We start from the raw sequence: 57671 nt of genomic DNA on the forward strand, positions 1-57671 counted from the left end.
CTCGAATTAATTCAACTTTAATTAACAATGATATTCTTGGTACTTTAACTAACAACGCTGACAAAAAACTAGATCAAATGTTTAATGTCATTAATGAAGAAGGTAAAGGTGCTATTGTTTTTATCAATCAAGAAAATCAAGCTTTAAACTTATTAAACCGTTTAAGAGGTTTAAAAGACAACCAAGCAAACGGAGAGATGAAGGCTCCCAATGTGGTGATGGATAACAAAGATTTTGGTATTGGAGCACAAATATTACATGATTTACACTTACATAAATTGCGTTTAGTTTCTAACACAAAACAAACCAAACGTGTTGGTATGATTGGTTACGGATTAGAAATTGTAGACTACGTAAATTATTAAAACATACATTTTACAAAACAAAAAAGGAAGCGATATCGCTTCCTTTTTTGTTTTATGAATCTTACTAATTATAAATTAGCTACCGCTAATTTAACTTCTTCATATTCTTTTATAATATCTTCAAAAACCTCTTTAGCTGATTTTATTTCATTGATGATTCCTGCTATTTGTCCAATTTCAAGCTCACCATCCTCTAAATCGCCTTCAAACATTCCTTTTTTAGCTCTTGCACGACCTAACAGTTCCTTAATTTGTTCTATTGATGGATGCTTTTGATATAACTCTTGTACTTCGTTATAAAATTTATTTTTCACCAGGCGAACTGGCGCTAATTCTTTTAATGTTAATTGTGTTCCACCATCTTTAACAGCTACAATTGTTTTCTTAAAGTTATCGTGTGCAGAAGACTCTATAGTTGCCGCAAAACGACTACCAATTTGTACGCCGTCTGCTCCTAAAACCATCGCTGCTAACATTCCTCTACCCGATCCTATTCCTCCTGCAGAAATCACAGGTATTTTAACCTCTTGCTTTACCATTGGTATTAAAGTAAGCGTAGTGGTTTCTTCGCGTCCATTATGCCCACCAGCTTCAAATCCTTCACAAACTACAGCGTCTACTCCTGCTGCTTCGGCTTTTAAAGCAAACTTTACAGAACTTACAACATGTACAACTGTAATTCCTTTTTCTTTTAAATAAGAAGTCCACGTTTTAGGGTTTCCTGCGGATGTAAAAACTATTTCAATCCCTTCTTCTATAATAATATCCATGATTTTTTCAATATCAGGATATAACATTGGTACATTTACTCCAAAAGGCTTATCAGTTGCTTTTTTACATTTTTGTATATGCTCACGTAAAACATCAGGGTACATAGATCCTGCACCGATTAAACCTAATCCGCCTGCATTAGAAACAGCTGATGCTAGTTTCCATCCAGAAACCCAAATCATTCCTCCCTGAATAATTGGATATTTAATATTAAAAAGTTGTGTGATTTTGTTTTGCATAAATTTAATTTATGATTATTGGTAAACTTAAATTAGATGAAATTTTTCTGTTTACTAAAATAGCTGGTTCAACATCTTTTAAACTATAAAAAAAGTCTTGAATTTTTTTCTCGTATTGCTCTTTTAACTTTGGAACTATATTAACTTTATTAATTCTTCCACTATCAGTAATCTGAATTTTTACTAGAAAATTAGTTTTTAAGCCTTCTTCCTCTAATCCTTTTACTAACTCTTTTTTCAGTTTAAGCTTAAATGATTTAAGTCCTTTTTTAAATTCTGGTTTTCTTGATACTATTAATTCTTCTTTTAGAGCTTCTCCATCTTCATCCCATAATTTATAATTTAAGACTTTACCTTTCTTAAATAAAACTCTAGCTCTTATATTCTTTGCATCATCAAAATACTTCCAAACACTTTCTCTCTTGCTGTTTTGAAAAAAACCACTTATTATTTGTTCGCCTTCATCATTAAAATAAAAGTAACTCCCTTGCTTTCTTCCTTTTAAGTTATATTTTTGAATTGATTTTAATTTACCTTCCTCATTATATACTTTAAAAACTCCTACTCTAGTTTTTAATTTACGTTCCTTAAAGGTTCCATCTAATTTTGGTTTCCCATTTGAAAAATAAACTGTTGCTCTCCATAAATCTTTATTCTTTACAATAGTTTGAACATACCAAGCTTTGTCTTTTGATACTTTTTCATACTTTCTTCCTAAATAATTAACAATAGAATCTTTTTGTGAGTACCCTTGAAAACTAAAAAACAAGATAAATAATAGTAATATTTTTTTCATATATTTTATAAATTACGAAATAACTCCCGAACCTAAAAGCTCTTCGTTTATATACCAGGCTACAAATTGCCCTTCTTGAATAGCAGATTGCTTATTTTTAAACTCAACATACAATCCATTTTCGACTTTATGAAGCGTCGCTTTTTCTAATTTCTGACGGTAACGAATTCTAGCTTCAACTTCCATTATTTCGCCAGATTTTAAAGCTAAATCTTTACGAACCCAATGCAATTCTTCGTTTGACACAAATAATACGTTACGATATAAACCTTGGTGATTTTTACCTTCACCAGTATAAATTACATTTTCCTTTACATCCGTTTCAATAACATACAAAGCTTCTTTAGTCCCTCCTACATTTAAACCTTTACGTTGTCCTTTTGTAAAATAATGAGCTCCTTGATGTTTACCAACTATTTTTCCGTCCTCTTTTTTATATGAGAATTTTGTTGAAAAATAACTTAATTCTGCTTCTTTATTTTCAAACTTCAGGGTTGGACGCGTATATTGTTCAAAATCTGAAGGAATTTGCACAATTACACCTTCTTTGGTTTGTAATTTTTGCTGTAAAAAATCTGGTAAACGAACTTTACCTATAAAACATAATCCCTGAGAATCTTTTTTATCCGCAGTAATTAAATCTGCTTTTTTTGCAATTTCTCTAACCTCTGGCTTCGTTAATTCACCAATAGGGAACATTGCTTTAGATAATTGTTCTTGTGATAATTGGCATAAAAAATATGATTGATCTTTATTATTATCTTTTCCTGCTAATAACTTATAAACAGCATTTCCATCAATAACTTCTTCATCTTTTCTACAATAATGACCCGTTGCTACATAATCGGCACCAAGATTTAAAGCAATGTCCATAAAAACATCAAATTTAATTTCTCGGTTACATAAAACATCCGGATTTGGTGTGCGGCCTTTTTCGTATTCATTAAACATATAATCTACAATACGTTCTTTATATTGGTCGCTTAAATCTACTGTTTGAAAAGGAATTCCTAATTTATCCGCAACAATCATTGCATCATTACTATCTTCTAACCAAGGGCATTCATCAGATATGGTTACCGAATCGTCATGCCAATTTTTCATAAACAAACCGATTACTTCGTATCCTTGCTCTTTTAATAAATAAGCGGTTACACTACTATCTACACCCCCCGAAAGTCCTACTACTACTCTTTTCATTCTTTACTTTTGTGAGCTGCAAATTTACAAATAAGTTTCTGTTTTTATAATGGATAAAACTAATAGAATCATCAATTAAATTGATTGCTATTAATTACCATTTTTTAAATCAGATAGTTTTTCCTTTTTCCTTTTATCAACAATTTCACCATCCATATAAAACTCCCACTTCCCTATTCTTTTTCCGTTTTTGTAGATACCTTTTTCTTTTATACCACCTTTTAAATCGTAGTATTTACCTTCTCCCTCTAACTTTCCGTTTACGTAAAAAACCTCTTCAATTAAAATTGCAGAATCTGTGAATGTTTTAGAAACTCCATCCTTTTTACCTTTTTTATAAGATGTTTCTTGAGTTACATTTCCGTTCGGATAATAATTTTTAAGAGTCCCGTCTAATTTTCCATCTTTATATTCTTCTTCAGAAAAAATCTTGCCGTTAGAAAAATAATAAACCCATTTACCAATACGATTTTTACCAATCATTTTACCTTCGCTTTTAAGCTTACCCAATTCATTGTAAAACTTAACGTCTGCTGTATTATCAACAAACGTTTTTACTATTGTTGGTATAGTAGACGATGTAATATTGTAAAATTTAAAAACCCCAATTTCTTTTCCGTTTTTAAACGTTCCTGAATAACGAATTTTTCCATTATCATAATTCTTTTTCCAAACTCCAGTTCTTTTTCCGTTGGCATCTAATTTATTTAATTTCTGAGCTTTTACAGAAACCATAAAAAAAACTGATAATAAAAGTACTATTGAAAATATCCTCTTTATATTTAGCATTGATAATTTTTTTATTTAGTTTGATAACTTACTAAAATCAAAAATACACAAACCGTACCAATATGAGTATCGATTTTTTAATTTCTGTTTTAAATGACATGAAAAATCCTGCTAGGGTAAACAGAAATAAGGCTGCAAATATTGTATTAACGCAACCAAACTTAATAAAACACTTAGTTTATTTAACTTTTGATGTAAATAATAAATTATCAATTAAGGCTGCTTGGGTATTAGAATGGATTTGTACGCATCACGGAATTGAACATATACATCCTTACATTACTACTTTTGTTGATAATATATCAAGAGTTCATTTTGATAGCGCCACAAGACCTTGCGCTAAAATTTGCGAACATTTAGCCAATGCATTTACCTCTAAAAAAAAAAACGAAACACAAACTATAATAACACAAAATCATATAGATACAATTATTGAAGTCGGCTTTGATTGGTTAATTACCGATCAAAAAATAGCGGTACGTGCTTATACTATGAATTTTTTATACTTATTCGGATTACAAAAAGATTGGGTTCACACGGAGTTACAACATTTAATTAGCACTAAAATCATTCATGAAAGCAAAGGTTGTAAAGCTCGCGGAAAATATATTTTAGAAATGATACAAAAAACTAAATAACAATGAAATTACCTATTAAATTACTGCTACTGACAACCTTATTTTCTATTGTTGGATTAAATGCTCAACTCGAGAATAAAATAACTAAAGCAACAAGTATTACCAATGCACTTTTACTAGAACAAAATGTACCAGGGCTTAGTATAACAATTGCTAAAAAAGGAGTAAATATATGGTCTGAAGGCTTTGGATATTCTAATTTAGAAAGTAAAAAGAAAGTGTCTTCAAGTTCTACATTATTTAGAATTGCTAGTGTGTCTAAAACAATAACATCGCTAGCTGTAGCCAAACTTATTGATGAAAAAAAAATAAACCTTAACGAAAGTTTGTATAAATATGTACCTGATTTCCCTAAGAAAAAACACGATTTTACACTTAGACAAATCGGAGGACATACTGCCGGAATTAGACATTATAATGGAAATGAGTTTTTAATCAACAAAAAAATATCGATAACAAAAGGATTAGATGTTTTTAAAAACTCAGCTCTTTTATTTAAACCTGGCTCGAAGTTTAAATACAGTACTTATGGTTTTAATTTATTAAGCGTTGTTATACAAAATTCTTCAAATAAAGGTTTTTTTGAATTTATGGATAAAGAAATTTTTAATCCTTTAAAAATGTACAATACTTTTGTAGAATTCACTGATACTAAAAACAATAATATTACAAATTTCTACATAAGGCGAAATGGAAAAATTATTGTCGGACCAAAAGTAAACAACGAATATAAAGCCGCTGGAGGTGGTTTTTTATCAACATCAGAAGATTTAGTTTTACTGGGTTCTGAATTTATCAGTCCTAAAATAATAAGTCAAAAATCTTTATCAGAAATAACTACTTCTAACAAAACAAGTGACGGTAAAAAAACTAATTACGGAATTGGCATTAAAATTTCTAAAACAAAAAGCAATTCTTTAAAGCTAAGTCATTCTGGTGGCGGAATTGGCGCTTCTTCTTTATTATTAATTTATCCGAAAGAAGAAATAACAATCGCTATTCTTACCAATTTAACACGTGTAAAAATGAACGCTTATATAAAAAATTTAGAAACTATTTTTATAGACAGTAATTAACTTCTTATAAATTAGTTGGTTTTCTGTAACCAGCAAAAGGTTGTTTTAGTAATTCTTTTAAACTAGCATTCTTCTCTGCATCAGGAAATGTATCTACTCCGTACACAATTTTTTCTCTATCGAGCTCCATATATGTTCCGAATAAACGATCCCAAATAGAAAAAATATTTCCATAATTAGAATCGGTATAAGGCAACATATTATGATGGTGAACTTTATGCATGTCAGGTGAAACAATTATATAACTCAACACCTTATCAAGCTGTTTAGGTATCTTTATATTTGCATGTGTTAATTGTGTAAAAATTAACGACATCGATTGATATAACATTATAATTGCGATGGGAGTTCCTACCAAGAAAACACCTACTAGAGTAAAAGTAAAACGAATTACACTTTCTAAAGGATGGTGCCGATTTGCTGTAGTTGTATCTACCTCATGATCGGTATGATGTACCAAATGAACCATCCAAAGTTTTGGAATTTTATGTTCGGTAAAATGCGCTAAATAAGCTCCGAAGAAATCTAAAAAAAGTACGCCTAAAACTACATATAACCACAATGGCATTTCTGGTAACCAATTAATCAATCCGAAATTATTTACTTGCACCCAATCTGCTGTTTTTAGCAACAAAAAAGCAAGCATAAAATTAATTACAATGGTTGTTGCTGTAAAAAACAAATTAGGAAAAGCATGTTTCCATTTGCTGTATTTAAATCCAAATAAAGGAATCGCTCCCTCCAGTAGCCAGAAAAAAGTAATTCCGCCTACTAAAATTAAACTTCTATGACTAGACGGTATTGTCTCAAAATAATGAATAAGGGTTTCCAACATAAAATATTTTTCTAAAAATAAGAAAAAAATATTAACCTAATCTTTTTATTTTCTCGTTAGACCTAACAGGCAATCGCTTCTTAAGCTCCTCAACAATTCTATATGTAGCAGGGCAAATAGCTGTATTTGCTATTGTTAAATCTGCTATTTGAATAAATTTCTTACGATTTGTATGTGGGTATTCTGAACATGCTTTCGGGCGCACATCATAAATAAAGCAAGAATTATCTCTTTCATCTAAAAATGAACATGGCGCTGTTTTTAACACCATAAAATTATCTTGATCGCGTTCTAAATATTGTGCTTCAAAATCACGAACTTTCATTTTTAAATGCTTAGAAATACGCTCAGTATCTTTATCAGTAAAAATCGGGCTTGCAGTTTTACAACAATTACCACAATCTAAACAATCTGTTTTTGCAAATTCCTTCTCATGTAAATCGTGCACTACAACATCAAAATTTTTAGGTACTCGCTTTTTTATGGTAGCAAAGTATTTTTTATTTTGCTTTTCTACGTCTGCAGCTAACTTTTCTAAATTCTCTAAATCTTTATCCATATTTTTTTATTTTAAGAAGAAGCCCCAACATTGTTAATCAACACATCAATTCACTGAAAAAATATTCAGAAATATTAAAGACAAAACTTACTGCAAAACTAACCATATAAATTGTTAGAATCAGTTTAAATATCATCCAAATAAATTATGTAATTTTGCACTTCAATTTTCAACAACTAATGAGCATACAAACCCTAATAGAAACCAAAGTAAAAGAAGGATTTTTAGCCTTATACAATATTGAAATTCCTACTGTAGAATTTCAAGCAACTCGTAAAGATTTTGAAGGAGATATCACCGTAGTGGTTTTTCCTCTTTTAAGGTATAAAAAAGGAAACCCTGTTCAGATAGGTAACGATCTAGGCGCTTATTTAGTTGAAAACGTTACAGAAATCACCAATTTTAATGTGGTAAAAGGTTTCTTAAACTTAGTAATTGAAAATAGTTTTTATACTGATTTCTTTAATAAAATAGCTGCAGATACTAATTACGGATTTGTTTCGCCTTCGGCGGATGACTCTTCTCGTATGGTAGAATATTCATCGCCAAACACCAACAAACCTTTACACTTAGGGCATGTTCGTAATGTATTATTAGGCTATTCGGTGGCTGAAATTTTAAAAGCATCAGGTAAAAAAGTATACAAAACGCAAATTATAAACGATCGCGGAATTCATATCTGTAAATCGATGTTAGCTTGGGAAAAATTCGGAAACGGAGAAACTCCAGAATCAACAGGTTTAAAAGGTGATAAATTAGTTGGTAATTACTACGTAAAATTCGACCAAGAATATAAAAAAGAAATTGCAACTTTAATTGCTTCAGGTATTTCTGAAGATGATGCTAAAAAACAAGCACCTTTATTTATTGAAGCACAACAAATGTTACGTAAATGGGAAGCTGGTGACGAACAAGTTGTTACGCTTTGGAAAGAAATGAATTCTTGGGTTTATAAAGGTTTTGACGTTACTTATAAAAGTATTGGAGTAGATTTTGACAAGTTGTACTACGAAAGCAACACCTATTTATTAGGTAAAGATGTTATTGATGAAGGCTTAAAAAGTGGTGTTTTCTTAAAAAAAGAAGACGGTTCGGTTTGGTGTGATTTAACTGACGAAGGTTTAGACGAAAAATTAGTATTACGTTCTGATGGAACAGCAGTTTACATGACCCAAGATATTGGTACTGCAATTCAGCGTTCTAAAGACATGCCTGATGTTGGCGGAATGGTATATACAGTTGGTAACGAGCAAGATTATCACTTTAAAGTATTGTTTTTAATTTTAAAGAAATTAGGGTATTCTTGGGCAGAGCAATTACATCATTTAAGTTACGGAATGGTTGATTTACCTTCTGGAAAAATGAAATCTCGTGAAGGAACTGTAGTAGATGCTGATGATTTAATGGATGAAATGACTGGAACAGCAAGAACTATTTCGCAAGAATTAGGAAAGTTAGAAGGTTATTCTGATGAAGAAAAAGAAGAATTATATAGAGTTATCGGTTTAGGAGCTTTAAAATATTTCATTTTAAAAGTAGATCCTAAAAAGAGAATTTTATTCGACCCAAAAGCATCGGTAGATTTTCAAGGAAATACAGGACCTTTTATTCAATATACGTATGCTAGAATTCAATCTATTTTAAGAAAAACAGATTTCGACTACAATGTCATATCGAGCGCAGCCGAGATAGAATTACACCCTAAGGAAAAAGAATTAATAAAACAATTAGAATTATATCCTGAAGTAATTCAGCAAGCGGCTAAAAATTATTCGCCTGCCGTAATTGCAAATTACACGTATGAATTAGTAAAAGAATTCAATTCTTTTTACCAAAACGTACATATTTTAGGAGAAGAGAATCAAGATAAAAAAGTATTTAGAGTTCAGTTATCTAAAAAGGTAGCCGATACTATAAAATCAGCATTTAATTTATTAGGAATTGAAGTTCCTGAGAGAATGTAAATTAATCCAGACATGAAAAACAAAATTGCAATTATACTTATTTTTATATCTTTAAGTTTAAATTCTCAATCGTTATTTAAAAGTTATGAAAAAGGAACAATTACTTTTAGAAATGGGGAAGAAAAAACTGGTTTTATAAAAATCTCTATTAGTGATAAAATTAAATTTAAGAAAACAAAAAAAGACAAAAAAATAGTTTTAGGTCATAAAAAAGTAAAAAAAATTAAATTTTTATACGGTGATGAATATCTCTACAAAATTTCTGTAAAAAGCAGCAGGGTTTTATTAATTAAAAGGCAAATCATTGGTAAGTTAGAGTTGTATTCATACGAGAGAAGCAGCCCAGGTCTTATGACTCCTAATGGAATGATGATGGGAGGTAACACCTCTACAGCGTATTTAATAGGGAAAAGAGATTCAGATCTTATTGAACCTCTACCCATGAATCCAAAAAAAAATAAATTCAGAAAGATAATGATGAAATACGCATCTGATTGTCCTGAATTCCTTAAATTAATTAAGGATAAAAAAAGTGTTAAAGAAAATTTTGCAAAGGATTACAGTGGTTTTTTCCTAAACCAAGGAACAGCTGTAGAGGATATGATTAATTTTTACAATGAGAATTGTAACTAAACATTAAAACAAACAACAATAAAAACATACACATGAAATACGACGTATTAATAATCGGAAGTGGTCCTGGAGGATATGTAACTGCAATTAGAGCATCTCAATTAGGATTTAAAGTTGGAGTAATTGAAAAAGAAAACTTAGGTGGAATTTGCTTAAACTGGGGATGTATTCCTACAAAAGCATTGTTAAAATCTGCTCAAGTTTACGATTACTTAAAACATGTAGATCAATATGGTTTAAAGGCAGAAGCAATCGATAAAGATTTCGAAGCGGTTATTAAACGTAGTCGTGGTGTTGCTGAAGGAATGAGTAAAGGTGTTTCTTTTTTAATGAAGAAAAACAAAATTGATATTATTAACGGTTTTGGTAAAATTAAAACTGGTAAAAAAGTTGATGTTACTGCTGAAGATGGTACTGTAACTGAATATAGCGCTGATAATATTATTATCGCAACTGGTGCTCGCTCAAGAGTATTACCAAACTTACCTCAAGATGGTAAAAAAGTAATTGGATATCGTGAAGCAATGAGTTTACCAAGCCAACCAAAATCTATGATTGTTGTAGGTTCTGGTGCTATTGGTGTTGAGTTTGCACATTTTTACAACTCAATGGGAACTGATGTTACTGTGGTAGAGTTTATGCCAAACATTGTGCCTGTTGAAGATAAAGATGTTTCTAAGCAAATGGAACGTTCTTTCAAAAAAGCAGGAATTAAAGTAATGACAAGTTCTTCTGTAGAATCTGTTGATACTTCTGGTGACGGCGTAAAAGCAACCGTTAAAACTAAAAAAGGAGAAGAAATTTTAGAAGCTGATATTTTATTATCGGCAGTTGGAATTAAAACAAATATTGAAAACATCGGTTTAGAAGATGTTGGAATTATTACTGATAGAGATAAGATTTTAGTAAACGACTGGTATCAAACTAACATTCCTGGTTATTATGCTATTGGTGATGTTACTCCTGGACCTGCATTAGCACACGTTGCTTCTGCTGAAGGAATTACTTTGGTTGAAAAATTAGCTGGTGTGCATACTGAAGCGATCGATTATGGAAACATTCCTGGGTGTACATATGCTACTCCTGAAATTGCTTCTGTTGGTTTAACTGAAGAACAAGCAAAAGAAGCTGGTTACGAATTAAAAGTTGGTAAATTTCCTTTCTCTGCCTCTGGTAAAGCTACTGCAGCTGGAACGCCAGACGGATTTGTAAAAGTAATTTTTGATGCTAAATATGGTGAATGGTTAGGTTGCCATATGATTGGTGCGGGAGTTACCGATATGATTGCTGAAGCTGTTTTAGGTCGTAAGTTAGAAACTACAGGTCATGAAGTATTAAAAACTATCCACCCTCACCCAACAATGAGTGAAGCGGTTATGGAAGCTGTTGCAGATGCTTATGATGAAGTAATTCACTTATAAAACTCTTAAATTTTATATAATTGAAACCTCGCCTATTTATTGGGCGAGGTTTTTTTTATATCTTTGAGCATGAAAAAATTGATCCCTATATTCGTATTGTTAGTAGTATGTTTTTATTCTTGTAAAACGGAAGAAAAAAAAGCTGCAACACATCCTTTAAACGTTCCTTTTAACGAACGTCCAATTCCTATGCTTCCTAATATGAATAACGCCGCAACTAGTGTTGTAGGTGGTGCACATTATATATGTCCTAAAAAATGTAAGGGAGGAACTTCAAGCACCCAAGGTGCTTGCACAGTTTGTAATACAGCGCTTGCACATAACCAAGGTTTTCATAACACACCACAAACACCTACAACAACACCAATATCTACTCCTGTAGCACCACCTGCTGCCGGACCAAACGCTGCTGGCCAATACCACTACACTTGTGCTAATGGTTGTGCTGGAGGTGGAGATGCCGCTGGAAAATGTAATAGTTGTGCTGGAGATTTAGCACATAACGCTGCTTTTCATAGTTAGAAAGAAAAAATATAATTTTATACTATAAAAAAACCTCACCTATTTGGTGAGGTTTTTTTATAGTAAAATTTTCTTTAAAGACTCTTTAATATTCTCCCATAAAAAGCTCCAAAAAGAACGTGTTTTGTTTCGCTCAAGTTTTACAATCTTTACCTTTTCAATACCATCTTTAGAGGAATTTTTTATTATTAAACTAGCAAACCAAGACACTATTTTTTTTATCTGTCTATCTTTGTTTAATACTTTTACTTTAAGTCCTTTATACTGAATTGCAAAATCTCCATTAGACTCAGTATCATTTCCATAAAGATTAAAAAATAATTTTGAAATTTCCCCATCTAATTCTACATTTAAGTTTGGTTTTATAAACGAATTTATTTTATCTGAATGCACGACTCCTAACTTTCCTTTAATTTGAAAAGCATCGTTTAAACTGCCTACATTAAACCTCCAATCAATTTCTAAAGGGGATGTATTCATAAAAATACTATTGATTATTACTTTAGTTGTAGGAAAACTATCTTTTACTTTTACGTTTAATAAGTTACTTATAGTAGCATTTATTTTGTAAAAACTAATAAGCCCTGCTTTTCTTTCAACATCCGCTAACTCTTCATATACAATTTTACTATTACTTATTTTTACCGTGTCTAATTTAAGTTCAAAAGGTAACTCTCGTAAACTTTTACTATATAAGTCTTTTCGTTCATTTGCATCCTCTAAAACTGTTCCATTTAAGTAAACATTAAAATCACCTTCATCTATAAACAATTGTTTTGCTTCAAAAAATAATTTCTCTTTATTAATAACTTTTAATTCAGGTATGTTAATTTTTTTTATAAAAAGACTTAATAAGTCTGTTTCATAAGCAACATGATATATATAATTTTTTCTAGATTTTAACGGTACTATTTCTAGATTATCAATTGTAAGTTTTGAATTTTCAAAAGATAAATTAGCTATTTTAAAAGCTTGCGTTTCTGAAGTTTTTCTTTCAAAATTATTTACAGAAACAAACATTTCTTTATACAAAAAAGGAATAGCGTTTTTTAGAGACTTGTTATATTCAACTTCCGAAAATTTTAATACAACTTCCTCTACTTTAAGTAAATTATTCTTTAAATCAATAACATCTACTTTTAAACCATTTACTTCTACAGCACCTATTTTTATTTCTGGCGGATTCGTTTTAGTACTGTCTTTTGTTGATTTACCAACAATATCTTTTAATAGTTTTCCTTGAAGTTCTAATGTATTTAACTGTACTAAATCTGCCGATATTTTTTTATTTTTAAAATATGAGTAATATGAAAAACCTTTTAATAATACACTTTCTACTTCTACCTCTAAACTATCCTTTTTAATTACAATATTGTTTACTGATACATTACCAAACAATACATTTGTTGATACATTACCTGTAAATGTAATTTTATTTTCAATCGATTTTTTTAAAAGAAATTTTTCTACTTTAGTTGATATATAAAAATTTACTCCTATTAATAATAGTAATAAAACACTTATGATCTTTATACTATTTTGATACTTTTTCTTTATCATTTTTAATAAAACTATTTTAAAATATTAAATAGAGCACTACACTCTTTCTTTAAAACCTTCAGTAACAATACAAAATACGTTTTTTAAATGTTAAAAATAAACACTATTTATAAATTTTTTATGTATTTACAAGAAATGTTCTTATTTTTTGGCACATTTATTGCAGTTAACAATTCTTTAACATAAATCACAAACTATGAAAAACTATCTACTAAACAGTTTTTATTATTGGTGGGAGAATTGTTAAGTGAAAAGGAAAGAAAAAACTCGAAGTATGCTAGCTTCGAGTTTTTGTTTTTTATAGTAATATATAGTAACTAATTATCTAATTAGCTTTCTATATTTAATACGTTTCGGCATTAAATCTCCACCTAAACGTTTCTTCTTATTTTCTTCATATTCAGAGAAACCTCCTTCAAAGAAGTATACTTCACTGTTTCCTTCAAAAGCTAAGATATGTGTACAAATTCTATCTAAAAACCATCTATCGTGACTAATAACAACCGCACAACCTGCAAAATTTTCCAAACCCTCTTCCAAGGCTCTTAATGTATTTACATCTAAATCGTTTGTTGGCTCATCTAATAATAAAACGTTTCCTTCTTCTTTTAAAGTCATCGCTAAATGCAAACGGTTACGCTCACCTCCAGAAAGTGTAGAAACCTTCTTATTTTGCTCACTTCCACCGAAATTAAAACGACTTAAATAAGCTCTAGAATTTACTTGCTTACCGCCCATCATTACTAAATCTTGACCTTCAGAAAAGTTTTCCCAAATAGATTTATCTTGATCAATATTAGAGTGTGCCTGATCTACATAAGCAATCTTTGCCGTTTCACCTACTTTAAAACTTCCAACATCAGGAGTTTCCTCACCCATAATCATTTTAAAAATAGTAGTTTTACCAGCACCGTTTGGCCCAATAATTCCAACAATTCCCGCTTGCGGAAGATTAAACTCTAAATTATCATATAATAATTTATCTCCAAATGCTTTCGAAACTCCACTCGCTTCAATTACATTAGTTCCTAAACGTGGTCCGTTAGGAATGTAGATTTCTAATTTTTCATCAGTTTGTTTCTGATCTTGACTCATCAATTTATCATAGTTCTTCAAACGTGCTTTTTGCTTTGTTTGACGCCCCTTTGCTCCTTGACGAACCCATTCTAATTCTCGTTCTAATGTTTTTTGACGCTTAGAAGCGGTTTTGCTTTCTTGTGCCATTCTTGTAGATTTTTGATCTAACCAAGAAGAGTAATTCCCTTTCCAAGGAATTCCTTCACCTCTGTCTAATTCTAAAATCCAACCCGCAACATTATCTAAGAAATATCTATCGTGCGTTACAGCAATTACAGTTCCTTTATATTGTGCTAAATGATGCTCTAACCAATGTACAGATTCTGCATCTAAGTGGTTAGTTGGCTCATCTAATAATAAAATTTCAGGTTCTTGTAATAAAAGTCTACATAAAGCAACTCTTCTTCTTTCCCCTCCTGATAAGTTTTTAATTGGTGTATCACCATCTGGAGTACGTAAAGCATCCATAGCAATTTCTAATTTCGTATCTAACTCCCAAGCATTAGAAGCATCAATTTTATCTTGAAGCTCTGCCTGTTGCGCCATTAACTTATCCATTTTATCTGCATCAGAATACACTTCTTCTAAACCAAACATATCGTTGATTTTGTTGTATTCTTCTAAAATAGCTACTGTTTCTGCAACACCTTCTCTAACGATTTCGATTACAGTTTTGCTATCATCTAACTTTGGTTCTTGCTCTAAATAACCAACTTTATAACCTGGTGAGAAAGTTACATCTCCTTGGAAATTTTTTTCTACTCCTGCGATGATTTTTAATAAGGTAGATTTACCCGATCCGTTCAGACCTAAAATACCAATTTTTGCTCCGTAGAAGAAACTTAAATAAATATCTTTTAAAACTTGCTTATTAGTACTTTGATAGGTCTTTGAAACCTTATTCATTGAAAAAATGACCTTCTTATCGTCTGACATTTTATTTTTTTTTATTAATTAAACTCTTCCTTTTAATGCATTAAAAACCCATGCATTTGCAAAGAAACCTAAACCCACTGCTGCAAATCCATAGCCAGCTACTTCATCATATCTAAAAGCCCCTAAACCTACTAGTAAAAGACCTATTAAAATCATTATAAACGTTGCCCAAGCTAGGACAGTATTTTTATTCATTGCCATAATTTACTCTTTATAAAAAATGTGAACTGCAAATATCGGGATTTATTTTCTCTTTAAATAATCCGCATAAAAAAATCTCACTCGAAGTAAGATTTTTAAAGTATCTTTATTTTTATCCTCTAGCTAACTTACGTAAAGCAACCCATTGTTTCATCATTTCTCTAGCATCTGTTGCAGGATAACCAACTACGGTTTTTCCAGCTGCAACATCAGCAATAACTCCTGATCCTGCTCCTACTTTTGCGCCTGAATGAATTGTTGTATGATCTTTTATTGAAGCGCTTCCGCCAATAACAACACCGTCACCTAAAGTAACAGATCCTGCTAAACCACTATTTCCTGCCATGATACAAAATCTACCTAATACAGAATTATGACCAATTTGCACTAAATTATCTATCTTACATCCATCTCCTAAAATAGTAGAATTAAACTTACCTCTATCTACACAAGAATTCGCTCCTATTTCTACTTGGTTTCCTATAACAACATTTCCTATATGCGGAATCTTAGTTAACCCTTTTTCACTTGGTCTGTAACCAAATCCGTCTGCACCAATACTCACATTGGCATGAAAAATACAGTCATTACCAATTATACTTCTTTCTCTAATTACAGTACCCGACCAAACGATCGTATTATTTCCAATAGTGGTATCATCAAAAATTGAAACATTCGGATATAAAATAACGCCATCTCCAATAACCACATTTTTACCAACATAAGTATTTGCACCAATCTTAGAACCTAGACCTATTTTTGCCGTTTTATCAATTACTGAAGTCGGATGAATATCCGTTTCGAAATAAGGTCCTTCTTCCTGAAATGCTTCCAATAATGTTGCCATCGCTAAATCTGCATTTGTTACCTTAATAAATGCTTTATCTATTCCTGGTTCAATCTCTATTTTAGCATCAATAATTGCGGCACTTGCGTTAGATTCATCCCATAAACGAGCAAACTTATTATTTCCAATAAAAGTAATTTGTCCTTTTTTTGCTTTTTCAATTTGCTCTGGGGCTGTAATTTCTTCGGAACAATGCCCTATTAACTCTCCCTTTAACAATGAATTAATTTCTTTTATTGTAAATGATTTCATGTTCGTTTTTTCTGATTAGTTTGCTAAAAATACTGTTTAATTATGCAACAAAAAAATCCTACTTGATGTAGGATTTTTAATATTTTAATTTTACTTGTTGCTATATTTCAGCAGCCAACCTACTACCCTGATTGATAGCTCTTTTGGCATCTAACTCTGATGCAAAATCTGCACCACCAATTACATGCGTTTTTATTCCTTTGGCTTCTAAAGGTGCTAGTAATTCTTTTAACGGAACTTGACCTGCACAAATAATTACATGATCAACCGCTAATATTTTCTGTTCTTCATTTTGAGTGTAATGCAATCCGTCATCATCAATTTTAGTGTATTGCACTTCGTTAATGAATTGTACTTTTTTCTTCTTTAAAGTTGCGCGATGAATCCAGCCTGTTGTTTTACCAAGATTTGCACCAAACTTACCTTTACTTCGTTTGAACATAAAAATTTCTCTTGGCGATGGATGTATTGCTGCTTTAATACCTTCTATTCCACTTCTTGCGGTAAGAGTTTTATCAATACCCCATTCTTTTAACCAAGCATCAATATTTAAAGCGGTACTTTCTCCTTCGTGTGCTAAATATTCTGATACATCAAAACCAATTCCTCCTGCTCCAATAACGGCAACTCTTTTACCTACCGGTTTTTTTAATTTAACAACGTCAATATAACTTAATACTTTCTCATGATCGATTCCGTTAATTTTTAGCTCTCTAGGTTTTATTCCTGTTGCTATTACAACCTCATCAAAATTACCTTTCGCTAAATCATCTGCAGATACTCTTGTGTTTAATTTTACTGTAACATTATGCAGTTCTAATTGCTTATTAAAATAACGGATTGTTTCATAAAACTCTTCCTTTCCCGGAATTTGTTTTGCTATATTAAACTGACCTCCAGTTTCTTTATCTGCATCAAAAAGTGTTACCTCATGCCCTCTTTGAGCTGCAATAGTTGACGCCGCCAAACCTGCGGGCCCTGCACCTACAACTGCGATTCTTTTCTTTTTTTCTGCTGAATTATAATTAAATTCTGTTTCATGACAAGCTCTCGGGTTTACCAAACAGCTTGCTACTTTTTTCTGAAAAGCGTGATCTAAACAAGCCTGATTACAAGCAATACAGGTATTTATTTCATCATCCTTTTCTTCTCTAGCCTTATTTACCCATTCAGGATCTGCTAAAAACGGACGTGCCATAGAAACCATATCTGCATGTCCCTCCGCTAATACTTTCTCAGCCGTTTCTGGCATATTTATTCGATTAGAAGTTATCAACGGAATTGATAATTCTTCTTTCATTTTTTGTGTTACCCAAGTAAACGCTGCTCTTGGCACCGATGTTGCAATAGTAGGAATTCGTGCTTCGTGCCAACCAATACCTGTATTAATTATAGTAGCTCCTGCCTTTTCAATCTCTTTACCTAACTGAACAACTTCTTCCCATGAGCTTCCTTGTTCAACCAAATCTAACATTGATAATCGATAAATGATGATAAAATTCTCACCTACGCTTTTACGAATTTTCTCAACAATTTCAACTGCTAAACGGATTCTGTTTTCATAACTTCCTCCATAATTATCGGTTCTTTTATTGGTTCTTTTTACAATAAATTGATTAATTAAATAACCTTCTGAACCCATAATTTCAACGCCGTCATAACCAGCTTCTTGCGATAGTTTTGCACAGTTCACAAAATCTTTAACCGTTCTACGAATTCCTGATTGTTTTAAAGCGAAAGGTTTAAACGGATTAATTGGTGCTTGTATTTTTGACGGTGCTACTGTTACTGGGTGATATCCATAACGACCTGAGTGTAAAATTTGCATACAAATTTTACCTCCTTCTTTATGCACTGCATCTGTAACTACTTTATGTTCTCTTGCATGTTTTTTCGTGCTCATTCTAGCAGAAAAAGGTGCTGTCCAACCTTGAATATTTGGCGAAATTCCTCCTGTAATAATTAATCCTACCCCTCCTCTAGCTCGCTCTGAATAATATGCAGCAATTCTTTCTGTCCCGTTTTTTTCTTCTTCTAAACCTGTATGCATAGATCCCATTAGAATACGATTTTTTAAGGTTGTAAAACCTAAATCTAATGGCTCAAATATATGTTTGTATTTCATGAATTGAATATTTAAAAGTATTATGCGTGCATAATACTTTGCAATATATGTTTATTTTTTGAACTTAAAAAGTAAAAGAGTTAGAATGAAAAAGATGCGATGAGAATTGCAAATAAAAGTAAATTTGGTTTAGCCGGGAGTATATTTTCTAAAAAGGATAAAAAAGAAAAACAATTAACTCAAGATAATTTTTGATACTGCAAAATCTATCAATGCTCTTCGGAGGTTTAAAGAAATATGGCTTTGAAAGAGAACACCGTGGTTTTAGTGTTAATAAACTCTAACAAATTAAGTCCTATCCTTAAAAAAAAAGAAATAGGGCTTGTTGCTAAGTATTCATAGGTACATCAATAACCAATAATTTACTATTTTTATTACCAGTAATATTTACTGCATCTATATCATAAATACCTATGGCATCTCTTGTCTCTATCGTTTCATTTTCTATATCAATCGATCCATCTATTAAGAAAAAATAAGCTGCATTTTTTAATTCATATGTAACTTCTATACCTTTATCTAAATCAATCATTGCTATATATCCTTGTTGATTTATAGGTAAAGAATCTACTATTTGATTATTTATGGGAGAAACTAATGTTTGAAATTTGTTTTTCCTGCCCGTTTTATCAAACATTTTTTGATTGTAATATGGCGTTACATTTTCTATTTCTGGAATAATCCAAAGTTGTAAAAAATTAACTTCATCTGTTTTACTATCATTAAATTCAGAATGTGTTACTCCTGTTCCGGCACTCATCACTTGCACTTCTCCTACCTCTATCGAACGCTTATTATCCATACTATCTTTATGAGACAATGCACCTGAAATCGGAATAGAAATAATTTCCATGTTCTTATGAGGATGTGTACCAAAGCCCATTTTTGGCTGTACAATATCATCATTTAAAACACGGAGCATTCCGAAATTCATTCTTTCAAAATCTTGATAACTTCCAAAACTAAATGTGTGATTAGACTTTAACCAACCATGATCTGCATAACCTCTAGAGGTAGCTCTGTGAATTATTTTTTTCATCGTTTTAAATATTTATCGCGTTCATAAAATATATATAATGGCGACTGTTAGAACCAAAACTGTTTTCTAAAAAACATTAATATAAATAACCCATTTTTCCTTTTTGATAATCACGCATAGCTTCCATAATTTCGGTTTGCGTGTTCATTACATAAGGTCCGTATTGCGTTATTTTTTCTTTAATAGGCACTCCTGAAAGCACCAACAAGTTGGATGTATCTTTTGCTTCAATTTTTATTATATTTCCATCTTCATTGAAAACAATCATCTGTATTTCTCCTTTTTTTAATACTGTTGATTCATTTATCAGAATTTCACCATCTAACAAATAAACTAACGACTGATGATCTTTAGGAATATTAATCTCTATACTTCCTGACTCTTTTGCTTTTAACGTAAAAACATTCACTGCTGTTTGTGTTTTTATCAAACCAACTTTATTATTTTGTGTTCCCGCAATAACTTTTAACTGAATAGTTTCATCATCATTTTCAACTACAGGGATATATTCACTTTTTAAATGTTGATAATTCGCTGGCATCATTTTTTTTGACGCTGGTAAATTTAGCCACAATTGAATTCCTTCTAAATCACCTCCTTTTTTAATAAATTCTTTTGATGGACCCTCTGCATGAATTATTCCTCTTCCAGCTGTTGTCCATTGCACATCTCCCGCTTTTACTAACATTTCATTTCCTAAAGAATCTCTATGCAATTGTTCTCCCTTAAATAATAATGTAATTGGTTCAAAACCACGATGTGGATGCGGTCCTAAATCAAACGGATTGTTAAATTCACTAATTGCATACGGTCCATAATGGTGTAATAACAAAAAAGGATCTACATTTTCGATGCCTTCGGTAGGCAATGGTTGTCGCAGTTTTATTGGCCCCATGTTAACTAAAGGACTCGCTACTTTATGTTGTATTGTTTTTAGTTTCTTCATTTTATATTGATTTAACACCAAGTAATCTCCATGGAAAGTATTTTTACATAATTATTCAATTTCAATCTTATAACTACTAAATATATTATCTTATTTTATCTAATAAATCACTTAGCTGAGCAGCTTCCTTTTCGGTTAAATTACCTAAATAATCTAAATTTAGTGAGGTATCGATTGTACTTAATAACGCTAACCCTTGTTTAGAAATATTAATATAAACGACTCTTCTATCATGCTCACAACGAATTCTTTCTATGAACTTTTTTTCACATAACTTATCCATTAAACGAGTTGCGTTAGGAGCACGTTCTATCATTCGGTCTTTAATAACCTGTACTTTTATAGCCTCTCCTGCTCCTCGTAAAATACGTAAAATATTAAATTGCTGCGGTGAAATACCATAAGGTTTAAAAAACTCATTTTCGTTACTATTTAACCAATTTGCAGTATATTTAATATTTATTAATGCTTTTACTTTATTGTTTGGAAATTTCGATTTTATATCTTTAGAAATATCTCCCATTTTTAATTAATCGTAATTAGTGTAAAATCAGCTTAACCTTTTAGACTAGCTTCCTTTAATATTTTATTAAAATCATCAGAAGTTGGTGTTAAATACACCTCATCATTAATAAATAATGTTGGGTATTTTAAAACTCCGTCATATAATTCTTTTGTATGTTCTTTAGCTTTTTCATCAGTTGCTACATCTTTATATTCAAATGGAATGTCTGCCATTCGTAAATAGTTTTTAAAAGCTACTGTATGCGCATGTCCTTTTCTTCCGTATATAACAATCTTCATTTTTTATTTCTTTAATTAATCCAAATTTACAAAAAAACACTTTTAAATTCCAAGGAATATAAAATCAATTCATGTAATTTACTCCAATGATTTTTTAAATTTTAAAACAGCTTTTTCTAATTGGTCTTTTAAAGCTTCATCAACAATAGTATTCTCTTTAAAATTATCATAAAAACTAGGTAATGAAAAACTAGCAACAACATTACCGCCCATATGTGGAAATCCTATTTTAGCTATTGATAAAGCAGATGCTCCACCTCTTCCTCCTGGAGATGTTGCCATTAATAACATTGGAATGTTATTCCATAATTTCGGATTAACACGAGACATCCAATCATATATATTTTTAAAAGCCGCTGTAAAATTCCCATTATGCTCTGCTAACGATAAAATAATTCCGTCTGCATCTTGAATTAAATCAAAAAACTTCTGAGCATTCTTCGGAATTCCGTTTACAGTTTCTTCATCGATTCCATAAACTGGTAAAGAAAAATCATTTAAATCTAAGACATTTATTTCTGCTCTATCAACTAAACTAGCAGTATAAATTGCTAATTCTTTATTGATTGATTTTTTACTATTACTACCTGCAAATGCTATTATTTTTTTCATTCTCATATTATTTTAGAAGTTATTGATGTTTCTCCTTTTACCATTTTAGCAACAGGACATTTCGCTGCCATTTCTAATAACTTAATTCTTTGCGACTCTGTAACTTCTTTTTCAAAAGATATTTCTTCTGTTAATGTTTTTTTTATTCCTTCGGATGTTAACTCCTCTTTCTGAGTTACGTTCACTGTTATTTTACCAACATCCCAATTTTTACGCTCTGCATACATTCGTAATGTAATTGAAACACAGCTTCCAATTGCTGTTAATAAATACTCTACAGGCGTTGGCCCTTTATCATTACCTCCTTTATTTGTTGGCACATCAATTACCGCCTTATAATTTCGCATAGTTGCCTCTGCAAAATAATTATTAGTTGTTAATATGGTTTCTGAAGATACTTTACTTGCCATTTATCTTTATATTTTTTTACTATACACATACGAAGTCATTAATAAAATCATTGCAACCAATGCTGCTGTTTGCTCACCATCACCAATCATAACATGCGCAAAAAAAGCAAGTATAAATGCAAAGAAAAAACCTGCGTACGCCCATTCTTTAATTGTTTTATTTGCTACAAACCAAATAGCAACTAGCCCTAATATTTTTGCCGCTGCATACGGATAAATAATATATGTTGGGTATCCGAAGTTTGTAAACATCTGCAGTACTGCTTCATGATTAAACAAATACATTCCTGCAGAAAACAACATTAATAATGATAATAAACCCGTTGCTACGTAATATATAATTTTATTTTTTTTCATTTTTATACGTTTAAAACATTAGACAAAGATACTAAATTATATTTTATTTTCCATGGATATTAATTTCAAGGTAAATTTAAATATTTTAAAACAATAGTATTTTATACTTTTGTAAAATGAATACAATAGAAATAGTAAATTTTAAAACTCAATATTCTGTTCATTTTTATGACTTGAATATTGAATGGTTGAAAACCTTTTTTTATGTTGAACCTTTTGATGAAGAAGTTTTAAGCAACCCTACTAAATATATCATTAATAAAGGCGGACATATATTTTTCGCAAAATTAAATGATGAAATTGTTGGTACAGTTGCCTTAATGCCTAAAGGAACTACTTTCGAGTTAACGAAAATGGCCGTTTCACCAAAACACAGAGGTTTTAAAATCGGACAAAAATTAATGCAGCATTGTATAAATTTTGCTAAAACTGATTTACAATTAAATAACTTAATTTTATATTCTAATACCGCCCTAGAAAATGCTATTTACATTTATAAAAAATATGGATTTATAGAAATTCCGGTTGAAGAAAATTGCCCATACGAACGTTGTAATATTAAAATGAAATTACATATAAATAATTAAAAAACTCCAGCTTTCGCTGGAGTTTTCACTTCAAAATAAAATATACAATTAACTAATTATACACTTTTAGTTTATTAAAATTATTTATACTGCAACTTCAATTTTTCTGGTTTCTTGCTCATTTAATTCAAACTGATTAGATGTATTTTTTTCTCCTTCTGCTTTTAAAGCATTATCACCTGCAAAAAAGGTTTTATGATCGTCTCCTAGGTTAGAACCTGCCATTCTTTGATGCTTCACACACGAAACTCCTTTTCTAATTTCTTGCCTTTGTACTCCTTTTACATACGCTAACATTCCGTCCTCACCAAAATAACCCTCTGTTAAATCATTCATATGAAGCGCTGTTGTATGATATGTTGGTAAAGTTATTAAATGATGAAAAATACCTGCTTGACGTGCACTATCTGCTTGAAAAGTTCTGATTTTCTCATCCGCTATTCTGCATAATTCCGAGTCATCATATATAACATCCATTAAATTATTTTTATCATAAAAAGACATATCTTTTCCCTCAATAAACATGGCATCATATACTTGATTACGGAAGTTTAAGGTCCAATTAAAAGAAGGCGAATTATTATATACTAATTTTGCATTAGGTACCACTTCTTTTACCTTATTAACCATATTTGCAATTTGCCCTACATGCGGGGTTGGCGTTTCGATCCATAATAAATCTGCTCCGTTTTGCAAACTCGTAATACAATCTAACACAACTCTATCAATATTAGAACCTTCCTTAAACTTATACAATCCGTTTGCCAATCTTACCGGACGCACTAATTTTCCGTCTCTCTTCAATAAAACATCATCCTCTTTAGCTTCGTCAATTGTAATTTCTTGTGCTTCTACAAAAGCTAAATATTGCGATGCTAAATCGCCTGGTTCTTGACTTACTGGTAATTTTTGAGTTAAACCTGCGCCTTCAGAATCGGTACGTGCCACTATAACTCCGTCTTCAATACCTAATTCTAAAAATGCATATCTAATTGCATTTAACTTCGCTATAAAATCTTCGTGAGGAACCGTTACTTTTCCGTCTTGATGACCACATTGTTTTGCATCAGAAACTTGATTTTCAATTTGAATAGCACACGCTCCTGCTTCAATCATTTTTTTAGCCAAAAGATACGTTGCTTCTTCGTTACCAAAACCTGCATCAATATCAGCTATAATGGGCACAATATGAGTTTCGAAATTATCTATTTTACCCTGTACATCTTCACCATTTTCTAACCTTCTAAATAAATCATTTAACTCAATTGCATCTGCTTGGCGTAAAAAATCATAAATCTCGCTAATTAATGAAGAAACAGCTGTTTTTTCGTGCATTGATTGATCTGGGAGTGGTCCAAATTCAGATCGTAACGCCGCTACCATCCAACCCGATAAATACAAATATCTTTTACTAGTTGTTTGATGATGTTTTTTTACTGATATCATTTTTTGCTGCGCCACGAATCCGTGCCAACAACCTAAAGATTGAGTATATTTTGATGAATCTGCATCATATTCAGCCATATCTTTTCTCATGATATCTGCTGTATATTTAGCAATTTCTAGACCAGTTTTAAAACGATTTTGCGTAATCATTCTAGCTGCATTTTCAGAAGTAATAGCATCCCAAGTACTACCATATTTTTTCTTAAGAGATCTTACGGTTTCTAATGCCGAATTATAACTTCCTTGCGCTAAATTTTTCATAAGTTTGTTTTTTAATTATTGAAGTTTTCTAGATTTTGATAATTCAGTCTCGCAAACTATTGCCGTAGTTGCGAGACACTTTTTTTATATGTGTTTGTATGCCGAAAGCGTTAAAAACTCTTTGTATTCTTTTAATACAACTAATTTATCAAATAGCTCAATCGCTAGTGTGAATTTTCCATTTGTAAAATTACTTTCACCTACTAAATTTTTAATTTTTTCTACCTCTTCCTCCTTTAATGATTGATACATCGAAAGATTAAAATTTCTACCGTCTTCAATTTTTACATTGCGATGTAACCACAACCAAACCTGAGTTCTTGAAATTTCTGCAGTAGCAGCATCTTCCATTAAATTGTACAAAGCTGCCGCTCCATTTCCGCGCAACCAACTTTCGATATATAAAATTCCTACATTTATATTTTTTCTAATTCCCTCTTCGGTAATTGTTCCTTTTGGCATTTCAACTAAGTCAGATTCAGAAATTTTTACATCACCTCTAGAAACATGTATTTGGTTTTTAGTTGTCATATTTTCATTAAAAACATCCATTGCTACTTTTACCAAACCAGGATGTGCAACCCAAGTACCATCGTGCCCATTCTTTACCTCTTGCTCCTTATCTGCAAATACTTTCGCAAAGGCAGCGTCGTTCGCTTTTTCATCATTTTTAATCGGAATTTGAGCAGCCATACCTCCCATTGCATGTACTTTTCGCTTATGACATGTTTGAATTACACGTAATGAATATGCTTCCATAAACGGAGTTTTCATTGTTACCTGGTCTCTATTAGGAACCATAAAATTTCTGTGATTTCTAAACTTTTTAATGTATGAGAAAATATAATCCCAGCGACCACAGTTTAAACCAGCCATATGATCTTTTAACTCATATATAATTTCATCTAACTGAAAACTAGCTGTGATTGTTTCTATCAACACCGTTGCTTTTATTGTTTTCTCCGGAATATTTAAATATTCTTGTGAAAAAACAAAAACATCATTCCACCAACGAGCTTCTTTATAATGTTCTAACTTTGGTAAATAAAAGTAAGTTGCTGAGTTTTGCTCTTGTAAGATTTTTATATTATGAAAAAAATACAATCCGAAATCAATCAAAGAACCAGACATTTCTTCTCTATCTACAACAAAATGTTTTTCATTTAAATGCAATCCTCTTGGTCTTACCAATAACGTTGCAGTTTGATTATTTAATGAATATGTTTTATTTTTTTTCTCGTTATAAAACGAGATTGTTTTGTTGTTTGCGTCTCTTAAGTTAATCTGACCTTCTAAATTATTTGAGATATTAGGAGAATTACTATCTTCAAAATCTGCCATAAAAGTTTTAGCTCCAGAGTTTAAAGCATTAATAACCATTTTACGATCTACCGGTCCGGTAATCTCAACTCTTCTATCTAATAAATCGTTTGGCAATTCTGCACATACCCAATCACCTTCTCTAATAGCTTTTGTTTCTGAAGGAAAAGAAGGATAATTACCCATATTAAAATAAGCCTGATCGATTTCTCTTTCCTCTAATAATTGTAATCTCTTTTTATTAAAATTTTCATGAAGATGAATTAAAAACAGTTTCGCTTCATCTGATAAAACATTTTTATAATTAGCTTCATTAAAACCTACATATTCTATTTCTTTAATCAAAACACCCTGATCCATAATAACTTAATTTTAGTAATTGATAATTCAATGATATAAAAAATAAATTAAAATAAATAGCGAACGTTCGCTAAATTACTAAAATATTGCAGTTTTTATTAATTCGCTAATTTTAATACCTTTGAATTACGAATCTTTTAATTAAAAATTTTGGAAGAAGAATATATTAGACTTGTTTTTGGATTAAAGCTAAAACAAATACGTACCGATAAAAAACTATCTCTTTTCGGGTTAGCTAAACTTACAGGTTTATCAAAATCTTATTTAAACGAGATTGAAAAAGGGAAGAAATATCCTAAAACAGATAAAATTGTTATTCTTTCAGAAAAACTAGAAGTTACTTACGACCATTTGGTTTCTTTAAAACTTGACAAAAACCTTGCACCTATTGGTGAGATTTTACAATCTAAAATTTTAAAAGAAATTCCGTTAGATTTATTCGGAATTAAAGAAAGTAACTTAATAGATATTGTAGCAAATGCTCCTGCTAAAGTAAATGCCTTTATTAGTACTGTTATAAAAATATCTCAGAACTATAATTTAACTCGAGAAAATTTTTTCTTAGCTTCACTACGTTCATACCAAGAGGCTCATAATAATTATTTTGAAGATATCGAAAACAGTGTTATCGCTTTTGCCAAAGCCTATCAAATTGACCTAAACGAATCAATAAAATCTAAATACTTAGAAGAAATTTTAATTGAAGAGTATGGCTACACTATTAACAATGAAGAACTTTCTAAGCATCAAAAATTATCAGAAATAAGAAACATTTATATTCCAAAAAATAAAACATTACTTTTATATAATGATATAAATGATGCCCAAAAAACTTTTATATACGCTAAAGAAATAGCCTATAATTATCTAAAAATCGAAAACCGTTTATATACTTTTCCTTGGATAAAATTCGAGAGCTTCGATCAGGTTTTAAATAATTTTATAGCCTCTTATTTTGCTGGTGCTTTAATAATACCAAAAGACAATTTAATTAAAAACTTAACTCATTTTTTCTCTTTAAAAGAATGGCAACCGCTACAACTACATAAAATAACTAAAAATTATAACTGCTCTGACGAAACATTCTATCAGCGATTAACTAATATCTTACCGAAGCATTTTAATATAAAAAATTTATTTTTTTTACGTTTTACACATAAAGAAAATTCAACAGTTTTTAAATTATCAAAAGAGCTACATATTACACAACAGCAAGCGCCACATGCTAATAGAAACAATGAGCATTATTGTAGAAGATGGCTTTCTATAGAAACAATAACAGATTTAGAAAAATCGGCAGATAAAAATTCCTCTTACGGTATACAAATTTCCTCTTACGAAAATACTAAAAACGAATACTTAGTATTATCAGCTGCTACTTCTGATCCTTTTAAAGGAAAAAACAATCGAAGTGTAAGTATTGGCATGTTGCTTTCACCTCATTTAAAGAAAAAAATTCAATTTTTTAAAGAAGATACTTTTACCAAAAAAACAGTGGGTGTTACTTGTGAAACTTGTGCCATTAAAAACTGTAAAGAGCGTGTGGCCGAACCACGTATTTTAAACAAACAATCTAGAAACAATGATATTGCAAAAACCATAGAAAACATCATTCAATCATACACTTAAACGGCTTGTAGTATAAACGGTTTTTCTTACTTTAGCAATCGCAAACAAATAACATACAAATGGATCTTAACTTCAACAAAAACGAAGACCACAATAAACTTTTAGCATCAGATTTACGCACACGCTTTGCCAAGGTTAAATTAGGCGGCGGACAAAAACGTATTGATAAACATCACGAAAAAGGAAAATTAACCGCACGAGAGCGTATCGACTATCTTTTAGATGACAATACTAAATCGATAGAAATCGGAGCCTTTGCAGGTGAAGAAATGTATAAAGAGCACGGCGGTTGCCCTTCTGGTGGTGTGGTTGTAAAAATAGGTTATGTTAGCGGTAAGCAATGTATTGTTGTAGCCAATGATGCCACTGTAAAAGCTGGTGCTTGGTTTCCTATTACAGGGAAAAAGAACTTAAGAGCACAAGAAATATCTATAGAGAACAAATTACCAATTATCTATTTGGTTGATTCTGCTGGTGTTTATTTACCATTGCAAGATGAAATTTTTCCGGATAAAGAACACTTCGGACGAATTTTTAGAAACAATGCGATTATGAGCAGTATGGGAATTACCCAAATTTCTGCTATAATGGGTAGTTGTGTTGCTGGTGGTGCTTATTTGCCAATTATGAGCGACGAAGCTATGATCGTAGACAAAACAGGAAGTATTTTCTTAGCAGGAAGTTATTTAGTAAAAGCTGCAATTGGCGAAAGTATTGATAACGAAACATTAGGTGGCGCAACTACGCATTGCGAAATTTCTGGTGTTACCGATTATAAAGCAAAAGACGACAAAGATGCTTTAGATAAAATAAAATTTGTTGTTGATAAAATAGGAGATTACGACAAAGCTGGCTACAGCCGTAAAGAAGCTTTTCCTCCAAAAGAAAACGAACAAGATATTTTCGGAATTCTTCCGAAAGAAAGAAATGCACAATACGACATGTTAGAAATTATCAATCGTTTGGTTGACAATTCTGAATTTGAACAATATAAAGAAGGCTACGGAAAAACAATTATTACAGGTTACGGTCGTATTGATGGTTGGGCCGTTGGTATTGTTGCCAACCAACGAAAGTTGGTAAAAACTAAAAAAGGTGAAATGCAATTTGGAGGAGTGATTTATAACGATTCTGCCGACAAAGCAACTCGTTTTATCGCTAACTGTAATCAGAAAAAAATACCTTTAGTTTTCTTACAAGATGTTACTGGTTTTATGGTAGGTTCTAAATCTGAACATGGCGGAATTATAAAAGACGGTGCCAAAATGGTAAATGCTGTTAGTAATTCAGTTGTTCCTAAATTCACCATCGTTATTGGTAATTCTTACGGAGCAGGAAACTACGCTATGTGTGGTAAAGCTTACGACCCAAGATTAATTGCTGCATGGCCAAGTGCCGAATTAGCAGTAATGAGTGGAAACTCTGCTGCAAAGGTTTTATTACAAATTGAAACTGCTTCGTTAAAAAAACGTGGAGAAGAAATTACTCCTGAAAAAGAAGCGGAGTTATTCGACAAAATAAAATCTCGTTACGACAATCAGATTTCACCTTATTATGCAGCTGCAAGAATCTGGACAGACGGTGTAATTAATCCGTTAGATACCAGAACTTGGATTTCTATGGGTATTGAAGCAGCGGATCATGCTCCTATCGAGAAGAAATTTAATTTAGGTATTATTCAAGTATAATTATCTCATGAGCAAAACAGTCTTTATATTAATAGTACTAATTAGCGTTTCTTTATTTTCACAAAAACAAAAAGCAACTCTATATTTAAGAAACGGAACTGTACTAGAAGGTTTTGCCCGATTTGCTAATTTTGAAGAAGCCGTAAAATTTAAAAAAAATAAAGAAGAGAAAATAAAAACATTCAATTATAAGGAATTGGATCGACTTATAATAGATATGGATGGTGAAGAGGTTGAATTTCAGTATAAAATTATAACAAACAAAAGGCCAAAATTTTTTAGGGTAAAAGAAAGAGGTTTAATAAGCCTTTATTTCACTAAGCATACAGGAGGTTATATTGATTCTTTTGGAATAAATGGAACGTCTTTACAACTTGGTTACTCTAAAGATGTTATAATATACTATTTAGGTAATGGTGATAGCCCTCTCATACAAAAAATAACACCTACTGGACAAATTAGCCGTAAAGAATATCTCAAGAAATTTCACGGTTTTTTTAAAGACTGTCCAGAGTTATTTACGAAAATAAATAACAAAGAATTAAAAAGAGAAAACACACCAGAAATTGTAACTTTTTACAATACTCATTGCTATAAATTATAAAATGAAGAAAAAACTCACTTTAGTAATAATAACGACCTCTCTTCTTTTTATATCTTATTTTGTTTACATTTTCACACTCGCTGATGAAGATAATATAAATCCTATTTATCTTGTACCTAACGATGCTTTTTTTATTATAGATACCGAAAGACCTATTGATACTTGGTATGAAATTAATGCTAGTGAAATATGGCAACACCTTAAAAATAACGCTTATTTTAATGACATTAGTAAAAGCGCCAATACACTCGATAATATTGTAAAAGAGCAAAAAAGCATTCTTAATTATATTGGCGAGCGCGATGTATTAATATCTGCGCATGTTTACAAACCTAAAAATTACGATTTTTTATATATTGTTGACCTAGAGAAACTTTCGAAACTCGATTTTTTTAAAAGCAGTATATCACAACTAACAGGCGACGGTTTTAAAATTACAAAAAGAACATTTCAAAACCACGAAATAACAGAGCTGTACGACAAGAGCAAAAGAGAAACATTACATATTGCTTTTATCAAAAATCAGTTAATAGCTTCTTACACACATATTTTAGTAGAAAACTCGATAAATCAATATCAAAAACCCGTAATTGGTAGAGATGTTAATTTTGTGGAGATTACTAAAGAAACTCCTGAAGACGGATTTTTTAAAGTGTTTTTTCAGTACAAATATTTACATAAATATCTTTCTTGCTTTACAAACGAAGCAAATAAAGAAGTCGTTGAAAATATTCAAAACTCTCTTTATTATTCTGGCTTTGATGTTTCTTTAATTGAAGGAACCATTATTCAGGCAGAAGGATTTACCAATGTGCAAGAAAACTCAGAAAGCTACTTAACCGCTATTCAAAAATCAGGAAAAGGTAAAAGAACTATTGCCAATATTGCTCCAAAAAACACTGCGTTATACGTAAGTTTTGCTTTTGATAGTTTTGATACCTTTCAAGAGAATTTCGAAGAATTAAAAAAAGAGAAACATCTAGAATTTGAAACTTATAATCAGCAAATTAAAGAAATCGAAAACACTCTCGACATTAATATAAAAGAAAATGTGTATAGTTGGATTGGTGATGAAGTTGCTTTAATACACTTTAATTCTTCGCTTTCTAGAAACAAAAAAGACGTTGCTGCAATTTTTAAAACTACTGATATTGATGAAGCTTCTAAAAACTTGAATTTTATTCTCTCAAAAATAAAAGAAAAAACACCTTTACAATTTAAACAAATCACCTACAAAAAACACACTATTAATTTTTTAGACCTTAAAGGTTTCTTTAAAATAGTTGCTGGTAATATGTTTAAAAAAATTGAAAAACCATATTTTACTATTATTAATGATTACGTTGTTTTTAGTGCGAATCCGAATACTTTAAAAGAAATCATTAATAATAACATTACCAATTACACTTTAGCTTCCTCTAAAGAATTTAAAGAGTTTAATTATTTATTTGATGATAAATCTACCATTTTCACCTATATAAATACGCCTTATATTTATAATGATTTAGTGAGTTTTGTTGATAAAAAAACACAGCTTCAAATAAAGGAAAACAAAGATTATTTTATCTGTTTCAATCAACTTGGTATTCAATTAACTTCTGAAGGAAATATTTTTAAAAGTAATATCACAACTACTTTTAACGATCCCAAATCTGTGGAAGAACAAGTTGCTTTTAATCAAAAATTAAAAAAAAAATTAGCTTTAAAATTGGCTCCAAAAAAAGATAGTCTTTCTATAAAATCTGCTGATGCTATTTTTAACATCAAAGAAATTAATCCTTCTGATTTAAGTGCCAATGAATACAAGGAGTATTATAGTGACGGAAAACTAAAGTTTGAAGTACAACTAGATGATGGCTTAATAGACGGAAGATATAAAATGTATTATCCTAACGGAAATATAAAAATAAAAGGAAGCTACAAAAACGGAAAGAAATCGGGCACTTGGAGAGCTTACGACGAAAAAGAAAATAATCTGATTATCAAAAAAAGATTTTAATTGTAATTAAATAATGCAATAGTTACATTTGCCGTTGAATAAACAAAACTTAAAAAATGGGAAGAGCATTCGAACTTAGAAAAGGACGTAAAATGAAGCGTTGGTCTGCAATGGCTAAAACATTTACCAGAATTGGTAAAGATATTGTAATGGCAATTAAAGACGGAGGTCCGAATCCTGATACAAATTCGCGTTTAAGAGCTGTAATGCAAAACGCAAAGGCTGCAAACATGCCTAAAGACAATGTAGAGCGCGCTATTAAAAAGGCTGCCGATAAAGATACAAGCGATTACAAAGAAGCTTTATTTGAAGGTTATGCTCCGCATGGTATTGCTATCGTTGTAGAAACGGCAACCGATAACAATAATAGAACTGTAGCGAATGTACGTGCCATTTTTAATAAATGTGATGGTAATTTAGGTACATCAGGATCCGTAGTTTTTATGTTTGATCGTGTTTGTAATTTTACTGTTAAAAAAGAAGATATTAAAGTCGATTTAGAAGAGTTAGAACTAGAATTAATCGATTTTGAGGTTGAAGAAGTATTTAATGATGATGAAGGAATAATTATCTATGCTCCATTTGAACAATTTGGCGCTATTCAATCTTATTTTGAAGAAGGTAATGTAGAAATTATCTCTTCAGGGTTTGAAAGAATTCCAACTACTACTACTAAGCTTTCAGAAGAACAGCAAGCTGATGTTGAAAAGCTTTTAGAAAAATTAGAAGATGATGATGATGTACAAAATGTATATCACAGTATGGTTATGTAATAACCAAATAAATATTTTAAAATTCAATTAAATCCAACGTTTTTTTTCGTTGGATTTTTTTTGTTTCCGTTTCTATAAACTGAAGAAGAAAATAAATTTCTTTAGGGATTTCGAATTTAGCAAGTGATGCCTCTTTTTTAATTTTTGATAACAAAAAATTCTCTACTCCGCTCGAAGTGACATCTTCTATAATAAGAATTAACTTTTCTCCTAAAACTTCATCTTTAATTCCTGCTACAAAGAAACGTTGATCAATAATTTCTGATAAATTCTCTTCTATTTTCTCCGGATGTAGTTTTATTCCGCCCGAATTTATAACATTATCGTAACGTCCTAACCATTCAAACTCGGTTTTTAAAACAAGTTTTACAACATCATTTGTCGTAATTATTTCTGATGTTACTTTTGGAGCTTCGATTATTAAGCAATTTCTATCATCCTGACTTATTAAAACATTTGGAAGTGTTTTATAAACAGATTGCTTCGTCGTTGCTCCTCGCAATGACGTGAAGTTATTTAATTTTTTAACAGCAATATGTGTAATCGTTTCTGTCATTCCGTAAGTAGCGAATACTTTTGTAGAAATATTTTGAATCGCTGAAATTAAATCACTTGAGACTACGCCACCGCCAACAATTAATTGATCTATTTTATGTAATTCATTCAACGAATTTCTTAGCTGTAACGGAACCATTGCAGAGAAATCATACTGCTTCTCTATCCCTTTTAACGGACTAGAATCTGGCTGAACAATATCTAACTGCCAACCTAAAGTTAAAGCTCGTACCAACATCATTTTACCCGCAATATAATCGGTAGACAAGCACAACAATGCTGTTGTATTTTTTTTTAAACCAAAAAAGTCTCCTGTAGCAAAAGCCGAGTTTTTCATAAACTCTTTTTGCAGTTGTATTGGTTTTGGTTTTCCTGTAGAACCCGATGTTTGTACAATTACAAAATCCTTTTCATTAAACCAATCCGTTAAAAAAGAAGTTACCGAACTTGAAATATTTTCAGAAAAAGCAAGCAGTTCTTCTTCGGATGAAAATGATGATCCGTTTAATTTAAAATTTTTATGAAACTGATTTTTCATGTATCTATTTTTACTAAAATAAACTAATCTCAAGTTAGAGATTACTTCGTTCTTCTACCTAGTAATGACGTTAGGTTTTATTTTCCTGTCATAATTATACTTTTCACGTCATTCCGAATTTATTTCGGAATCTCATCACTTAAAAATAACTTCTTATTATGAGAACCTGAAACAAGTTCAGGTTGACGAATTATATATACCATCAAGAAAAGATAATAAATAAACTATAACGATTCTATTTATAATGGCTTTTCTATTTTACCAATCAATTTATCTTTCCAGTTTGTCCAACCGTATTTCTTAGAAAACAAAAACAACAGCAACGGATACAATACAAAAACAGATAAAAACATTTCAGAACCAACCGAAGGCTCAGAAGTATCAATAAATAAAGCATCTGTTTGAAAAACCATCCAATCGGTAGTTACTAAAAAAGCTGCCATAATATTATTTACGGCATGTAAACCCAAGGCTAATTCAGTTCCTTCGTCCATTAAAGTTGCAATTCCGAAAAAGAAACCTGTTCCTATATAAAATACCATAGAAATATAGCCTAATTTTTCAACTTCAGGATTTGCACCATGTAACAAACCAAAAGCTAATGAAGTTATAATTAAAGGCATCCATCGGTTTTTAAACCAAGCTCCTATTCCTTGCATAAAATAACCTCTAAATAACAATTCCTCGAAACTTGTTTGCAATGGCAAAAACAAAAAAGAAATTGCTACTAAAGTAAAAAACGGAAGCGGTTTAAAATTCCATGTGTAATGTTCTGGTTCTAAAAAAATGCCCAATAATGTAATACTTACAGCTACAATTCCCCAAGTAATAAATCCGAACCAAAATCGATTCCAATCAATAGTTTCTCTACTTGTTATTACAGTTTTTACAGCTCTTTTATGAATATACTTTATTGTTAAGAATAAAAAAAGCAAACCGATAGCAAACATGGATATCATTAAAAACAAAAATAAGTTCTTATTGATTCCTAAGCTCATAAAGCTATCATTTGCAGCACGAGAAAATTCAGCAAAATCAGCCGAATACAATGCCGCTACAACTGACAAAGGAATAATACCTATAAATTGCCAACCGAATATAACCAACAAAATACCCGCTAAATAATAAACCCAATCGTTTCGCCCTTTATATGCTTGCTGTATAAAATTCATATGTTATAAATATAATGAGATTCTGAAACAAGTTCAGAATGACTTTAGTCTAAATTAAATTGCCATTTCTTTAATGGATTGTATGCTAAAGTTCCGTTTAAAACTTCTAACGGACTCTCGAAATTATTGGTAAACAAACTACCAGTTCCTAAACCTTGAGGTAATGGGTTATTTAATGTATAGGTCCATTGTGCAATGGCGTTTAACCCAATATTACTTTCTAATGCTGACGTAATCCAATTATCGGCATTGTATTTTTTGGCTATAGAAATCCACTCTTCACTTCCTTTAAATCCACCTACTAAACTCGGTTTTAAAATAATGTATTGCGGTTTTATGGTTTGGATGCATTTTTCTTTTTCTTCGGATGTAAAAACACCTATCAACTCTTCGTCTAAAGCAATTGGTAATGGTGTGTTTTCACACAAAGCTGCCATTTCTTGCCATTGCCCTTGTTTTATAGGCTGTTCGATGGAATGAATTTCTAATTCAGCCAGTCGATGTAATTTTCCTAAAGCGTTCTCTGGTGTAAATCCTCCGTTTGCATCTACTCGCAAAGTGATTTCTTTTGATGAAAATTCTTTTCGTATCGATTTTAACAAATTGATTTCTGTATCAAAATCGATTGCACCAATTTTCATTTTTATTGTTGAAAATCCTTGTTGTAGTTTATCTTTTATTTGCTGTTGCATAAAAGATTTATCGCCCATCCAAATTAATCCATTGATAGAAATATTTTGTTTTCCTTTCGTAAAATCTGATGGAAATAATTCAAACGGATTTTTAGCATCTATAGATAAAAACGCTTGTTCTAATCCGAATTGAATACTAGGATAGCGAATCGTTTCTGCCAATAAGGTTACTAAACCCAAATTAATATTTCGGCAAACCCATTTTAGTTTCTCTTCGTAATTTGGTGTATCATCAACACTTAACCCTCTAAACAATCCGCATTCTCCAAAACCTTGTTTGCTGTTTTTTGATAACTTTATAAACCAAGTTTCTTTGGTTTTTAAAACTCCGCGAGACGTTCCGCTGGCTTGTTTAAAATTAAGAATGTGTTTATGATAGGTTGCTGTTATCATTTTAACTGATTATTGGTTTGCGTTAGGGATTGCAGTGAAAATCCTTTTGTGAGGCACGAGCAAAAGATTGTAATATAAAGCCCGCTCGAACGCCCATAAAATTATTTTTCTAGCGTTGTTTTTAATTGATTCATATAGCCTAAACTTAACTCTTTAAAGGTTCCTTTAAAGTAAGGAAACAAACAAGCGGTCATATATGATTTACTATTTACACTGCAATTTTGGACTAATTTTGTTTTATTTCCGTTGGCGATAAAGTTAAAATCATCTGTTTTTATCATTTGAGCTGAATCGAACTGATAGGTAATTTTTTGATTCGGAATATAAGCCGTGATTTTCTGAATCATTTTTATTTCTTGTCCGTTATTTACCGCAGTAACAGTATAAGTACTTCCTATTATTCCTGTTTTTTTTTCAATTACTTCGATAGACTTAATATCTGGCAACCAATTTTTCATTAAATCGACATTGGCTACGTTTTCGAAAACTTCGTTTAGTGGCTTATCTATTTCTATTTCGGCGGTATAAGTAACCTCGGTAATAACTACTCCTGTTAGTAAAAACACAACTACTAAAGCAGAAACGATTCCTAAAATTATTTTTATTGTTTTCATAATTGTTCTTTAAAATTGTTTTTTCTGTTTACAAAATATTACCTAACCCGAATAGTATTGCAAACAAAAATGTACTTAATGCTACTTTTTTTAATTCGCCGTCTAACAGTACTTCTTCTTTATTTTTATACACAAATATGAAGTGTTTTACTATTGGTATATAGGCTATTAAAAATAAAAACTGCCATGGAGATTGGTAGTTTATTAACACATATAATATTGCAGTTATAAGCGATAGAATAAGTAAACTATAATGATACTTCTTGGCAAATTTTGCACCTATTTTAACTACTAATGTGTTTTTGTTAACCTTTGCGTCGTTTACACGATCTCGCATATTATTTAAGTTTAAAACCGCTGTGCTTAGTAAACCGACAGTTATTGCTGGTAAAAAAACAACCAAATTTAACTGTTTTGTGTATAAAAAATAGGTTCCTACAACCGCTAAAAATCCGAAGAAAATAAAGACAAAAACATCGCCAAAACCGCTATAACCATAGGCTGATTTACCTACGGTATATTTAATTGCCGCAACGATAGATGTGACTCCTAATAAAAAGAAAATCACTGAATACAAAAAATTATCCTCTCCGAAAGAAACATAAATAAGTAAAAGTGCGATTACCAAAGTTATTGCTCCGGTAACGATCATGGCCGTTTTCATTTGTTTTGGCGTAATTGCGCCCGATGAAACCATACGAGTTTCTCCTTCTCTATTATCGTCTGTTCCTTTTACACCATCTCCGTAATCATTTGCAAAGTTTGATAAAACCTGAAAACCAATAGTTGTTAGTATCGCAAGAATAAAAATTAAATAGTTTTTTTCATTCAAAAAATCAACATCTAAAAGTCCGTCAAATTCAATTCCTCGTATAAGAGGCACTGAAAATTTTGCTAAAAAAGCACCCACTACAATTCCTGAAATAGATAATGGTAAGGTTCGTAAACGTGCTGCTTTTATATAGTTTTTTATCATTTTAAATTTTGATTAAAACCTCTCGACTGCGCTCGACAAGACATATTTTGGTGTCTGTTCGAGCGCAGTCGAGAATTATTCGCTATATTTTATTTTATAAATTATTTGCTTCTGCAATTAGCTCGGCAATATCTTTTACAACTACTTGATCTTCTTTTAACTTAAACTTTACACCATCAGTCATCATTGTGTTACAATAAGGACAACCGGTTGCGATGATTTGAGGATTGGTTTCTAAAGCATCTTCTGTTCTTAAAATATTTATCTCTTTGTCTCCTCTTTCGGCATCTTTAAACATCTGTGCGCCACCAGCACCACAGCATAAAGCAGTAGACTTACTACGCTTCATCTCTGTCATTTTAACACCTAAACTGCGAATTAAAGCACGCGGACTTTCATATACATCGTTTGCGCGACCTAAATAACAAGGATCGTGATAAGTAACTCGTTTTCCCTTTAAATTAGCGTCATCTATAGATAAACGACCGTCGCTTATTAATTTACTAATAAACTGCGTGTGGTGATATACCTCATATTTACCTCCCAACCCAGGATATTCATTTTTTAATGTATTAAATGAATGTGGATCACAGGTAACTATTGTTTTTATTTCGTACGCATTTAAAACCTCAATATTTGTCATTGCTTGCATTTGAAACAAAAACTCATTTCCTGCACGCTTAGCAGCATCACCAGTTGAACTTTCTTCAGTACCTAACACAGCAAAATCTACACCTGCGGTATTTAATATTTTTACAAACGATTTGGTTATTTTCTTTGCTCTATCATCATAACTTCCAGCTGCTCCTACCCAAAACAATACTTCTGGTTGTTTTCCTTGAGCCATCATATCTGCCATTGTTGGTACGTTCATAATTTTATATTTTTAAGCGTTGAACTTTTTATTTGTTTGTTCTCGATATAATTTTATCCTACCGTAAAAAATTACTCGAACTGACAATAGTTATACTGCCAAATTGATGTATTGATTAATCTTCGTCTTTCCAGTTTAATCTATCTTGTTGACTATACTGCCAAGGTGCTCCGTTATTTTCGATATTGGTCATCATTGCATTTAACTCTTGTGGAGCTGCAGATTCTTCCATTACTAAATAACGACGCATTTCCATAATAATAGATAGAGGATCAATACCTATAGGACATTCTTGCACACAAGCATTACAACTTGTACACGCCCATAATTCTTCTGGAGAAATATAATCGTTTAATAACTGCTTTCCGTCATCTTTAAATATACCGTTGTTCGCATCGATGTTTTTACCTACTTCCTCTAAACGATCTCGGGTATCCATCATAATTTTACGAGGCGATAACTCTTTACCCGTTAAACTTGCAGGACAAGAAGATGTACATCGCCCACATTCTGTACACGTATATGCATTCATTAACTGTACCCAGTTTAAATCGGTAACGTCCGACGCACCAAACTTTGCTGGCACTTCCTCTTCTGCTCCTTCTTCTGGCATTGCATACGGATCTGCATCTGGATCCATCATTATTTTTACTTCAGCCGTAACGGCTTCTAGGTTATTAAACTGTCCTTTTGGCTTTAAATTCGCGAAAAATGTATTTGGGAAAGCTAATAAAATATGTAAGTGCTTTGAATAGTATAAGTAGTTTAAGAAAATTAAAATACCTATAATATGTACCCACCAAGCTGATTTTTCTATAGTGTGTAATGCTTCTGGTGAAAACCTAGAAAACCAAGGCGCTATAAATTGAGAAACTACATTTCCGGCTCCTGCTTCTTGAAAAGCAGCATCCGTAGCATTCATTATTAAGAATAACGACATTAAAACCATTTCGAAATACAAAATAATGTTTCCATCATTCTTTGGCCACCCCGTCATTTCTTTATTCCAAAAACGCTTTACTTTTTCGATATTTCTACGCAACCAAAAAATAACAACAGCTACAAAAACTAACGCTGCTAAAATTTCGAAATTAGCAATTAAGAATCCATAAACGGCATTTCCTAAGATTGGTTGAAAAACACGATGTGTACCAAATAAACCGTCTATAACGATTTCTAACATTTCGATATTAATCAAAATAAAACCTACATAAACTACTACGTGTAAAATTCCAGAAACTGGGCGACGCACCATTTTATATTGTCCTAAGGCTATTTTAGCCATATTTTTCCAACGCTCAGGTTTTCTATCCGTTCTGTCTATATCTTTTCCTAATTTTATATTTCGGACAAGTTTTCGAACATTCATTACAAAAAACCCTATTCCCGCAATTAAAATAGCTGCAAAAAAGATGTTAGGCATGTATTTCTCCATCGTTCTTTAAGTATTAAGTTTTGTTATTTTTTAATAGTTATAAGTTACTTCGCACTTACATTTTCGGTATTACTTACTTCATTATATGGCTTTGCTTTTTTACCAAATAATGAAAAATGAACAAATCGTTTCGGATTTAATTTCATTTCACGTAACAACTCTTCCATTTCCTTAGAGGCATTGGTTAAGTTTATGTACATTTTATCGTCGGTCATTAACTTACCTAAAGTTCCTTTACCAGCCTTCATATTAGCCAATAAACCATTTACATTTGCTAATGTAGCTTCTAACTCCTTAACTGTTTCTCCTAAATTAGCTTTTGCTAAATCGTCAGATATTTTAGAAAAATTATCAGTAATTTTTTTAGTATTTGCTAAGGTTGAGTTTAAGTTTTCTTTATTATCAGATAGCAATGTGTTAACTGATGATAAAGTTTTACGAACATCAGAAATTGTTCTTTCTAAACCTAGAATACTTCTATTTAAGCTTTTTCTTGATTTCTCATCTAAAACGGTATTTAATCCTGTTAACAAAGTATCAGCTCCTACCAATACATTTTGTAGTTTAGATTGAATCGGATTTAATTTTTCCCCTACTGAAGAAAAGATATCTGATTCTACCTCTCCAATAAGATAATCTCCTGAAACAGCTGTTTCACCACTGTATGTCGGAACAATAGCTAAACTTTGCCCCCCCATCAAACTCGCTGAATAAATTTTGGCAATACTGTTTTTAGAGAAGCTAAAATCGGTATCTAATGATATTTTAACCAATAAAACACCTTGCTTTCCTGGAGCTGTTTTAAATGAAATATCATCAACACGACCAACCTTTAAGCCGTTAATAGTTACAGCACTAGCTTTATTTAACCCGTTAATATCTTTGTATTCTACATAAAAATACCGGCTACTACCACTAAATAAATCCTGACCTTTTAAGAAGTTGAATCCCCATATAAATACAGCTATAATTATTACAACAACAATACCTGTTTTAAGTTCTTTTGACATATAAAAAAGTTATAGCACGAAAATAGTAATAATTTTGAGAGTATAAATGTAGAACACCTCTAAATTAAAGGTTTTTCAATGCTTCTTTGATAGAAATTTTCTTACCATCTTTAAAAGCAACAACCCAAGCACCTTTATATCCTAATTTCTTAACAGCAACTAAAGTCTTTTTAACATCTACAAAACTAGATGAAGTTCCGTAATAATATTTGTAATAATCATCTATAAAAATAGATTCAATATTTTCTAGTCCTCTAAAGTTAAAATTATTTTTATTTAACTTTCTTTTTGATGCTGCAATTTGCACTTTAAAAGCAATTCCTGATGGTTGTATTTTATCACTCGTAATGTCAGTAGCAACTTTTTCTGTTGCTGCATTTACTTTTGCAACCTCAACTACTTTTTTAGGCTCACTAACTTCTTTTACAATCTTTTTTTCTATCGGATTTTTCTCTTCATCTTTAGTTATTACGGTATTCTGAATCGTATTTAACTTTAATCTGTCTACATATTTTTTAATAGCATCACCAATTGCTTTTGCCATTTTTATCTGTCCAGCTCTTGTATTTAAGAATTTACCTTCTTTTTTATTCGTTAAAAAACCTAATTCTATTAAAACACTAGGCATTACTGTTTCTCTTAATACTAAAAAATTAGCTTGCTTTACTTTTCTATTTACTCTTTTAATAGAAACAAAATTGCTTTGAATAAAACTTGCAATACCCAAACTGTTATCTAAATTTTCTTCCTGAAGTACTGATAAACCAATAACTGATTCTGGCGAATTAGGATCATAATCATAATTTTGTTTATAATTATCTTCTAATAAAATTACAGCGTTTTCTCGTTTAGATATTTCTAAATTTTCTTTATTCCCGCTTAATCCTAAAACAAATGTTCCTGCTCCGTTTGGTTCTGACTTATGAAAAGCATCACAATGAATAGAAACAAATAGATCTGCCTTTTTAGTATTTGCAATTTTTGCCCTATTATGTAGCTCTACAAAAACATCTTTCTCTCTCGTATATAAAACTTCAACATCTCTAGCTGTTGATAATTCTTTACCTACATCTAAAGCTATTCTTAAAGCAACCTTAGCTTCTTTATAACCATTACCTATATTACCAGGATCTTTTCCTCCGTGACCTGCATCTAAAACAATAGTATATTTTTTCTGTGCAGAAAGCGCTGTTGTAAACCCCAATAACATGCATATTGTGGTTAAAAATAAAAAATAATTTTTCAAGTGATTATATTTACGTAATTTTAAGAATTGCATCAATAAAATTTAACTATTTTTGGATTTTATATTTAGGCATTCAAATAGTACGCCAAAGTTTTTAAATATAACACAAAAATAGTATTTATAACATTGCGAACAAATCTAACTTACATACTTTTAATTTCCTGCCTTTTTTGTTTTCAATTAAGTGTAGCTCAAGATTTTGATAAAAAAGGAATTCCTGCTCAAAAATCTAAGAAAAAGCCAATTTTAAATATCTCAAAAGATAGTTTGATTGATTTAAAAAAAGGCGATTTATTAAACCTAAAAAATAATTCGATTGTAAGCGATTCGATTAAACCCAAAGAGGTTATTGAAGGAATTATTACACACAACGCAGAAGATTACACAATACAAAACGCAAAAAATAAAACTGTAACCTTATATAATAAAGCACAGGTAATTTATACTGATATTGATTTAAAGGCTGGGATAATTGTTTTAGATTATAAGAACAATACTGTTTATGCTAAAGGAATAAAAGACAGCTTAGGTTATCATCAACGTCCCGTATTTAAACAAGGTAATCAAGAATCTGAGCAAGATTCCATTTTATTCAACTTTAAAACAAAAAAAGCACTAGTTTACGGTGTAAAAACCGTACAGGGTGAAATTATAACCTATGCTCAAAAAACAAAACGTGTAAATGATTCTACGATTTACATGCGTAGACTTCGTTTTACAACCTCAAAAAAGAAAAACCCGGATTATTATATTCAAACAAGTAAAGCAAAACTAGTTCCTGGTAAAAAAATAATTGTAGGTGGTAGTAATTTAGTTTTAGCTGATGTTCCTACGCCTGTATATTTACCTTTTGCGTATTTTCCTATGACTAATGAAAGAACCTCTGGTTTTATTATTCCTTCATATGGTGATAGTAACAGTCAAGGTTTCTTTTTACAAAACGGTGGATACTACTTTGCTTTAAGTGATTATTTTGATTTAACTGTTTTAGGAGATCTTTACACCAACGGAAGTTGGGGATTAAGAGCTGATTCTAATTACTATGTTCGTTATAAATTTAGTGGTAATTTTAGTATTCGTTATGAAAATATAATTCAAGGAATTAGAGGACTAAGTAACTACAGTAAATCCTCTAACTTTAATCTTCGCTGGAGCCATAGCCAAGATACTAAATCGAGTCCAAACTCTCGTTTTTCTGCTTCTGTTAACTTAGGTAGTAGTACTTACTATAGGCAATCTTTAAATGAATTTAACAACTCTCAGTTTTTAACAAACACCTTAAGTTCTTCTATTTCATATTACAAAAAATTTGTTGGTACTCCATTTAATATAAATGTAACGGCAACACATTCTCAAAACACCAATACAGAACAAATAACAATGACGCTTCCATCTTTGCAATTAAATATGGATCGTATTTACCCCTTTGCAGGTAAGAACGGAATTAAAACCAATCCTATTCAAAAAATGGGTTTAAACTACAGTATGCAAGGCCAGTATCAAATAAATACGACTGATGACGAGTTTTTTACTGATAAGATGTTTCAAACTGCAAAAAAAGGGATTCAACACAGTTTAAGTACAAACACAAACTTAAAGGCTTTTAAATATTTTACATTATCACCAAGTGTTAACTATAAAGATGTTTGGTATTTTGATAAGATTAATAAAAAATATGACCCTACACTTACAAACTCAGATGGTAACTTAGGAGCTGTTGTAAACGATACTATTAGTGGCTTTAACCGTTTTAACGAATATAATCTAGGTGTTTCTTTATCCACAAATATCTACGGAACATTTAACTTTAAAAAAGGTAGACTAAAAGCGATAAGACACACCTTTAGACCTTCTATTTCTTATGGATATAGGCCTGATTTTGCTGAAAATTACGACTTACAAGTACAACAAAGTTCAGACCCTACCGATTTGCTTACATATTCTCCTTTTGAGGGAGGTATATACGGCAGACCAGGAAGTGGTGTTTCAAACTCTATCGGTATTTCTCTTAATAATGTATTAGAAGCTAAAGTTGCTCCAAAAGATCCCGATAGTGACGAAGAAGATAAAAAAGTCACCATTCTTAATAATTTAAATTTTAGCAGTAGTTACAATATAGCTGCTGATAGTTTACGATGGAGTCCTGTTAGTGCAAATGCAGGTACCAGACTTTTTAAAGATAAACTAGCTTTAAATGCCACCGCAAGATTCGACCCTTATCAGGTGAATAGCGAAGGACAAAGAATAAATAAGTTTAATGCTAATATTTTAAGACTTACTAACTTTGGTGTTACCGCCAACTATTCTTTATCTAGTAAAGATTTTGAAAAGAAAAAAGAAGGAGATAAAGATGCGTCTAAAAACACGGGGAATGGTGCACAAGATACTCCTGATTTATTTGGAGAAAACATGTCGCCTACAAATGGCTTTCCTAACAACCCAAATAGCAAACAGAATAAAAGCGAAACGAAAGAAACAAAACTATATGGTGCTAAAATACCATGGACACTAAATTTAGCTTACGCCTTAAACTATTCAGATAACGGACTTACAAGTAGCGTTGGTAGTAATTCTTTAATGTTTAGCGGAAACGTAGAATTAACACCTAAATGGAACGTTGGCTTTTCATCTGGTTATGACGTTAAAGAGAACGCTTTTACTTATACAAGACTTTCTTTTTCTAGAGATTTAGATAGTTGGCGCTTGAATTTTAATTGGACTCCTTTTGGTATAAACTCTTCTTATAATTTCTTTATCGGAGTAAAATCATCTGTTTTAAGTGACTTAAAATGGGATAAAAACAAGCCGCCAGATAGAGCTTTATTCTAAAAAAAAAGAATACTCAATCAATTTTAAATTTATCAGTAAATAAGATGAAAAAAATTATATCTACAAGTAAAGCTCCTGCTCCTATTGGCCCATACAACCAAGCAGTTTTAAGCGGAAACACATTATATACTTCTGGTCAGATCGCCTTAGATCCTGAAACAGGTGAATTAGTTATGGATTCTATTGAATCTGAAACAAAACAAGTTATGGAAAACATGAAAGAAGTTTTAGTTGCTGCTGAAATGACTTTTGAAAACGTTGTAAAATCTTCTATTTTTATTTCTGATATGCATAACTTTTCTAAAATAAATAGCGTGTATGCTACTTATTTTAATGAAGCTACTGCGCCTGCTAGAGAAACTGTTGAAGTTGCCAATTTACCTAAGTTTGTAAACGTTGAAATTAGTATGATTGCGATTAAGTAACAGCTAAAATTTAGTTTGATTCTAAACTTATTTTCTATTAACGTTCGCTAACGCTGAATATAATTCATTAAAACAGAACCATATTCTCAACATTAGCGAAAACATTAAAAACCACCATAAAAAACCCGAAACAAACTGTTTCGGGTTTTTCTTATATGAATGTAAAGTTATTCTAAATAGCCTTCATTAACAGCTCTGCGGTTGCAGGGTTTGTTGCTAACGGAACATCATGTACATCGCATAAACGCAATAACATTGTAATATCTGGCTCGTGCGGATGTTTTTCATTTGGATCTCTAAAAAACAATACCATATTACATTTACCTTCAGCAACTCTTGCTGCTATTTGGGCATCACCACCGAAAGGACCAGATAAGAACTTTGTTACCTTAAAACCTGCTTTTTCAGCTTTAGAACCTGTGGTTCCTGTTGATACTAATGATATGTTTTTTTGAAGTAAAATGGTTTTATGTTCATTTAAAAACTGAACCATTTCTGCTTTCATTCCGTCGTGTGCTATAATTGCTATTTCCATCGTTTTAAAATTAACCAAAAATTCCCGCTATAAGCGGGAATTAATATTTTTTATCTTATCTTCTATTATAAAGATGCTGAATACTCTAATAAATCAACAATCTTCGTTGCATAACCAAACTCGTTATCATACCAAGAAATAATTTTAAAGAAGTTTGCATTTAACTCTAAACTTGCCTCAGCATCAACAACAGAAGTTCTTGTTTCAGATACAAAATCTTGAGAAACAACTTCGTCTTCCGTGTAGCCTATAATATCTTTAAATTCGTTTTCTGAAGCAGCTTTAAAAGTTGCCATAATTTCTTTTAATGACGTTGCTTTTTCAGTTTTAAAAGTTAAATCAACTAACGAAACATCAGCTACAGGAACTCTTACTGCCATTCCTGTTAATTTACCATCCATAGATGGTATTACTTTTGTTACCGCTTTTGCTGCTCCTGTAGAAGTAGGTATTATATTATTTATTACAGAACGCCCTCTTCTCCAATTTTTATTTGGTCCATCAACAGTATTCTGAGTAGATGTTGCTGCATGAACAGTTGTCATTAATCCTTCCGTTAATCCGTAAGCATCATTAATAACTTTTACTAATGGTGCTAAACAGTTTGTTGTACAAGAAGCATTAGAAACGATAAGTTCATCGGCTTTCATCTCAGCATGATTTACACCCATTACATACATTTTAGCATCTTTTGATGGCGCTGAAATAATTACTTTTTTAGCACCTCCTTTTATATGCAACGCCGCCTTATCTTGATCTGTAAAAAAACCTGTTGACTCAATAACATATTCAGCTCCTACTTCATTCCATTTTAAATTTTCTGGATTTCTTTCAGCTGATACTCTAATAATTTGTTCGTTTACAACTAGGTTACCGTCTTTTACCGTTACTTCACCATCAAAACGACCATGAACCGAATCATACTTTAACAAATAGGCTAAATACTCTACATCTAACAAATCATTAATGGCCACTACTTGCACATTGTTTCTTTTCATCGCAGAACGGAAAGCTAATCTACCTATTCTTCCAAATCCGTTAATTCCTATTTTTATCATCACTTTACTATTTAATATTCTTATTTAAAATTATGTTGTCATAATATCAGAGACTCTTAGCAACTCCATATCTATGTCATTATGACCTTTTATTGCTTTTTCTAAATTGGTAGCAACCACCATGTTATTTTGTAAACCAACCATTAAATTCGTTTGCCCATCTAGCAATAACTCAACTGCTTTTACACCTAACCTACTTGCTAAAACTCTATCGAAACACGTTGGCGCCCCGCCTCTTTGCATGTGTCCTAAAACGGAAACCCTTACTTCATATTCTGGTAAGTTTTTTTCTACATAACCTGCCAATTCAAAAACATTTTTACCTGTTTTATCTCCTTCAGAAACCACTACAATACTTGACGACTTTCCTGTACGTCTACTTTTCTTTAAAGACTCTAACATCCTTTCCAATCCTAAATCTTCTTCTGGAATTAAAATTTCTTCTGCTCCTGCTCCGACTCCGGCATTTAAAGCTATAAAACCTGCATCTCTTCCCATCACCTCAACAAAGAAAAGTCGGTTGTGTGATGATGCCGTATCTCTAATTTTATCTATTGCTTCAACTGCGGTATTTAATGCAGTATCGTAGCCTATGGTATGCGTTGTTCCATAGATATCATTGTCTATCGTTCCTGGAATTCCTATTACTGGGAAGTTAAATTCTTTATTAAAAACAACTCCTCCTGTAAAAGAACCATCACCTCCTATAACAACTAAAGCATCAACATTGTTCTCTTTTAAACTTTCGTAGGCTTTTTTTCGGCCTTCTTTTGTCATAAACTCTTTAGATCGTGCGGTTTTAAGTATAGTACCTCCTTTATTAATGATATTATTTACACTTCTCGCTGTAAACGGCACCAAATCCCCTTCTATTAAACCTTGATACCCTCTATAGATTCCCATACACTCAGTACGATAATATGCACAAGTCCTTACAACCGATCTGATTGCGGCGTTCATTCCAGGAGAATCTCCTCCAGAAGTCATCACTGCTATTTTTTTTATTTTTCCCATAAGACGAACATCAAATTTAATGCTTTTAAGTCATTTTATATATAAATATACAAAATCATTTTTCATTTCAATTGAAATTTAACGTATCATAATATTTAACTACATTTAGCTTTTTTAAATAAAAACTACATGACATTAACCGCGCTAGATTATTCTATTATCATCGGATTTTTTATACTCTCCTTAATTATAGGTCTTTGGGCTTCTAAATCTGCAGGTAAAAGCAGTACTGAATTCTTTTTATCGGGTAGAAATATGCCTTGGTGGTTGTTAGGTGTTTCGATGGTTGCTACTACATTTGCAGCCGACACTCCTGGATTGGTAACCGAATTGGTGCGTAAAAACGGCGTTTCAGGAAACTGGGTTTGGTGGGCAATGTTACTTACTGGTATGCTTACTGTTTTCTTTTATGCAAAACTTTGGCGCAAATCTGGAATTAGTACTGATTTAGAGTTTTATGAATTACGCTATTCTGGTAAAATGGCAGGATTTTTAAGAGGATTTAGAGCCATTTATTTGGGCGTTATTTTTAATATTATTACCATGGCTGGAGTCTGTTTGGCAGGCGCAAAAATCGCCAATATCTTATTAGGTATCTCACAAGCTGAAATACTGTTATACTCGTCTATTATTGTTGTCATTTATTCTTCTTTAGGTGGATTAAAAGGCGTTTTACTTACCGATTTTGTTCAGTTTATAATTGCGATGATTGGTTCGGTTTGGGCCACTATTTACATCATCAACTTACCTGAAATAAACGGCTTATCTAATTTACTAAGTCACCCTAACGTGAGTGATAAGCTAGCCATGCTTCCTGATTTTTCGAATACAGAATCCTTAATCACTTTATTTTTAATTCCGTTTGCGGTGCAATGGTGGAGTACTTGGTATCCTGGCGCAGAACCTGGTGGTGGTGGTTATATTGCGCAACGAATGCTTGCTGCTAAAGATGAAAAAAATGCTACTTGGGCAACTTTGTTTTTCAATTTTGCACATTATGCATTACGCCCTTGGCCTTGGATTATTGTTGGATTGGCTTCTTTGGTGATTTTCCCAAGTTTAGAAAGTATGAATCAAGCATTTCCTAGCTTATCTCCTGAAATGCAAGGGCACGATGTTGGTTATGCTGCAATGATGACTTATTTGCCTGCCGGATTGTTAGGAATTGTATTAACCTCGTTAATTGCTGCTTTTATGAGCACCATTTCAACTCAATTAAACTGGGGAAGCTCGTATTTAGTAAACGATTTTTATAGTCGTTTCATCAACAAAAGTGCTTCTGAAAAACAAAAAGTAGTCGTCGGTAGAATATCAACTGTTTTACTAATGCTGTCTGCTGCGCTATTTTCTTTTTACCTACAATCTGCTAAAGACGTTTTTGATTTATTATTACAAATCGGAGCCGGAACAGGCTTATTATTTATTTTACGTTGGTTTTGGAGTAGAATAAATCCGTATAGTGAAATTGCTGCAATGGCTATTTCTTTTGTTATTGCTGTATTCTTTTTTATCAACGGAAAAATGGAAAATCCTTTTATCGAAATCGCTAGTTATTGGCAATTGATAATTGGCGTTGTTATTACAACTATCGGATGGATTTTAGTAACTCTTTTAACACAACCTAGTGATGCGAAAACCATTCATAAATTTGAAGCCTTAATTTTCGATGGAGAAGATAAATTTAAAAATATAGGTATAAAAATAGTAGGATTTATAACAGGTACTATTGGTGTATATAGCTTCTTATTTGCCACTGGTAATTGGATTTACGGCAACACCCTATTAGCTGCTGGTTTATCTGTACTCACCTTAGTATGTGTTTATATTTTAACAAAAATTTGGAAACGTATTTCTTAGAAAGTAAAAACCCTTAAAATAAATTTATTTTAAGGGTTTTTTATCATTTAATAGCCTTCTTGTAACTCAATAATATTTGTTGAATGTGTTTATTCTCATAAACCGAAGGATACAATTCTTTTATAATTGAATGATATTTATAATCGATCGCTAGTCCATTTTTTAAATGTGTTAAACTATAATCTTCTTTATCAAGAATCATAAATAAACCACATAATCGATATTCTATCTCAGCAAATTCTTTGTGTATTTTTTTCGCTTTGATTACTATTTTTAAGGCATCTTCAAAACTGCCTAAAAACAATAAGATATCAGCTAATCCAGTATAAATTTCTAACTCTTGGTTTCCTAGATCAATACACGTGTAAAAAGATTTTACAGCTTCTTCGTAAAAATTAAGCTTTAAATTGATATCTCCTGACATTTTCCAATAAAGCGCATTTATATCATCTATTTCTATTGCCTTATTTACATAATACAAAGCTTTCTGAAAGTTGTTATCGTTATAATAAGCACTTGCTAATAACATCCAAGCTTTATCTAGTAAAGGATCTTCATGAACTGCTTTCTTATAAAAATGAATTGCGGTCTGAATATTTTCTAATTTATCATAGCACTTTCCTATTCTTATGTAAGCAAAAGCGGTAGGATCATCTAACTCCAACGTTATTAAATAATTATTTATAGCCTCTTCATAGTTATTTAACTCTTCTAAGGTTTTTGCTTTTTCTAAGTATCCACCAATAAAACTTTCATCAATTAATACAGAGTAATCAAAAGAAGTCAGCGCCTCTTTATGCATTCCTAATTCAGAATACTGCTTTCCTAATTGATGCCAAGCAATTTCACAATACGGATTTTTATCTACGTAATCGTTTAAAAACTCTATTGCTTCTACATTTTTTTCTTGCATATCAAAACAATACACAATATTGTATAACGATGAATAATCTTCATAATCATCCTCAACACACTTCTCAAAATTTACACGTGCGTTTTCAAAATCATCTAAATACAGATATTCCATTCCTAGCATCGACCAAATATCGGCAGGATCTTCTATGAAATCTAAAGAATCTTTCAATACAATGATAGCCTCAAGGTGTTTCTTCTTTTTAGATAAAATTAATGCTTTTTGAATAAAAACCTCATCGTTATGAGGCTCAACAGCTTCTATAGCACGAAGCATTTTGGTAGCCTCTTCTAATTCATTTTCGAAAACTAGAATTTCTACCTTCATTAATTTTAATTGAATAGAGGTAGGATGTTGCTCTAAACTTAATTGCACCGCTTTTTTAGCCAAAGAATGTTTGGCTATATTTAAATAATGTTCGATGATCGCCTCAAACTCAACAGCGTCAAAAAAATACACATCGTTAGTTTTCAACATAGATTCAAATTTCAATATCGACATAAACTACATATTTGAATGTATATAAATGTACTACAAGAACAGTGCCTATTTACGATTAACTGTTTTTGTTTTCAACAATTTAATTAACAATATGCTGCTCTTTTTAGTTATTCAGTTTTCTTATTTGAAAGAACCATTTTTTTTTCTATATTTGGAAGTATGAAAGTTTTACAAAAAAACTCGCATCTAATTATAAATAAAAAATCATGAGTAAATTTGACGAAAAAGTAGCATTGTATAAAAAATTTATGGATGATAGAAATCTTCCTTCTAACCTTGATTTATTAAAAGCAGTAACCAAAGGCTTAGGTCCTTCAATTTATAAAAAAGATGCTGAAACGGTATCTGGTACTGATGTAAAAGAATTAGAAACTGTTAAGAAAAACTTCTTAATGAAAAAATTAGGTTTGCCTGATGGCCCTGAATTGGATAAGGCTATTAACGAAGTTGTAGAAAAAATAGGAAAGTCTGAAAGAAATAAATACCGTGCTGTATTTTACTACATGTTAGCTAAGAAATTTGGTAAAGAATCTGTTTACGGAATGTAAAAAATACATTTTTTATAAAAAAAAGTCCTGTATTGATTTTAATACAGGACTTTTTCTATTTTAGCCATCAACAAACAAACTATATTTATGTCGCAGTTTATTAGTGTTTTTGATATGCTGAAAATTGGCGTTGGCCCTTCAAGCTCCCACACTTTGGGCCCTTGGAGAGCAGCTCAAGAATGGATTGAAAAATTAAAAAAAACACATCTTTTTAATACCGTTGATGGTATTAAAATAGATTTATATGGCTCTTTGTCTTTAACAGGAAAAGGTCACGCAACTGATTTAGCCATTTTATTAGGCTTAAGTGGTACAGATCCTGAGTATGTACCTGTTGAAAATATCGATACTATTATTCAGAAAATAAAAGAAACAACAAGCTTACATTTTAATGCAGAAAAGAACATTGTTTTCTCTATTGAAAACATCGTTTTTAATAAAGATTTTTTACCGTTTCACTCTAACGGACTAACCTTTAAAGCATTCTCTAAAGGTAAAGAAATCTCAAGTGAGACTTATTATTCAATCGGTGGAGGTTTTGTTATTCAGGAAGAAATAGATGCACCTTCAGATACCGAAATAAACAAGAAAAATTTTCCGTTCCCAATAAATAGAGCTACAGAATTAGAAGCGTATTGTGACACACAACAAAAAAATATTTCTGACATTGTTTACCAAAATGAATTAGTCTTAAAATCTTCTACTGAAATTGATACTGAATTAAAACGTATCTGGGAGACGATGTTAGAATGTATGTATATTGGCTGCCATACAGAAGGAATTTTACCTGGCGGATTAAATGTAAAACGCAGAGCATTTGGCACACATACAAAATTAATTAAAGATGCCGAGTACACGAACGAGCAAGAATGGATTACTGCTATTAGAAGTACTGAGGTAAAGTTTCGTGAAATATTAAAATGGGTAAGCTGTTTGGCTTTATCCGTTAATGAAGTAAATGCTGCTTTAGGTAGAGTTGTAACCGCTCCTACAAACGGAAGCGCAGGTGTTATTCCTGCAGTTTTAATGTATTATTTAGTGATTGAAAATCACGAAGCTGATTTTGAACATATTAAAAAATTCTTATTAGTAGCTGGTGAAATAGGAAGTATTTTTAAGAAGAACGCAACAATATCAGCTGCAATGGGCGGTTGTCAGGCAGAAATTGGTGTTTCATCGGCAATGGCCGCTGCTGCGCTAACAGAGCTTTTAGGAGGAACACCAGGACAATGCTTGGTTGCTGCCGAAATAGCCATGGAACATCATTTAGGTTTAACTTGCGATCCTATTGGTGGCTTGGTTCAAATACCTTGTATAGAACGCAATGCTATGGGAGCGATTAAGGCGATTAATGCTGCTGAGTTAGCATTAGAAACAAACCCTAAAGAATCTTTAGTTCCTTTAGACAAAGTAATTGATACGATGTGGGAAACTGCAAAAGACATGCACCGTAATTATAAAGAAACTTCAGAAGGTGGTTTGGCTGTTACGGTTGGTTTAGCTGCTTGTTAAACTACTTTACTTCAATAGGTTTTCCTAAAAATTTAGGCTGCACATTTAGTACGATATCAACAAAAACTTTAACCCTTGCTAAATACTCTCGTAAATGAACTTTAAATCCGTATTTACGAGAAACACCTTTGGCATTAAAACCGATTGCTTTAATACCAAAGTAATTTGCTAAATAGATAGCCCTTTCATTATGGAATTGCTGCGACACAACAGTTACAGAAGTTTGGCCGAATATTTCTTTTACACGCACCACAGAATCTAGCGTTCTAAAACCCGCGTAATCTAAAAAAATTTTATCTTCAGGAATCCCGGCTTTTATTAAATCGTTTTTAAACCTAGACGGTTCATTGTATTCCTTTGTACCGTTATCTCCACTAACGATTATATATTCTATTTTACGTGACTTGTATAATTCTACTGCCGCATCTATTCTGTACTTATAATACAAATTTACTTGTCCACTTACTAAATATTTACTTGTACCTAAAACCAAACCTACTTTGTTTTCGGGTATTTCATTTACACTTGTATATATTTTATCTGCTGCTTTTTTTTCAACTAAAAAATTACATAAGTAAATAACAAGCAATACTAAGAAAGTTAGCACGCCACATAATTTTATCAGCTTAATTATTACTTTTCTCATTTTATCTAGTGAAAAATAATTCATTTTTAGTAGACATTTCTTCAGAAAACCTGTAATTATCAACATCAAAACCTTTTAACGCTTCTATTGTTTTTACATCATTTTCAATAATATAACGCACCATTAAGCCTCGTGCTTTTTTAGCATAGGTCATAATCGTTTTATACTCTCCGTTTTTAAGATCTTTAAAAACAGGCGTTATCATGGGCACTTTTAAAACTTTTTTTGGCAAAGCTTTAAAATACTCTGTACTTGCTAAATTAATTAATAACTCGTTATCTTTTAATTCGGCATTTAAAGAATCTGCCAAATCAGTATTCCAGAATTGATATAGATTTTCTGTTCTTCCTATTTTTAACTTGGTACCCATTTCTAAACGATACGGCTGAATTAAATCCAATGGTCTTAACAATCCGTATAAACCAGATAAAATTCGAAGTCTGTCTTGCAAAATCGGTAATTTATCTTCAGAAAGCGTTGTTACCTCAATACCTCTAAAAACTTCACCCGTAAAAGAATAAATGGCTTGTTTTGAATTTTCAATTTCAAACGGTGTTTGCCAATCTTGATTTCTATCATAATTTAAACTTGCCAAGTCATCAGAAATCTTCATTAAATCACTCAACTTTTTTCGAGAAAGTGTTTTTAATTTATTGTTTAATTTTTTTGATTGTTCTAAAAATCGTGGCTGTGTATATACATCGGTATTCGCTTTGTTTTCAAAATCTAAGGACTTTGCCGGAGATATAATTATTTTCATTCAACTAGTATTTTATGTAAAAATAAGGAGCTCTTTTAAAATTGCTGCTTAATTATAGTAATTTAAATCAATCACAGTATCAAAATATATAATACGCTTTTATATTGTTAATCCGTCATATGCTAAAAACACATTTTCTGGCAGCTCTTTTTCCACCTCTTCATGCAAGCCTAACAACTCACTAATATGCGTTAAATATGCTTTCTTCGGATTTAATTCTGCTATAAAAGCCAATGCTTCCTCTAAATTAAAATGTGTTGCATGAGGCTCTTTACGAAGTCCTGTTACAATTAGCACATCTAAATTAGCTAATTTCTTTTTTTCTGCTTCGGATATTGTTTTAATATCTGTAAGATACGCTATATCATTAAAGCGATACCCTAAAATTGGCAATCGGCCGTGCAATAATTCAACGGGCGTAACTTTCACATCCTCTAAAAAAAAACTTTGGTGATGAGAAATAATATTAGAAGCTACTTTTGGCGCACTAGGATACCTGTTTTCAGTAGCAAAAATATAATCGTATCTCTTTTCAAGCACCGCTAAAACCCTTTCTGATGTATAAATAGGCACAGCTCCTATTTGAAAACAATACGGTCTTATTTCATCTAAACCAGCAATATGATCGGCATGCTCATGGGTAAATAAAATTCCGTTTATCGACTCCACATTTTCACGTATCATTTGCTGACGAAAATCAGGTCCACAATCAATCACATAATTTATAGCATCCCAAGAAATTATAATTGAAGAACGCAATCGCTTGTCTTTCGAGTCTTTAGACAATGCTACAGGATGCTTACTTGTAATCATTGGAACGCCTGTAGAAGTTCCTGTACCTAAAAAAGTTACTTTTAATTGCTTTTTTTTATCTCTCATTACCACAAAAATACAATAAAAATTATCTGATAAGTCCTATTTTCAGTACATTTGTTATACGTAACAAAAAACAATAAAATGGCAATTACGCTTAAAGGAGATCAAAAAATAAGCACGGTACCTACGACTGACAGCAAAGCTTTAAAAATCAATTTAAATGCTCATATTTATGGAACATTTGCTGAAATTGGTGCTGGTCAAGAAACCGTTCGTAATTTTTTTAGAGCTGGTGGGGCTTCGGGTACAATTGCAAAAGCAATGAGTGCTTATGACAAAGATTTTTCTGATGCAATTTATGGCGTAGAAAATGACAATCGTTATGTTACCGAAAAAAGATTAAAAAAGATGTTAAGACATGAAATGGACTTAATTGAAGAACGTCTTGACCGTCAGAAGCATCCTGAAAAATTATTTTTTAGTTACGCAAATACCGTTGCAACCATTAACTTTTCTAAAAAGTTTAAAGGTCATGGCTGGATTGGTATTCGTTTTCAATTAGATCCGCTTGAAGATTATAACGAAATCATCTTACACCTTCGTTTTAAAGAAACTGATGCCCGCCAACAACAAGAAACATTAGGTGTTTTAGGTGTTAATTTAGTTTACGGAGCTTATTATTTAAATGACAGCCCTAAAGAACTATTAAAATCTTTCTACGACAATATTGATAGCGATCGGTTAGAGATTGACATGGTTAATTTCTCTGGCCCTCGTTTTATGTATGTTGATAACCGTTTAATGAGTTTACAGTTAGTGAAAAACGGCATGACAAACGCCGTAATGTTTGGTCCTGATGGAAACAACTTACTACCTGCTCAAGTATTGTACAAAAAGAATATTTTAGCGCTTCGCGGAAGCTATCGCCCTGTTACGAAAGTAAATATGGATATGTTTGAGCGCTCTAAAGAATTATTCTTAGCAGAAAAAAAGGTGAATCCAGAAAAAACACAAGTTATTTTCGAAATCACTTTAAGCAACCTCCGTGCTGAAGGAGAAATTAACGAACGTGATTTCTTAGACAGGGCCGAACTGCTTTGTGCACTTGGCC

The 57671-nt window shown here is 31.5% G+C and carries 55 protein-coding genes (2 of these 55 cut by a window edge); 19 read left to right on the forward strand and 36 right to left on the reverse strand.

What is annotated here, in order from left to right:
* Positions 1-365, forward strand: the 3' portion of a protein-coding gene (gene ribB / locus AC28QF_RS11355; protein ID WP_488201929.1) for a 3,4-dihydroxy-2-butanone-4-phosphate synthase. It extends 778 nt beyond the left edge of the window; the window shows 365 of its 1143 coding nt (coding positions 779-1143); the start codon falls outside the window, past its left edge; it ends in the stop codon at positions 363-365.
* A 68-nt stretch (positions 366-433) separates the two neighbouring features.
* On the opposite strand, the gene AC28QF_RS11360 is transcribed toward ribB, so the two are convergent.
* The 4 genes from AC28QF_RS11360 to AC28QF_RS11375 form a co-directional block, all read right to left on the reverse strand.
* Complete coding sequence (locus AC28QF_RS11360; RefSeq protein ID WP_488201928.1) at positions 434-1375, reverse strand: NAD(P)H-dependent flavin oxidoreductase; 942 nt, start codon at positions 1373-1375, stop codon at positions 434-436.
* 4 nt (positions 1376-1379) lie between these two features.
* Positions 1380-2171, reverse strand: coding sequence for a toxin-antitoxin system YwqK family antitoxin (locus AC28QF_RS11365; RefSeq protein WP_488201927.1), 792 nt, complete (start codon positions 2169-2171; stop codon positions 1380-1382).
* A 12-nt stretch (positions 2172-2183) separates the two neighbouring features.
* A complete protein-coding gene (mnmA, locus tag AC28QF_RS11370) occupies positions 2184-3371 on the reverse strand; it encodes a tRNA 2-thiouridine(34) synthase MnmA (protein ID WP_488201926.1) in 1188 nt (395 codons plus the stop codon).
* Between the two features lie 90 nt (positions 3372-3461).
* Entirely contained in the window at positions 3462-4160 is a 699-nt protein-coding gene (locus AC28QF_RS11375) for a toxin-antitoxin system YwqK family antitoxin (protein ID WP_488201925.1), read from the reverse strand.
* A 62-nt stretch (positions 4161-4222) separates the two neighbouring features.
* On the opposite strand from AC28QF_RS11375, the gene AC28QF_RS11380 reads away from it, so the two are divergent.
* Both AC28QF_RS11380 and AC28QF_RS11385 read left to right on the forward strand, forming a co-directional pair.
* The gene (locus tag AC28QF_RS11380; protein WP_488201924.1) at positions 4223-4798 is read left to right on the forward strand and encodes an adenylosuccinate lyase; all 576 of its coding nucleotides are present in this window, start codon (positions 4223-4225) and stop codon (positions 4796-4798) included.
* A gap of 2 nt (positions 4799-4800) precedes the next feature.
* Positions 4801-5874, forward strand: a complete 1074-nt coding sequence (locus tag AC28QF_RS11385; protein WP_488201923.1) for a serine hydrolase domain-containing protein — start codon at positions 4801-4803, stop codon at positions 5872-5874.
* A gap of 4 nt (positions 5875-5878) precedes the next feature.
* Here the strand turns inward: AC28QF_RS11385 and AC28QF_RS11390 are convergent, their stop codons facing one another.
* Both AC28QF_RS11390 and AC28QF_RS11395 read right to left on the reverse strand, forming a co-directional pair.
* Positions 5879-6706 (reverse strand): sterol desaturase family protein, encoded by an 828-nt coding sequence (locus AC28QF_RS11390; RefSeq protein ID WP_488202026.1) that lies wholly within the window; start codon positions 6704-6706, stop codon positions 5879-5881.
* 34 nt (positions 6707-6740) lie between these two features.
* Positions 6741-7268: a YkgJ family cysteine cluster protein gene (locus AC28QF_RS11395; RefSeq protein ID WP_488201922.1), complete on the reverse strand. Its 528-nt coding sequence runs from the start codon at positions 7266-7268 to the stop codon at positions 6741-6743.
* A gap of 179 nt (positions 7269-7447) precedes the next feature.
* Between AC28QF_RS11395 and argS the strand changes: the two genes are divergently transcribed.
* The 4 genes from argS (at position 7448) to AC28QF_RS11415 (ending at position 11808) form a co-directional block, all read left to right on the forward strand.
* Positions 7448-9232: an arginine--tRNA ligase gene (gene argS, locus AC28QF_RS11400; RefSeq protein WP_488201921.1), complete on the forward strand. Its 1785-nt coding sequence runs from the start codon at positions 7448-7450 to the stop codon at positions 9230-9232.
* 12 nt (positions 9233-9244) lie between these two features.
* The gene (locus tag AC28QF_RS11405; protein ID WP_488201920.1) at positions 9245-9865 is read left to right on the forward strand and encodes a hypothetical protein; all 621 of its coding nucleotides are present in this window, start codon (positions 9245-9247) and stop codon (positions 9863-9865) included.
* 32 nt (positions 9866-9897) lie between these two features.
* A complete protein-coding gene (lpdA, locus tag AC28QF_RS11410) occupies positions 9898-11286 on the forward strand; it encodes a dihydrolipoyl dehydrogenase (RefSeq protein ID WP_488201919.1) in 1389 nt (462 codons plus the stop codon).
* A 69-nt stretch (positions 11287-11355) separates the two neighbouring features.
* Positions 11356-11808, forward strand: a complete 453-nt coding sequence (locus tag AC28QF_RS11415; protein WP_488201918.1) for a hypothetical protein — start codon at positions 11356-11358, stop codon at positions 11806-11808.
* A gap of 57 nt (positions 11809-11865) precedes the next feature.
* Here the strand turns inward: AC28QF_RS11415 and AC28QF_RS11420 are convergent, their stop codons facing one another.
* From AC28QF_RS11420 to AC28QF_RS11475, 12 genes are all read right to left on the reverse strand, one after another.
* Entirely contained in the window at positions 11866-13368 is a 1503-nt protein-coding gene (locus AC28QF_RS11420; protein WP_488201917.1) for a hypothetical protein, read from the reverse strand.
* A gap of 321 nt (positions 13369-13689) precedes the next feature.
* The gene (gene ettA / locus AC28QF_RS11425) at positions 13690-15381 is read right to left on the reverse strand and encodes an energy-dependent translational throttle protein EttA (protein WP_488201916.1); all 1692 of its coding nucleotides are present in this window, start codon (positions 15379-15381) and stop codon (positions 13690-13692) included.
* 18 nt (positions 15382-15399) lie between these two features.
* Positions 15400-15582, reverse strand: a complete 183-nt coding sequence (locus AC28QF_RS11430; RefSeq protein WP_218772853.1) for a CAL67264 family membrane protein — start codon at positions 15580-15582, stop codon at positions 15400-15402.
* 112 nt (positions 15583-15694) lie between these two features.
* A complete protein-coding gene (lpxD, locus tag AC28QF_RS11435) occupies positions 15695-16681 on the reverse strand; it encodes a UDP-3-O-(3-hydroxymyristoyl)glucosamine N-acyltransferase (RefSeq protein WP_488201915.1) in 987 nt (328 codons plus the stop codon).
* A gap of 100 nt (positions 16682-16781) precedes the next feature.
* Positions 16782-18806, reverse strand: a complete 2025-nt coding sequence (locus AC28QF_RS11440) for an oxidoreductase (RefSeq protein ID WP_488201914.1) — start codon at positions 18804-18806, stop codon at positions 16782-16784.
* A 328-nt stretch (positions 18807-19134) separates the two neighbouring features.
* Positions 19135-19845, reverse strand: coding sequence for a pirin family protein (locus tag AC28QF_RS11445; protein ID WP_488201913.1), 711 nt, complete (start codon positions 19843-19845; stop codon positions 19135-19137).
* 76 nt (positions 19846-19921) lie between these two features.
* A complete protein-coding gene (locus tag AC28QF_RS11450; protein WP_488201912.1) occupies positions 19922-20791 on the reverse strand; it encodes a pirin family protein in 870 nt (289 codons plus the stop codon).
* Positions 20792-20876: 85 nt separating this feature from the next.
* A complete protein-coding gene (locus tag AC28QF_RS11455; protein ID WP_488201911.1) occupies positions 20877-21314 on the reverse strand; it encodes a MarR family winged helix-turn-helix transcriptional regulator in 438 nt (145 codons plus the stop codon).
* Positions 21315-21346: 32 nt separating this feature from the next.
* Positions 21347-21595, reverse strand: coding sequence for a glutaredoxin family protein (locus AC28QF_RS11460; RefSeq protein WP_488201910.1), 249 nt, complete (start codon positions 21593-21595; stop codon positions 21347-21349).
* Positions 21596-21673: 78 nt separating this feature from the next.
* The gene (locus tag AC28QF_RS11465) at positions 21674-22207 is read right to left on the reverse strand and encodes an NADPH-dependent FMN reductase (RefSeq protein WP_488201909.1); all 534 of its coding nucleotides are present in this window, start codon (positions 22205-22207) and stop codon (positions 21674-21676) included.
* Between the two features lie 2 nt (positions 22208-22209).
* A complete protein-coding gene (locus AC28QF_RS11470; protein ID WP_488201908.1) occupies positions 22210-22617 on the reverse strand; it encodes an OsmC family protein in 408 nt (135 codons plus the stop codon).
* Positions 22618-22623: 6 nt separating this feature from the next.
* Positions 22624-22974: a DoxX family protein gene (locus AC28QF_RS11475; protein WP_488201907.1), complete on the reverse strand. Its 351-nt coding sequence runs from the start codon at positions 22972-22974 to the stop codon at positions 22624-22626.
* Between the two features lie 116 nt (positions 22975-23090).
* Between AC28QF_RS11475 and AC28QF_RS11480 the strand changes: the two genes are divergently transcribed.
* On the forward strand, positions 23091-23561 hold the full coding sequence (locus AC28QF_RS11480; RefSeq protein WP_488201906.1) for a GNAT family N-acetyltransferase: 471 nt from the start codon (positions 23091-23093) through the stop codon (positions 23559-23561).
* Between the two features lie 84 nt (positions 23562-23645).
* Here the strand turns inward: AC28QF_RS11480 and AC28QF_RS11485 are convergent, their stop codons facing one another.
* Positions 23646-25268, reverse strand: coding sequence for an isocitrate lyase (locus AC28QF_RS11485; protein ID WP_488201905.1), 1623 nt, complete (start codon positions 25266-25268; stop codon positions 23646-23648).
* An 84-nt stretch (positions 25269-25352) separates the two neighbouring features.
* Positions 25353-26948: a malate synthase A gene (gene aceB / locus AC28QF_RS11490; protein WP_488201904.1), complete on the reverse strand. Its 1596-nt coding sequence runs from the start codon at positions 26946-26948 to the stop codon at positions 25353-25355.
* Positions 26949-27098: 150 nt separating this feature from the next.
* Between aceB and AC28QF_RS11495 the strand changes: the two genes are divergently transcribed.
* Genes AC28QF_RS11495 through AC28QF_RS11515 form a run of 5 tightly spaced genes read left to right on the forward strand, consistent with a single transcriptional unit; the run spans position 27099 to position 33641 of the window.
* On the forward strand, positions 27099-28577 hold the full coding sequence (locus tag AC28QF_RS11495) for a helix-turn-helix domain-containing protein (protein ID WP_488201903.1): 1479 nt from the start codon (positions 27099-27101) through the stop codon (positions 28575-28577).
* Positions 28578-28636: 59 nt separating this feature from the next.
* Entirely contained in the window at positions 28637-30265 is a 1629-nt protein-coding gene (locus AC28QF_RS11500; protein WP_488201902.1) for an acyl-CoA carboxylase subunit beta, read from the forward strand.
* A gap of 7 nt (positions 30266-30272) precedes the next feature.
* Positions 30273-30869, forward strand: a complete 597-nt coding sequence (locus AC28QF_RS11505; protein WP_488201901.1) for a hypothetical protein — start codon at positions 30273-30275, stop codon at positions 30867-30869.
* Position 30870: 1 nt separating this feature from the next.
* Positions 30871-32868 carry a DUF3352 domain-containing protein gene (locus AC28QF_RS11510; protein ID WP_488201900.1) on the forward strand — a complete coding sequence of 666 codons (1998 nt, stop codon included), beginning with the start codon at positions 30871-30873 and terminating at the stop codon, positions 32866-32868.
* A 56-nt stretch (positions 32869-32924) separates the two neighbouring features.
* Positions 32925-33641, forward strand: coding sequence for a YebC/PmpR family DNA-binding transcriptional regulator (locus AC28QF_RS11515; protein ID WP_488201899.1), 717 nt, complete (start codon positions 32925-32927; stop codon positions 33639-33641).
* Positions 33642-33657: 16 nt separating this feature from the next.
* Here AC28QF_RS11515 and AC28QF_RS11520 read toward each other — a convergent pair whose 3' ends face one another.
* The 9 genes from AC28QF_RS11520 to AC28QF_RS11560 all read right to left on the reverse strand — a co-directional run bounded on the left by AC28QF_RS11520 (position 33658) and on the right by AC28QF_RS11560 (position 43146).
* The gene (locus AC28QF_RS11520) at positions 33658-34734 is read right to left on the reverse strand and encodes an AMP-binding protein (RefSeq protein ID WP_488201898.1); all 1077 of its coding nucleotides are present in this window, start codon (positions 34732-34734) and stop codon (positions 33658-33660) included.
* Positions 34735-34973: 239 nt separating this feature from the next.
* On the reverse strand, positions 34974-35906 hold the full coding sequence (locus AC28QF_RS11525; protein WP_488201897.1) for a CPBP family intramembrane glutamic endopeptidase: 933 nt from the start codon (positions 35904-35906) through the stop codon (positions 34974-34976).
* Positions 35907-35950: 44 nt separating this feature from the next.
* The gene (locus tag AC28QF_RS11530) at positions 35951-36991 is read right to left on the reverse strand and encodes an o-succinylbenzoate synthase (protein WP_488201896.1); all 1041 of its coding nucleotides are present in this window, start codon (positions 36989-36991) and stop codon (positions 35951-35953) included.
* Positions 36992-37092: 101 nt separating this feature from the next.
* Positions 37093-37605 (reverse strand): SRPBCC family protein, encoded by a 513-nt coding sequence (locus AC28QF_RS11535; RefSeq protein ID WP_488201895.1) that lies wholly within the window; start codon positions 37603-37605, stop codon positions 37093-37095.
* 28 nt (positions 37606-37633) lie between these two features.
* Positions 37634-38581 (reverse strand): 1,4-dihydroxy-2-naphthoate octaprenyltransferase, encoded by a 948-nt coding sequence (menA, locus tag AC28QF_RS11540; RefSeq protein ID WP_488201894.1) that lies wholly within the window; start codon positions 38579-38581, stop codon positions 37634-37636.
* A gap of 94 nt (positions 38582-38675) precedes the next feature.
* Positions 38676-39455: a (Fe-S)-binding protein gene (locus tag AC28QF_RS11545; RefSeq protein WP_488201893.1), complete on the reverse strand. Its 780-nt coding sequence runs from the start codon at positions 39453-39455 to the stop codon at positions 38676-38678.
* A 115-nt stretch (positions 39456-39570) separates the two neighbouring features.
* Entirely contained in the window at positions 39571-40890 is a 1320-nt protein-coding gene (locus AC28QF_RS11550; protein WP_488201892.1) for a 4Fe-4S dicluster domain-containing protein, read from the reverse strand.
* Positions 40891-40934: 44 nt separating this feature from the next.
* Complete coding sequence (locus AC28QF_RS11555; RefSeq protein ID WP_488201891.1) at positions 40935-41900, reverse strand: MlaD family protein; 966 nt, start codon at positions 41898-41900, stop codon at positions 40935-40937.
* 64 nt (positions 41901-41964) lie between these two features.
* Positions 41965-43146 (reverse strand): N-acetylmuramoyl-L-alanine amidase family protein, encoded by a 1182-nt coding sequence (locus AC28QF_RS11560; RefSeq protein ID WP_488201890.1) that lies wholly within the window; start codon positions 43144-43146, stop codon positions 41965-41967.
* A 126-nt stretch (positions 43147-43272) separates the two neighbouring features.
* On the opposite strand from AC28QF_RS11560, the gene AC28QF_RS11565 reads away from it, so the two are divergent.
* A complete protein-coding gene (locus tag AC28QF_RS11565; RefSeq protein ID WP_488201889.1) occupies positions 43273-45975 on the forward strand; it encodes a putative LPS assembly protein LptD in 2703 nt (900 codons plus the stop codon).
* 44 nt (positions 45976-46019) lie between these two features.
* On the forward strand, positions 46020-46400 hold the full coding sequence (locus tag AC28QF_RS11570) for a Rid family detoxifying hydrolase (protein WP_488201888.1): 381 nt from the start codon (positions 46020-46022) through the stop codon (positions 46398-46400).
* A 172-nt stretch (positions 46401-46572) separates the two neighbouring features.
* Here AC28QF_RS11570 and AC28QF_RS11575 read toward each other — a convergent pair whose 3' ends face one another.
* The 3 genes from AC28QF_RS11575 to pfkA all read right to left on the reverse strand — a co-directional run bounded on the left by AC28QF_RS11575 (position 46573) and on the right by pfkA (position 49007).
* The gene (locus AC28QF_RS11575) at positions 46573-46935 is read right to left on the reverse strand and encodes a methylglyoxal synthase (RefSeq protein WP_488201887.1); all 363 of its coding nucleotides are present in this window, start codon (positions 46933-46935) and stop codon (positions 46573-46575) included.
* 65 nt (positions 46936-47000) lie between these two features.
* Positions 47001-47993, reverse strand: a complete 993-nt coding sequence (gap, locus tag AC28QF_RS11580) for a type I glyceraldehyde-3-phosphate dehydrogenase (RefSeq protein WP_488201886.1) — start codon at positions 47991-47993, stop codon at positions 47001-47003.
* A gap of 30 nt (positions 47994-48023) precedes the next feature.
* Positions 48024-49007, reverse strand: coding sequence for a 6-phosphofructokinase (pfkA, locus tag AC28QF_RS11585; RefSeq protein ID WP_488201885.1), 984 nt, complete (start codon positions 49005-49007; stop codon positions 48024-48026).
* A gap of 129 nt (positions 49008-49136) precedes the next feature.
* Here pfkA and AC28QF_RS11590 point away from each other — a divergent pair, with 129 nt between their 5' ends.
* Complete coding sequence (locus AC28QF_RS11590; protein WP_488201884.1) at positions 49137-50864, forward strand: sodium:solute symporter family protein; 1728 nt, start codon at positions 49137-49139, stop codon at positions 50862-50864.
* Positions 50865-50907: 43 nt separating this feature from the next.
* Here the strand turns inward: AC28QF_RS11590 and AC28QF_RS11595 are convergent, their stop codons facing one another.
* The gene (locus tag AC28QF_RS11595) at positions 50908-52254 is read right to left on the reverse strand and encodes a tetratricopeptide repeat protein (RefSeq protein ID WP_488201883.1); all 1347 of its coding nucleotides are present in this window, start codon (positions 52252-52254) and stop codon (positions 50908-50910) included.
* 230 nt (positions 52255-52484) lie between these two features.
* Between AC28QF_RS11595 and AC28QF_RS11600 the strand changes: the two genes are divergently transcribed.
* Both AC28QF_RS11600 and AC28QF_RS11605 read left to right on the forward strand, forming a co-directional pair.
* Positions 52485-52826 carry a DUF2853 family protein gene (locus tag AC28QF_RS11600; RefSeq protein ID WP_488201882.1) on the forward strand — a complete coding sequence of 114 codons (342 nt, stop codon included), beginning with the start codon at positions 52485-52487 and terminating at the stop codon, positions 52824-52826.
* An 87-nt stretch (positions 52827-52913) separates the two neighbouring features.
* Positions 52914-54338 carry an L-serine ammonia-lyase gene (locus AC28QF_RS11605; RefSeq protein WP_488201881.1) on the forward strand — a complete coding sequence of 475 codons (1425 nt, stop codon included), beginning with the start codon at positions 52914-52916 and terminating at the stop codon, positions 54336-54338.
* Between the two features lies 1 nt (position 54339).
* On the opposite strand, the gene AC28QF_RS11610 is transcribed toward AC28QF_RS11605, so the two are convergent.
* The 3 genes from AC28QF_RS11610 to AC28QF_RS11620 all read right to left on the reverse strand — a co-directional run bounded on the left by AC28QF_RS11610 (position 54340) and on the right by AC28QF_RS11620 (position 56623).
* Positions 54340-54984: a SanA/YdcF family protein gene (locus AC28QF_RS11610; RefSeq protein WP_488201880.1), complete on the reverse strand. Its 645-nt coding sequence runs from the start codon at positions 54982-54984 to the stop codon at positions 54340-54342.
* A 1-nt stretch (position 54985) separates the two neighbouring features.
* Entirely contained in the window at positions 54986-55744 is a 759-nt protein-coding gene (yaaA, locus tag AC28QF_RS11615; protein WP_488201879.1) for a peroxide stress protein YaaA, read from the reverse strand.
* Between the two features lie 99 nt (positions 55745-55843).
* Positions 55844-56623 (reverse strand): MBL fold metallo-hydrolase, encoded by a 780-nt coding sequence (locus tag AC28QF_RS11620; RefSeq protein ID WP_488201878.1) that lies wholly within the window; start codon positions 56621-56623, stop codon positions 55844-55846.
* A 78-nt stretch (positions 56624-56701) separates the two neighbouring features.
* Here AC28QF_RS11620 and AC28QF_RS11625 point away from each other — a divergent pair, with 78 nt between their 5' ends.
* Positions 56702-57671, forward strand: partial view of a TonB-dependent receptor gene (locus tag AC28QF_RS11625; protein WP_488201877.1) — the 5' portion only. It continues 473 nt past the right edge of the window; only the first 970 of its 1443 coding nucleotides appear in the window; its start codon is at positions 56702-56704; the stop codon falls past the right edge of the window.

The sequence above is a fragment of the Tenacibaculum sp. M1.3A genome (genome assembly GCF_057732375.1).

Bases quoted from the DNA above. Each gene is read 5' to 3' on its own strand.
- AC28QF_RS11360 (WP_488201928.1), bottom strand. From the start codon at position 1,375: ATGCAAAACAAAATCACACAACTTTTTAATATTAAATATCCAATTATT.
- AC28QF_RS11365 (WP_488201927.1), bottom strand. From the start codon at position 2,171: ATGAAAAAAATATTACTATTATTTATCTTGTTTTTTAGTTTTCAAGGG.
- mnmA (WP_488201926.1), bottom strand. From the start codon at position 3,371: ATGAAAAGAGTAGTAGTAGGACTTTCGGGGGGTGTAGATAGTAGTGTA.
- AC28QF_RS11375 (WP_488201925.1), bottom strand. From the start codon at position 4,160: ATGCTAAATATAAAGAGGATATTTTCAATAGTACTTTTATTATCAGTT.
- AC28QF_RS11380 (WP_488201924.1), top strand. From the start codon at position 4,223: ATGAGTATCGATTTTTTAATTTCTGTTTTAAATGACATGAAAAATCCT.
- AC28QF_RS11385 (WP_488201923.1), top strand. From the start codon at position 4,801: ATGAAATTACCTATTAAATTACTGCTACTGACAACCTTATTTTCTATT.
- AC28QF_RS11395 (WP_488201922.1), bottom strand. From the start codon at position 7,268: ATGGATAAAGATTTAGAGAATTTAGAAAAGTTAGCTGCAGACGTAGAA.
- argS (WP_488201921.1), top strand. From the start codon at position 7,448: ATGAGCATACAAACCCTAATAGAAACCAAAGTAAAAGAAGGATTTTTA.
- AC28QF_RS11405 (WP_488201920.1), top strand. From the start codon at position 9,245: ATGAAAAACAAAATTGCAATTATACTTATTTTTATATCTTTAAGTTTA.
- lpdA (WP_488201919.1), top strand. From the start codon at position 9,898: ATGAAATACGACGTATTAATAATCGGAAGTGGTCCTGGAGGATATGTA.
- AC28QF_RS11415 (WP_488201918.1), top strand. From the start codon at position 11,356: ATGAAAAAATTGATCCCTATATTCGTATTGTTAGTAGTATGTTTTTAT.
- AC28QF_RS11420 (WP_488201917.1), bottom strand. From the start codon at position 13,368: ATGATAAAGAAAAAGTATCAAAATAGTATAAAGATCATAAGTGTTTTA.
- ettA (WP_488201916.1), bottom strand. From the start codon at position 15,381: ATGTCAGACGATAAGAAGGTCATTTTTTCAATGAATAAGGTTTCAAAG.
- AC28QF_RS11430 (WP_218772853.1), bottom strand. From the start codon at position 15,582: ATGGCAATGAATAAAAATACTGTCCTAGCTTGGGCAACGTTTATAATG.
- lpxD (WP_488201915.1), bottom strand. From the start codon at position 16,681: ATGAAATCATTTACAATAAAAGAAATTAATTCATTGTTAAAGGGAGAG.
- AC28QF_RS11440 (WP_488201914.1), bottom strand. From the start codon at position 18,806: ATGAAATACAAACATATATTTGAGCCATTAGATTTAGGTTTTACAACC.
- AC28QF_RS11445 (WP_488201913.1), bottom strand. From the start codon at position 19,845: ATGAAAAAAATAATTCACAGAGCTACCTCTAGAGGTTATGCAGATCAT.
- AC28QF_RS11450 (WP_488201912.1), bottom strand. From the start codon at position 20,791: ATGAAGAAACTAAAAACAATACAACATAAAGTAGCGAGTCCTTTAGTT.
- AC28QF_RS11455 (WP_488201911.1), bottom strand. From the start codon at position 21,314: ATGGGAGATATTTCTAAAGATATAAAATCGAAATTTCCAAACAATAAA.
- AC28QF_RS11460 (WP_488201910.1), bottom strand. From the start codon at position 21,595: ATGAAGATTGTTATATACGGAAGAAAAGGACATGCGCATACAGTAGCT.
- AC28QF_RS11465 (WP_488201909.1), bottom strand. From the start codon at position 22,207: ATGAAAAAAATAATAGCATTTGCAGGTAGTAATAGTAAAAAATCAATC.
- AC28QF_RS11470 (WP_488201908.1), bottom strand. From the start codon at position 22,617: ATGGCAAGTAAAGTATCTTCAGAAACCATATTAACAACTAATAATTAT.
- AC28QF_RS11475 (WP_488201907.1), bottom strand. From the start codon at position 22,974: ATGAAAAAAAATAAAATTATATATTACGTAGCAACGGGTTTATTATCA.
- AC28QF_RS11480 (WP_488201906.1), top strand. From the start codon at position 23,091: ATGAATACAATAGAAATAGTAAATTTTAAAACTCAATATTCTGTTCAT.
- AC28QF_RS11485 (WP_488201905.1), bottom strand. From the start codon at position 25,268: ATGAAAAATTTAGCGCAAGGAAGTTATAATTCGGCATTAGAAACCGTA.
- aceB (WP_488201904.1), bottom strand. From the start codon at position 26,948: ATGGATCAGGGTGTTTTGATTAAAGAAATAGAATATGTAGGTTTTAAT.
- AC28QF_RS11500 (WP_488201902.1), top strand. From the start codon at position 28,637: ATGGATCTTAACTTCAACAAAAACGAAGACCACAATAAACTTTTAGCA.
- AC28QF_RS11505 (WP_488201901.1), top strand. From the start codon at position 30,273: ATGAGCAAAACAGTCTTTATATTAATAGTACTAATTAGCGTTTCTTTA.
- AC28QF_RS11510 (WP_488201900.1), top strand. From the start codon at position 30,871: ATGAAGAAAAAACTCACTTTAGTAATAATAACGACCTCTCTTCTTTTT.
- AC28QF_RS11515 (WP_488201899.1), top strand. From the start codon at position 32,925: ATGGGAAGAGCATTCGAACTTAGAAAAGGACGTAAAATGAAGCGTTGG.
- AC28QF_RS11520 (WP_488201898.1), bottom strand. From the start codon at position 34,734: ATGAAAAATCAGTTTCATAAAAATTTTAAATTAAACGGATCATCATTT.
- AC28QF_RS11525 (WP_488201897.1), bottom strand. From the start codon at position 35,906: ATGAATTTTATACAGCAAGCATATAAAGGGCGAAACGATTGGGTTTAT.
- AC28QF_RS11530 (WP_488201896.1), bottom strand. From the start codon at position 36,991: ATGATAACAGCAACCTATCATAAACACATTCTTAATTTTAAACAAGCC.
- AC28QF_RS11535 (WP_488201895.1), bottom strand. From the start codon at position 37,605: ATGAAAACAATAAAAATAATTTTAGGAATCGTTTCTGCTTTAGTAGTT.
- menA (WP_488201894.1), bottom strand. From the start codon at position 38,581: ATGATAAAAAACTATATAAAAGCAGCACGTTTACGAACCTTACCATTA.
- AC28QF_RS11545 (WP_488201893.1), bottom strand. From the start codon at position 39,455: ATGAACGTACCAACAATGGCAGATATGATGGCTCAAGGAAAACAACCA.
- AC28QF_RS11550 (WP_488201892.1), bottom strand. From the start codon at position 40,890: ATGGAGAAATACATGCCTAACATCTTTTTTGCAGCTATTTTAATTGCG.
- AC28QF_RS11555 (WP_488201891.1), bottom strand. From the start codon at position 41,900: ATGTCAAAAGAACTTAAAACAGGTATTGTTGTTGTAATAATTATAGCT.
- AC28QF_RS11570 (WP_488201888.1), top strand. From the start codon at position 46,020: ATGAAAAAAATTATATCTACAAGTAAAGCTCCTGCTCCTATTGGCCCA.
- AC28QF_RS11575 (WP_488201887.1), bottom strand. From the start codon at position 46,935: ATGGAAATAGCAATTATAGCACACGACGGAATGAAAGCAGAAATGGTT.
- gap (WP_488201886.1), bottom strand. From the start codon at position 47,993: ATGATAAAAATAGGAATTAACGGATTTGGAAGAATAGGTAGATTAGCT.
- pfkA (WP_488201885.1), bottom strand. From the start codon at position 49,007: ATGGGAAAAATAAAAAAAATAGCAGTGATGACTTCTGGAGGAGATTCT.
- AC28QF_RS11590 (WP_488201884.1), top strand. From the start codon at position 49,137: ATGACATTAACCGCGCTAGATTATTCTATTATCATCGGATTTTTTATA.
- AC28QF_RS11595 (WP_488201883.1), bottom strand. From the start codon at position 52,254: ATGTTGAAAACTAACGATGTGTATTTTTTTGACGCTGTTGAGTTTGAG.
- AC28QF_RS11600 (WP_488201882.1), top strand. From the start codon at position 52,485: ATGAGTAAATTTGACGAAAAAGTAGCATTGTATAAAAAATTTATGGAT.
- AC28QF_RS11605 (WP_488201881.1), top strand. From the start codon at position 52,914: ATGTCGCAGTTTATTAGTGTTTTTGATATGCTGAAAATTGGCGTTGGC.
- AC28QF_RS11610 (WP_488201880.1), bottom strand. From the start codon at position 54,984: ATGAGAAAAGTAATAATTAAGCTGATAAAATTATGTGGCGTGCTAACT.
- yaaA (WP_488201879.1), bottom strand. From the start codon at position 55,744: ATGAAAATAATTATATCTCCGGCAAAGTCCTTAGATTTTGAAAACAAA.
- AC28QF_RS11620 (WP_488201878.1), bottom strand. From the start codon at position 56,623: ATGAGAGATAAAAAAAAGCAATTAAAAGTAACTTTTTTAGGTACAGGA.